Source organism: Pedobacter psychrodurus (assembly GCF_004331735.1).
GTDB classification, from domain to species: domain Bacteria; phylum Bacteroidota; class Bacteroidia; order Sphingobacteriales; family Sphingobacteriaceae; genus Pedobacter; species Pedobacter psychrodurus.
In genome coordinates this window covers 1-57,671 of record NZ_SJSO01000016.1, presented here as the reverse complement: position 1 = coordinate 57,671, position 57,671 = coordinate 1, and the positions used below count along the sequence as shown (strand labels likewise).

At 40.1% G+C, this 57,671-nt stretch carries 43 protein-coding genes (1 of these 43 running past the window's edge); 28 read left to right on the top strand and 15 right to left on the bottom strand.

Translation table 11 applies throughout. The features are described 5' to 3' along the window. The 4 genes from EZ456_RS17535 to EZ456_RS17520 form a co-directional block, all read right to left on the bottom strand. Nucleotides 1-3,809: the 5' portion of a non-ribosomal peptide synthetase gene (locus EZ456_RS17535; RefSeq protein ID WP_131532363.1), read on the bottom strand. Its footprint begins 244 nt before the window's first position; the window shows 3,809 of its 4,053 coding nt (coding positions 1-3,809); it begins with the start codon at nt 3,807-3,809; its stop codon lies beyond the left edge, outside the window. 10 nt (nt 3,810-3,819) lie between these two features. Next, nucleotides 3,820-10,326, bottom strand: a complete 6,507-nt coding sequence (locus tag EZ456_RS17530; RefSeq protein WP_131532361.1) for a polyketide synthase — start codon at nt 10,324-10,326, stop codon at nt 3,820-3,822. A 345-nt stretch (nt 10,327-10,671) separates the two neighbouring features. After that, complete coding sequence (locus tag EZ456_RS17525; protein ID WP_131532359.1) at nt 10,672-11,838, bottom strand: glycosyltransferase family 2 protein; 1,167 nt, start codon at nt 11,836-11,838, stop codon at nt 10,672-10,674. A 150-nt stretch (nt 11,839-11,988) separates the two neighbouring features. After that, complete coding sequence (locus tag EZ456_RS17520; protein ID WP_131532357.1) at nt 11,989-12,906, bottom strand: glycosyltransferase family 2 protein; 918 nt, start codon at nt 12,904-12,906, stop codon at nt 11,989-11,991. A gap of 189 nt (nt 12,907-13,095) precedes the next feature. Between EZ456_RS17520 and EZ456_RS17515 the strand changes: the two genes are divergently transcribed. Further along, nucleotides 13,096-13,929 (top strand): LCP family protein, encoded by an 834-nt coding sequence (locus tag EZ456_RS17515; RefSeq protein WP_205945123.1) that lies wholly within the window; start codon nt 13,096-13,098, stop codon nt 13,927-13,929. Nucleotides 13,930-14,120: 191 nt separating this feature from the next. Here EZ456_RS17515 and EZ456_RS17510 read toward each other — a convergent pair whose 3' ends face one another. The 6 genes from EZ456_RS17510 to EZ456_RS17485 form a co-directional block, all read right to left on the bottom strand. Further along, nucleotides 14,121-15,572 carry a purple acid phosphatase family protein gene (locus EZ456_RS17510; RefSeq protein ID WP_205945122.1) on the bottom strand — a complete coding sequence of 484 codons (1,452 nt, stop codon included), beginning with the start codon at nt 15,570-15,572 and terminating at the stop codon, nt 14,121-14,123. A gap of 21 nt (nt 15,573-15,593) precedes the next feature. Continuing rightward, nucleotides 15,594-17,402: a cytochrome-c peroxidase gene (locus EZ456_RS17505; protein WP_131532352.1), complete on the bottom strand. Its 1,809-nt coding sequence runs from the start codon at nt 17,400-17,402 to the stop codon at nt 15,594-15,596. 18 nt (nt 17,403-17,420) lie between these two features. Continuing rightward, nucleotides 17,421-17,855 carry a TonB-dependent receptor gene (locus EZ456_RS17500; RefSeq protein ID WP_131532350.1) on the bottom strand — a complete coding sequence of 145 codons (435 nt, stop codon included), beginning with the start codon at nt 17,853-17,855 and terminating at the stop codon, nt 17,421-17,423. 407 nt (nt 17,856-18,262) lie between these two features. After that, nucleotides 18,263-18,910: a Crp/Fnr family transcriptional regulator gene (locus EZ456_RS17495; RefSeq protein ID WP_131532348.1), complete on the bottom strand. Its 648-nt coding sequence runs from the start codon at nt 18,908-18,910 to the stop codon at nt 18,263-18,265. Between the two features lie 111 nt (nt 18,911-19,021). Then, complete coding sequence (locus EZ456_RS17490) at nt 19,022-20,074, bottom strand: response regulator (protein ID WP_131532346.1); 1,053 nt, start codon at nt 20,072-20,074, stop codon at nt 19,022-19,024. After that, entirely contained in the window at nt 20,049-21,266 is a 1,218-nt protein-coding gene (locus tag EZ456_RS17485) for a PAS domain-containing sensor histidine kinase (protein ID WP_131532344.1), read from the bottom strand. Before EZ456_RS17485 ends, EZ456_RS17490 begins: the two co-directional genes overlap by 26 nt. A gap of 255 nt (nt 21,267-21,521) precedes the next feature. Here EZ456_RS17485 and EZ456_RS17480 point away from each other — a divergent pair, with 255 nt between their 5' ends. The 6 genes from EZ456_RS17480 to EZ456_RS17455 all read left to right on the top strand — a co-directional run bounded on the left by EZ456_RS17480 (nt 21,522) and on the right by EZ456_RS17455 (nt 30,857). After that, a complete protein-coding gene (locus tag EZ456_RS17480) occupies nt 21,522-24,212 on the top strand; it encodes a cation-translocating P-type ATPase (RefSeq protein ID WP_131532342.1) in 2,691 nt (896 codons plus the stop codon). A gap of 59 nt (nt 24,213-24,271) precedes the next feature. Then, complete coding sequence (locus EZ456_RS17475; protein WP_131532340.1) at nt 24,272-25,129, top strand: universal stress protein; 858 nt, start codon at nt 24,272-24,274, stop codon at nt 25,127-25,129. Between the two features lie 262 nt (nt 25,130-25,391). Next, a complete protein-coding gene (locus EZ456_RS17470; protein WP_131532338.1) occupies nt 25,392-27,752 on the top strand; it encodes a phosphoketolase family protein in 2,361 nt (786 codons plus the stop codon). Between the two features lie 46 nt (nt 27,753-27,798). Next, complete coding sequence (locus tag EZ456_RS17465) at nt 27,799-28,209, top strand: BON domain-containing protein (protein ID WP_205945121.1); 411 nt, start codon at nt 27,799-27,801, stop codon at nt 28,207-28,209. A 310-nt stretch (nt 28,210-28,519) separates the two neighbouring features. Further along, nucleotides 28,520-30,175 carry an alpha-glucan family phosphorylase gene (gene glgP / locus EZ456_RS17460; RefSeq protein ID WP_131532334.1) on the top strand — a complete coding sequence of 552 codons (1,656 nt, stop codon included), beginning with the start codon at nt 28,520-28,522 and terminating at the stop codon, nt 30,173-30,175. 259 nt (nt 30,176-30,434) lie between these two features. Further along, nucleotides 30,435-30,857, top strand: coding sequence for a hypothetical protein (locus EZ456_RS17455; protein ID WP_131532332.1), 423 nt, complete (start codon nt 30,435-30,437; stop codon nt 30,855-30,857). Between the two features lie 7 nt (nt 30,858-30,864). Here the strand turns inward: EZ456_RS17455 and EZ456_RS17450 are convergent, their stop codons facing one another. Beyond that, a complete protein-coding gene (locus EZ456_RS17450) occupies nt 30,865-31,848 on the bottom strand; it encodes a DUF5694 domain-containing protein (RefSeq protein WP_131532330.1) in 984 nt (327 codons plus the stop codon). Between the two features lie 599 nt (nt 31,849-32,447). Here EZ456_RS17450 and EZ456_RS17445 point away from each other — a divergent pair. Genes EZ456_RS17445 through EZ456_RS17435 form a run of 3 tightly spaced genes read left to right on the top strand, consistent with a single transcriptional unit; the run spans nt 32,448 to nt 35,045 of the window. Next, complete coding sequence (locus EZ456_RS17445; RefSeq protein ID WP_131532328.1) at nt 32,448-33,065, top strand: YceI family protein; 618 nt, start codon at nt 32,448-32,450, stop codon at nt 33,063-33,065. Between the two features lie 23 nt (nt 33,066-33,088). Beyond that, nucleotides 33,089-34,405 carry a hypothetical protein gene (locus tag EZ456_RS17440; protein ID WP_131532326.1) on the top strand — a complete coding sequence of 439 codons (1,317 nt, stop codon included), beginning with the start codon at nt 33,089-33,091 and terminating at the stop codon, nt 34,403-34,405. Between the two features lie 52 nt (nt 34,406-34,457). Beyond that, complete coding sequence (locus EZ456_RS17435; protein WP_131532324.1) at nt 34,458-35,045, top strand: YceI family protein; 588 nt, start codon at nt 34,458-34,460, stop codon at nt 35,043-35,045. 31 nt (nt 35,046-35,076) lie between these two features. Here EZ456_RS17435 and EZ456_RS17430 read toward each other — a convergent pair whose 3' ends face one another. Then, on the bottom strand, nt 35,077-35,442 hold the full coding sequence (locus tag EZ456_RS17430; RefSeq protein WP_131532323.1) for a helix-turn-helix domain-containing protein: 366 nt from the start codon (nt 35,440-35,442) through the stop codon (nt 35,077-35,079). A 226-nt stretch (nt 35,443-35,668) separates the two neighbouring features. On the opposite strand from EZ456_RS17430, the gene EZ456_RS17425 reads away from it, so the two are divergent. From EZ456_RS17425 to EZ456_RS17400, 6 genes are all read left to right on the top strand, one after another. Beyond that, complete coding sequence (locus tag EZ456_RS17425) at nt 35,669-36,544, top strand: universal stress protein (protein WP_131532322.1); 876 nt, start codon at nt 35,669-35,671, stop codon at nt 36,542-36,544. 51 nt (nt 36,545-36,595) lie between these two features. Further along, nucleotides 36,596-37,630: an alcohol dehydrogenase AdhP gene (adhP, locus tag EZ456_RS17420; RefSeq protein WP_131532321.1), complete on the top strand. Its 1,035-nt coding sequence runs from the start codon at nt 36,596-36,598 to the stop codon at nt 37,628-37,630. 32 nt (nt 37,631-37,662) lie between these two features. Next, complete coding sequence (locus tag EZ456_RS17415) at nt 37,663-38,118, top strand: pyridoxamine 5'-phosphate oxidase family protein (protein WP_131532320.1); 456 nt, start codon at nt 37,663-37,665, stop codon at nt 38,116-38,118. Nucleotides 38,119-38,289: 171 nt separating this feature from the next. Continuing rightward, nucleotides 38,290-40,071, top strand: a complete 1,782-nt coding sequence (locus tag EZ456_RS17410) for a hypothetical protein (RefSeq protein WP_131532318.1) — start codon at nt 38,290-38,292, stop codon at nt 40,069-40,071. 56 nt (nt 40,072-40,127) lie between these two features. Then, complete coding sequence (locus tag EZ456_RS17405) at nt 40,128-41,318, top strand: PAS domain-containing sensor histidine kinase (RefSeq protein ID WP_131532316.1); 1,191 nt, start codon at nt 40,128-40,130, stop codon at nt 41,316-41,318. Between the two features lie 24 nt (nt 41,319-41,342). Next, on the top strand, nt 41,343-42,374 hold the full coding sequence (locus tag EZ456_RS17400; protein WP_131532314.1) for a response regulator: 1,032 nt from the start codon (nt 41,343-41,345) through the stop codon (nt 42,372-42,374). A gap of 355 nt (nt 42,375-42,729) precedes the next feature. On the opposite strand, the gene EZ456_RS25145 is transcribed toward EZ456_RS17400, so the two are convergent. Next, complete coding sequence (locus EZ456_RS25145) at nt 42,730-42,906, bottom strand: hypothetical protein (RefSeq protein WP_165501357.1); 177 nt, start codon at nt 42,904-42,906, stop codon at nt 42,730-42,732. Nucleotides 42,907-43,271: 365 nt separating this feature from the next. Between EZ456_RS25145 and EZ456_RS17395 the strand changes: the two genes are divergently transcribed. The 10 genes from EZ456_RS17395 (at nt 43,272) to EZ456_RS17350 (ending at nt 53,579) form a co-directional block, all read left to right on the top strand. After that, entirely contained in the window at nt 43,272-43,700 is a 429-nt protein-coding gene (locus EZ456_RS17395) for a Rossmann-fold NAD(P)-binding domain-containing protein (protein WP_131532312.1), read from the top strand. Beyond that, nucleotides 43,700-45,046, top strand: coding sequence for an oxygen-independent coproporphyrinogen III oxidase (gene hemN, locus EZ456_RS17390; protein WP_131532310.1), 1,347 nt, complete (start codon nt 43,700-43,702; stop codon nt 45,044-45,046). Before EZ456_RS17395 ends, hemN begins: the two co-directional genes overlap by 1 nt. A gap of 11 nt (nt 45,047-45,057) precedes the next feature. Further along, nucleotides 45,058-47,442 carry a heavy metal translocating P-type ATPase gene (locus EZ456_RS17385; protein WP_131532308.1) on the top strand — a complete coding sequence of 795 codons (2,385 nt, stop codon included), beginning with the start codon at nt 45,058-45,060 and terminating at the stop codon, nt 47,440-47,442. Then, nucleotides 47,439-47,618, top strand: a complete 180-nt coding sequence (gene ccoS, locus EZ456_RS17380) for a cbb3-type cytochrome oxidase assembly protein CcoS (protein ID WP_131532305.1) — start codon at nt 47,439-47,441, stop codon at nt 47,616-47,618. The genes EZ456_RS17385 and ccoS overlap by 4 nt, the downstream gene beginning before the upstream one ends. Before the next feature lie 72 nt (nt 47,619-47,690). Continuing rightward, on the top strand, nt 47,691-49,832 hold the full coding sequence (gene ccoN / locus EZ456_RS17375) for a cytochrome-c oxidase, cbb3-type subunit I (RefSeq protein ID WP_131532303.1): 2,142 nt from the start codon (nt 47,691-47,693) through the stop codon (nt 49,830-49,832). Between the two features lie 2 nt (nt 49,833-49,834). Beyond that, nucleotides 49,835-50,017, top strand: a complete 183-nt coding sequence (locus EZ456_RS17370) for a hypothetical protein (protein ID WP_131532301.1) — start codon at nt 49,835-49,837, stop codon at nt 50,015-50,017. After that, nucleotides 50,004-50,972 carry a cbb3-type cytochrome c oxidase N-terminal domain-containing protein gene (locus EZ456_RS17365; RefSeq protein WP_225876563.1) on the top strand — a complete coding sequence of 323 codons (969 nt, stop codon included), beginning with the start codon at nt 50,004-50,006 and terminating at the stop codon, nt 50,970-50,972. Before EZ456_RS17370 ends, EZ456_RS17365 begins: the two co-directional genes overlap by 14 nt. Next, nucleotides 50,956-52,335: a cytochrome c oxidase accessory protein CcoG gene (ccoG, locus tag EZ456_RS17360; protein ID WP_131532298.1), complete on the top strand. Its 1,380-nt coding sequence runs from the start codon at nt 50,956-50,958 to the stop codon at nt 52,333-52,335. The genes EZ456_RS17365 and ccoG overlap by 17 nt, the downstream gene beginning before the upstream one ends. A gap of 117 nt (nt 52,336-52,452) precedes the next feature. Then, nucleotides 52,453-52,881: a FixH family protein gene (locus tag EZ456_RS17355; protein WP_131532295.1), complete on the top strand. Its 429-nt coding sequence runs from the start codon at nt 52,453-52,455 to the stop codon at nt 52,879-52,881. After that, on the top strand, nt 52,878-53,579 hold the full coding sequence (locus EZ456_RS17350; protein WP_131532293.1) for a sulfite exporter TauE/SafE family protein: 702 nt from the start codon (nt 52,878-52,880) through the stop codon (nt 53,577-53,579). The genes EZ456_RS17355 and EZ456_RS17350 overlap by 4 nt, the downstream gene beginning before the upstream one ends. 141 nt (nt 53,580-53,720) lie before the next feature. Here EZ456_RS17350 and EZ456_RS17345 read toward each other — a convergent pair whose 3' ends face one another. Beyond that, nucleotides 53,721-55,226 carry a serine hydrolase gene (locus EZ456_RS17345; protein WP_131532291.1) on the bottom strand — a complete coding sequence of 502 codons (1,506 nt, stop codon included), beginning with the start codon at nt 55,224-55,226 and terminating at the stop codon, nt 53,721-53,723. Between the two features lie 183 nt (nt 55,227-55,409). Beyond that, nucleotides 55,410-56,459 carry a serine hydrolase domain-containing protein gene (locus EZ456_RS17340; RefSeq protein WP_131532289.1) on the bottom strand — a complete coding sequence of 350 codons (1,050 nt, stop codon included), beginning with the start codon at nt 56,457-56,459 and terminating at the stop codon, nt 55,410-55,412. A gap of 291 nt (nt 56,460-56,750) precedes the next feature. On the opposite strand from EZ456_RS17340, the gene EZ456_RS17335 reads away from it, so the two are divergent. Together EZ456_RS17335 and EZ456_RS17325 are read left to right on the top strand one after the other, a co-directional pair. Then, nucleotides 56,751-56,984 carry an SDR family oxidoreductase gene (locus tag EZ456_RS17335; protein WP_225876562.1) on the top strand — a complete coding sequence of 78 codons (234 nt, stop codon included), beginning with the start codon at nt 56,751-56,753 and terminating at the stop codon, nt 56,982-56,984. A gap of 482 nt (nt 56,985-57,466) precedes the next feature. Next, on the top strand, nt 57,467-57,671 hold a 205-nt coding region (locus tag EZ456_RS17325), incomplete at its 3' end, for a transposase (protein WP_131527395.1).

Here is a 57,671-nt window from a genome sequence, read left to right as displayed (position 1 = left end):
TATTTTTTATAAAGTTCCTTCTCTCGATCGGTAAACAAACCCCAGTCACTGGGCTGCTGGTTAATGGAATTTTTAAAAAGGCGTTTTTTTGTGACATCAAGCTGGTATTTGAGCGTATTGACAGGTCTTTTTTTAAATGAATTTGCTATGAAAGGAATTTTTCTAAATTGTCTCTTTATGAAATAGCCAAAATTGCTGGTCAATTGCCCGCTCGGTCCATTGTGGCCTGTGTCGGTATCTATTACCCCTAAAAGGTTAATTGTTTTTCCCAATGCTTTTAGCTGTTTGGCCATTTCAAAAGCGATAAAACCTCCCAGTGAGTAACCAACAATATTATATGGTCCATTTTGATGGATTTCAAGAATTTCATCTATGTATCTCTTTGCGATATCCTCAATGGTAGCCGGAAGATCTTCATAACGGTCTAAACCCACTGCCTGTACCCCATAAATTGGCTGGTCGTCATCCAGCGAGGGAATAATCGATTTAAATAACAGCACATTGAGTCCGCTACCATGAATAAGATAAACCGGGTCTTTTGAACCTCCAGTTCTGATCGGGATAATCGTTGTTGACCTATCGTTATTTTTGATATGAATTTGGGTGGCAAGTTTTTCAATAGTAGAGTGGGTAAGTAGATTGTTTAACGGCAGGCGTATGCCGGTCTTTTTTTCCAGAGCCACCATCAATCTTACGGCCATCAGCGAATTGCCGCCCATTTCAAAAAAATCATCCATTATGCCCAGGGTTTCTAAACCCAGCGCATCTTTCCAAAGGTTCATGAGTAGCTGCTCGGTCGCGTTTAATTCTTTAATGATCTCCTGGTTTAAGGGATAATTCTCCTTTTCGGGTTTAAGCAATAAATCCCGGTCTATTTTTCCGCTTGCTGTTAGGGGGAAAACGCGCATGGCAACAATAAAATCCGGTACCATGTAATCTGGTAGCAGCGTTTTAAGTTTGTTCTTTAATGATTTGCTATAATTTTTATTTAATAGAAGCTGGTTTTCTTTTTCATCGTCCGTTTCTCTGGGTAGGATGATTTCTGTATTGGAAAGTTGTGTTTCGCAAATCGAAATGTAAGCCACCAGGGATTCATCAGTTCCAGTGTCATTGCGTTGAATGACTAATGCCTGGCTGATTTCTGCCTGAGCAGATAATACGGTCTCGATTTCACCCGATTCGACCCGGTGACCTCTCACCTTAATCTGATGGTCTATTCTTCCCAGGCACTGCACTTCACCATTACTGAGCATGATTCCAAGATCGCCTGTTCTATAAAGAATAATATTGGATCTATCGTTTGCAAAAATAAATTTTTCGCTGATGAGCGAATTATTGTTTACATAGCCTAAACCTACACCTTCTCCACCAATACAGATTTCCCCTACGTCTCCCATTTGCACAGAGCGCCCTGCAGCATTGTTGATGTAAATTACTGTATTATGGATTGGCTTTCCGATAGTAATCAGCTCATCGCTAACTAATATTTGTTTACCAATGGAATAGATGGTGGTTTCAGTTGGGCCATACATGTTCCACAAACTTGCTCCTGTGGCAATAATCGACTTGGCAAGACTAAGATCTAGTTGTTCGCCACCCGCAATCACCTTAAGGCTGTTAGGCCCGAGACCTGAGTTTAAGATCATCTTTAGGGTGGATGGCGTACCTTGGATGATCGAAATCTTCTGGGCAGAAATGAGATTGTTGATTAACCGTCCGTCCTTGCAGGTGGCATCGTCTGCGATTAATGTTTCCGCACCGGCAATAAGGGGTAAAAGAAGTTCGAGTGTAGCGATATCAAAAGAGATGGTTGTTGTTGCCAGCAGTCTATCTGTATAACTTATGCCGGGCATTTCCTTTGTACTCAACAAAAGATTCGCCAGGTTACCATGGCTTATTTTTACTCCTTTAGGGCGTCCCGTTGAGCCGGAAGTATAGAGTAAATAAGCAGTATCGCTTAAACCGATAGCGGGAGCTTGCCAATTGTAGGGATGAGCATCAAACGAGGCAAAAATCTCAGCAGGATCCAGCACTTCGATTTTGTGGGGAACATCACCCAATAAATTGGATAAAAGTATTGTTGCCCCCGAATCTGTAAGCATATAATTTATCCGATCACGGGGCAATGTAGGGTCGATAGGGAGGTATGTCGCACCGGTTTTTAATACGGCTATTATCCCCGTTAACATGTCTATTGAACGGCTGATGGCTATGGCTACAATATGTCCCTTTTTTATTCCTTTGCCTTGCAAAAAGGAGGCGAAGGTGTTGGTTTTGTTTTCAAGTGATAAAAATGTTAAAGTATCCTGATTAAAACTTACGGCCTTTCTGCTCTGAAACTGCGATACGCTATTGGTGAAAAGTTCAACAAAAGATTGATTATTAAGCAATGGCTTACCGTTTGCGACAGATTTGGTCTGTCCCTGCATTACTGCTTCATATATAGACATCGAGGGAGTTTTGATCATACAATTGATCAGTAGCTCATAATCCTGCATCATGGCCTCAACGCTTGCCGCTGAGAAAAGTTGCGCGTTATAGTTCCACTCTAAAATAAGACCATCTGGCGAATCCGTGGCATTGACAAAAAGTTCGAAAGTTTCGCAACATCTTACGTTTGAGCTGATCAGGTGCTTAAGTCCTTCAAATCTCACGTCACTGTCCATACCCATGTCAATATTGAAAACAATAGGCACAAGCGGCACGCGTGAATGGTCTCTTTTGGTTTTAAGTTTCTCTATTAGCTCACCGAAACTATACTGTTGGTGATCGTACACGTTCATCAAGTATTCCCTGCGCACTTTGAGATAATCATTTAGGCCCATTTCGGCATCAACAGAAGTTTTTACCGGTAATATGTTAACACAATGGCCTACCAGATTATAAAATTCACTTACCGCCTGCTCTGCCGACGGAAGACCAATAATCAGATCTGCCTGGCGGGTCTTTTTGAAAATGAGGATTTCAAATAGAGATAGCATAGTGGTTACCATGCTACATCCGATTTTTGCACCCTGGCTTCTAAGCGCTTTGACAAGACTGCCGCTCAGGTGTTGATCGATTCTGTTTGATTGATAACTGCGCTGAGTACCTCTGGGAAAATCTGTTATGAGGTTTGCCACCGGAAGATCTTCGGCGTATTCTCCTAGCCAGAAGTTTTCTGTATGGTGGAAATCCGGGCTGTTGCGGTATGCTTCTTTTACTACCGCAAAATCGCTGATCTGGAAGGGTTCGGGAAGGGAAGGCGTAGATCCATTAGCGTATGCATTATACAGTTTGCTGAGCTCCTCGAGAATGATGCCAAATGACCACCCATCGCAAATGATGTGGTGAAAAATGAGGGTTACCTGATGTTTCCCTATTTCGCCCCGGTGTACAAATGCCCGAAAGAGCGGCCCCTCGTTTAAATCGAAAGGGGTAGACATTTGATCTTTTAGAAAAGCGCTTAACTCAAATTGTCTTCTTTTCAATGGCAAAACAGAAAGGTCATGCAAAACAACCTCAAAGGGCATCTCATTGTAAATGATGAGTTTTTCTCCATCTCCACTGAGCACGCTCCGCAAGGCTTCATGCCTATGGATAACCTGGGCAAAAGCTTTTTTAAAGTATTCAATTTCAAAACTTCCCTCCAGGTTGATCGAAACCGACTCGTTGTAAGCTAAACTGGCTTCATCGCCGCCCAATAAGCAGGATATGAAAATTTCCTGTTGTGCTTTATTGATGGAGATTACTTTGTTAATTGCCCGCTCATCTTCAAAGGGATTAAAATCAACGGTTAACGGCTCACTTTGTAATGCTAAAGGTATCATCTGGGCTAACTTATAATTGGATCTGTAGGAATTTTTTGTCGTTTTGTGGATCTTCTAAAAACCATGCGGGGTTACCGTAGCGGTCTTTCCCCAGCCTGGCTCCGGCAATAGGAGGGGTATTGGTGTCAATCACCACAGCGGTGGTCTGCGATTTTGGCACTATAGTTTCCTGATTTCTGAGATTGGGAAAAAAGCCAGCGATGATAAGTTCATCTATTGATGAGTTAAAAGCGCTAATGATTTTACTGATGTCATCATAAGTTGTAGCCTCTGTCATAAAACAAGGAAATCCATCCAGGATATGGATTCCTTTTTCCCTCATTAATACAAAAAGCAGTTCACTATAGGGTATATCCTGTTCAAACTTTATTTTCCATAGCGAACCATAATTAGCGATTTTGATAGGCAGTTGCCTTACCGCGATTTCCCTTTCTAATGCCTGAGCGATAAAATTCCCTTTTTCATTTAGGCTTTGTTGTAGTGCAGGACCTTGTTCTTTCATATAGAGCAGGGATGCCTTGGCGGCGGCCAGCGCTAAGGGGTGGCGAACAAAGGTTCCGGCGAAATAAGTAATGCCTACTTCAGGTATCGACGTATCACCATAATTCCATGAGCCGCCATCAAGTGCGTCCATGAATTTCCTGTTTCCCGCGATCACGCCTATGGGAATACCCGAACCCACCACTTTTCCATATGAGGCAAGATCTGCTTTTATCCCAAATTGTGCCTGTGCACCACCTGGATGCATCCTGAATCCTGTAATCACCTCATCAAAAATCAGTGCGATGGAATGCTTATGGGTAATTTCACGGAGTTCGGCTAAAAAAGCGATTGGTACAAATTCTGGCCGTCTACTTTGAACTGGCTCTACCAACACCCCCGCAATTTCATTTGCCCGTTGTTTGATTATTTCAAGCGTTTCATCTGTTCCATAATCAAGGATTAGAATATTCTCTACTGCTTCCGGCATGATGCCTGCTGCTGCTGGAAAAGATTTTAATTTCTTTGTGCCCCTTACCAATACCTCGTCAAAAATTCCATGATAAGAACCTGAAAAGGCTACAATAATTGAACGGGCAGTAACCGTTCTGGCCAGTCGGATACAGCCCATCACAGCCTCAGAGCCCGTACTGCATAGACCTGTTCTCTCAAATCCAGTAAATTCACAAATCAGTTTGCTCACCTCTGCGGCCAATTCGTGCTGCGGACCAACTTCAAAACCCTTTTCGATCTGATTATGGAGGGCTTCTTTAATAAATTGGGGTTGATAGCCCAGCATATTGGATCCAAATCCATTTAGGGCATCAATATATTCGTTATCATCCAGGTCCCAGAGCTTGCTTCCTTCTGATTGTTTAACCACCACAGGGTAAATCAGATCCTTAAGCGTAGGCTTAAATCCATTTACAACCCGTGGGTCTGCCATATAAGGTCTGCTTTCTATCGTGTAATTTTTGCTTTTTGCAGTTTTTGAATTATAGCGTTGCGTTAGTTCCGCTAAAAAAAGACGTTGTTTATCGTCGAGTTCTGTTTTGGTGAATTCAATTTTTGGTGTGGCACCAAAAGGTTTGCGTATTTCTTTTTGTTCATCCTGTGTTAATTCGCCCAGCGCAACATTCACATGCTTGTTTACCTTTTCAGGTGCTTCTGCTGGAACAAGAGGGGTTATGTTTTGCACAGGCTGCGGAAGATTGGTTAATAGCTGAATCTGTTTAGCGATTAGCTCAAGCTGGGCCGACAGTAGGGATAAAGCGGTATGATCCTGACTTTGATGTTGAACTCCTGGCACTGAAAAGTTTTGCTGCGGTTCTGCTAAAGGTTGTTGTGGAGTTATAAATTTGCTTATATAATCTGTCAGTGCATTTATAGAAGAGCACTCTTCATTTAGTTGCCTGAATGTGATGGGTACATTAAACTCCTTTTTAAGTGAACTCGCGACCTGGGTTAGCAGTAATGAATCAAAACCGATTTCCAAAAAGTTTTTATTGATATCTACCCCTTCAAACTCGATCCCGGAAGAATTTTCCAGCACGGTTTTAACTTTTGTAATAAACATTCTTTTTTGTATCTCTTTCTGATCGGTATCCATAGTTGTATCGTTATGTATCGTTATGACTTGATGGGCCAGGTTGCCTTGGACTGGCTCTACCCAGTATTTTTTTCTATCAAAGCAGTAAGATGGGAGTTCGAGAAAACCTCTCTGCTGATTTTTATAATATTCTTCCCAGTTTATTTCCTGCCCTTCCTGGAATAGCCGCCCCAGAGAGTGAATGATTTGTCTGGTTTCTGAATCTCCTTGCTTTATGCCAGGAATAACTGAGGCCGAAACAGGCTGCTCGAGCAAAATCTGCCTGATAAAGATACTTAGGGTATCACCGGGACCGACCTCCAGAAACATTGGATCGTAAGCGGTGGCAATATGCTCTACTGCAGTTGAAAACTTTACTGTTTTTCTCAAATGATCCGCCCAGTAATCTATATTTAGTGCATCTTTATCCTCAAGTAAAACACCTGTTACCGTTGATATTAGGGGAATTTTTGGACTAGAAAGGGCAATGGTGGATACGAATTCGCGGAATGCAGGTATTACCGGATCCATCATTGAAGAATGGAACGCGTGGCTGGCGGATAGGAATTTGCTGGGAATACCAAGGCCGTCAAGTTTGGTCTTAAACGTGGAGAGCGATTCGACTGGGCCGGCGATTACGTATAAATTATTTGTATTCTTTGCTGCAATAGAAAGATCGGTTGGTAAAATACTGATGAGATCTAAATTTTTAACCCTGATTGATAACATCCCCCCAGCGGGTAATTCACTTATCATCTTCCCCCTGAGGGCAACAAGTTTCAGTGCATCAGCTAAGGAAAAGATCCCTGAAAGATGTGCTGCAACATATTCACCAATGCTGTGGCCGCAAAGCACATCTGGTTTGCACCCAAAACTCATCCATAATTTGGCCATTGCGTACTCCGTAGCAAAAATTGCGGGCTGAGCATATCGGGTGTTTTGCAATGATTCTGTTTCCTGTCCGGAAGAAAATAAAAGATCCCTCAGGTCAACCGTGATAAATTCCTTTAGGATATCGGAGCACTCATCAATCGCCTCGCGGTACACTGGTTCCTGTTGATAGAGGCCATAGCCCATATTATGATACTGTGAACCCTGTCCGGGAAACATAAAAATGAGGTCATTCGCCTTTTTTGTCAAATGGTTGATCGAAAATGCATCCGGATTGTTATTTGCCAGCTGGTTTGCCAGATGCTCTTTAGTATCAACAACGATGAAACCACGATGGTTGAAAACGCCACGTGAGTTTTGTAGCGAGAAGCCCATATCTTCAGCCAGGGTTTCAGGGTGAAGAGATACATAGTTTTTTAGCTGTGACCTGTAACTTGTCAAACTTTCAACCGATTTGGCCGATATAGGAATTAACTCATATTCACGGCTGATGTTGGTTGTTTTGATGTTGTTTTCATAACCTTCCAGAATAACGTGCACATTTGTACCGCCCACCCCGAAAGAACTCACTCCTGCAACCCTTTTTTGATCAGTCCAAGCCTGAAGGTGATTGTTTACATAAAAAGGGCTGTTATCGAAATCAATGTTCTTATTTGGGGTATTGAAACCAATTGATGGCACTAATTTTTTATGATATAGGGATAAGCAGGTTTTGATAAAACTGGCTACACCTGCTGCTTCTGTCAGATGGCCGAAATTACTTTTTATGGAGCCGATGGCGCAGTATTGATTATTGCTCTGATTTCCAAAAGCCTGAACAAGGCCCTCAAATTCAATCGGGTCGCCTATAGGCGTTCCGGTACCATGGGTTTCAATATAGGTTATTTCCGTGGTTTCGATGTCGGCATCCACAATGGCTGAGAGCACTGCATCTGCCTGGCCATCGGTACTTGGTGCAGTAAAACTGGCTTTGTCATATCCATCGTTACTTACCCCCACACCCTTGATCACTGCATATATAGTGTCGCCGTCGGCCTGTGCATCTTCAAGTCTCTTCAACAATACCACACCCGCACCATCACTAAAAACGGTGCCAGTTGATTCATCATCAAAGGGCCGGCAATGACCATCTTTGCTTAAAATGCTTCCTTCCTGATAAATATGACCGCTATTGATGGATGCATTTATACTCGCGCCTCCTGCCAATGCAATGTCGCACTGCATGGCCCTTAAACTGTTTACCGCCTCTAAAATTGCCAACAGGGAAGTAGAACAGGCCGAATTGATATTGATTGCGGGCCCTTTGAGATTTAAGTGATATGCTGTTCTTGAAGCGATATAATCTTTATCATTAACCGTGGTAACCTGTAGCTTGCCCATGGTTTCGATTTTATCAGGATGAGCCAGTACATTGTTTTCATAATAGAAGTTCGGACCGCATCCCGCGAATACTCCAGTCTTATAATCGACTTTTGAAGGCAGATGCCCTGTTTTCTCCAATACTTCGAATGCAATTTCCAGAAATATCCTGTGCTGTGGATCCATTAACTCAGCCAGCTTTCTGTTTATTCCGAAGAAATCCGGATCGAACATTTTAGGATTATCAATAATACCACGGGCTTTGATATACAAGGGATCTTTTCTTATCTGCTCTGGTATATTAACGTCCAGATCCTCATTACTGAAGAAGGTTGTAGTTTCCCTGCCCTGGGCCAATATATTCCAAAGTTCAGCTATAGTTTCTGCTCCGGGAAACCTGCCAGCCATACCAATTACGGCAATATCTCTGGAGTTGTTACCGTTTGAATGACGTTTTAGGCGGGTGGATTCCAATGCCTTTGTAAGATAATTTGCAAGTCCTGAAACCGTTGGATACTGATAAAGTTTTACAACAGGGATTTTGATATCCTGCATGTCCATGGCTATGATCAAACGCTGTGATAAAAGCGAGTTGCCGCCCAGATCGAAAAAATTATCGTGTGTACCGATACGTTTTACTGCTAATACATTTTTCCAGATGGCAGCGATTCTGGTCTCTAGTGCGGTTCTGGGTGCTACGTAGGGGTTGGCAAGCAGGTCAGAATAATCGGGAATGACCAGGCTTTTTTTGTCAATTTTCCCGCTGACGGTAAGCGGCATTTGTTCAAGCTCCACCCATATTCTGGGAACCATATATTCGGGCAACCTAGCGCTTAAGTAATCCTCAATATCGGTTTTCTTAAATGATGTACCAGAAACAATAAATGCAATCAATTGCTTATCGCTATCAGTGTTACTTTTAACCAGCACAACACTTTGGCTTATCAGCGAGCTTTCATTCAGCGCATTTTCAATTTCCCCAATTTCAATCCTGTAGCCCCTGATTTTTACCTGTTCATCAACTCTTCCAATATATTCAATATTTCCATCTGCCAGCCATTTTCCCATATCACCTGTCTTGTAAAAAAGGTGGTTGCCCAATGAACCTATTTTTATAAAATTCTGAGCGGTAAGTGTTGGATTATTTAAATAGCCTTTGGCCAGCTGCATGCCCGTCAGATAAATTTCGCCAACTTTTCCCCCCGCTACCATTTGCTTTGCTTCGTCGAGAATATAAATCTCTGTCCCTGTAAGCGGCTTGCCGATGGGCAAAGATTCAGAGAGTGAAATCTGATCCACGCTACACCTGAATGCGGTTGCGGTTACAGTCGCTTCAGTCGGGCCATAAACATTATAAAAATCGCCCTTTGACTGCCACTTTAAGAACAATGCCTTTGGACAGACATCGCCACCAACAACTATTCTTTTAAGTGTTGTATATTTTTCGGGATCAAGGTTTTCTAAAAAGCCTGGAGTCACGTCCAGATGTGTGATTTTTTTATCTGAAACATATTTTGTAAACCCTTCCATATCGGCCAGCAGCTCTTCGGGCAATAAAACCAAACACGCACCGGTAGTTAAAGCAATAAATATCTGTTCAACAGAAGCATCGAAGGAAATGCTGGAAAATAGCAAAATCCTGTCCTCAGCTGTTATACCGTAATAATTGCTTTGGTTGGTAATAAAGCTACTAACTGCTTTATTTTGTACAACCACGCCTTTTGGTTTTCCTGTTGAACCGGATGTGTAGATAATATAACTTACCGCTTCCACATCAGTGTTGACCGGTAAGGGAGTTTTTGGAGCCACATCGACGGGAAATGAATTTCCATCCAGCAGTATTACGGTTCCAGCGAAATCTGGAGGGGTTTTAAGGGAAGTGATGAGGAAATTTGCTTCTATGTCTTCGATGATATAACTGACCCTTTCCATAGGATATAACGGATCAATCGGTACATAACTGGCACCACATTTCATTATGGCCAAAATGGCAATGATCATTTCAAATGATCTGTTGAGTAAAATAGGAACCCGCGAATTCGTGTCTATGCCTTTTTCAGTAAGAAAATTGGCTAACTGGTTGGATCTGGTATCAAGTTCGCCGTAGGCAAGCGATTGATTATTATATTCGAGAGCAATGTTATCTGGAGATACATTACATTGGACAGTGATAAGGGCAGAAAGGGTCTTATTAAGCATACGAGGTTAAGATTGGTGGTGCCGCATTCTAATGTGTGATTACGTAAACTGTTGTTTGTAAGTGTTTTGTGAATTATTACTGATCGTGTATTTTTTTACTAAAGTACCTTATATAGATTTAGATCGGAATAGTGCGAAAGGGCTACTAGTATTTGAAAAGATCAGGTGTTTCCTTGTTGTAGAATAGTATTTATGATCAGTCAGTCTTTGCGAATGAAGGGAAATAGCAGAAAAAAGTATATTGAGTATGCAATAGGATAGAAAACTTGTAGGTGGCCAGAAAAATAGTCTATTGCAGGAATTCCCTTCAATGGGGAGGGCGTGCTATTGTAAAATAATGGATAGCTACTTCCTTATTGATTTTTCCCAGGCCGCACTCTGATTTTTATTGATATATCTGAAAATCCCTGCTGCCACCGCATAATTCATCATGCAGAAATAGTAGGGAATAAAAAGTGGTTTAATCCTGATGTTCTTCCGTTCCATCATAAGGCCAAGTATGGCCAAGGTATAAAAGGCACCTTGTGCGATCAATAGGAGCATGTAAAATTGACCACCATGCTGGGAAACAATCCAAATATTTGCCATTAAGGCCAGCACAAGAAGGAATGGGGTAATAGTCCATCTCAATACCCGATGCGAAAGGTACTGAAAGGTTAAAACCGGATAGCGAAAGGGGTTGGCGGCAACTTTTAGTCTAAGAATCGACTGGATTCCACCTGCGGCAATCCTGATCTTTCGTTTAAGTTCTTCAGTTGTGTTTTCTGAGGCTGTCTCGCTCGCGTAAGCAGCAGGTTCATAGGCAATCAGGTAGCCTTTTTCTGCAATTCTCATTGCGATCATATGGTCATCAATAATCGTGTCAGATTCGATAGGTTCATATAAAGAAGCCCGGATGCTGAAGAGCTCGCCTGCCGCGCCTACATTTGAATATAGTTCATAATCCCATTTTTTAAGTCTCGACTCGTATTTCCAGTAAAAACCCTCTCCTGCAGAACTGGCATCGGCATGTTGGTTAACCATTATCCGTTTTTCGCCAGCAACGGCGCCAACTTTTTTATTCTGGTAATGCTTAACAAGCTCGTTCAGTGCCTCCGGATTCAAAAAGGTATTGGCGTCAGAAAAGACAATGATCTCACCCTTCACATATGGCATTGCCCTTTTGATTGCCGCCATTTTGCCGTGGCGTGCGTGATCATGTAAAAGCAGAATCTCTTCGTAAGGATAAATAAGGTCTGGGGTACGGTCTGTAGATCCATCACTGATGAAGATGATCTGTAATTGCTCTTTTGGATAACTTAGGGCTAGTGTGTTTTTTATTTTATCAATAATTGTTGCTTCTTCATTCCAGGCTGCTACCAATAAAGTAACCGTCGGTAACACCGCATCGGGGAGAAGTTTTGTAGGTCTGGTAAATAACCGCTTGATCTTGATGATTACGTAAAGCAATAGTCCGTAACCAACGAAGGTGTAGGTTACGATAAAAAGGCAGGCCCAAAGGAAAATAATCATTGTTTATCGGATATAGATTAAGTAGGTGATATTAATTGGTAGATCAATAACCCACCTGATCACCAGTCGGCACGAAGTTAGGCTTAGCGAAACCCTGTCCCAATAGTCCTTTAATACCATTCTATTGTGAGTTGTTTCATGTAGACTCTCTTATGAAATTATTGAAGCACTGCCTCCAAGATGGTTTTTTGAATGAAATATGTTCCATTTTAGTGCTTTTAAAACGGAAGGGATAAGATCAGACCTTCCTTTCAACATATAGCCAATCAATTGTTTTGGAATGGCCAATAGGAGATAATAGGTGCTAAAGAGCATTACATTGATCCAGCTGGTATTCCGCCGCATAAACAGCATCCGGTTACGGGTAATGAAATAAGTTTTTATAGGGCTTTCCTTACCCACACTCATAGATTCCTTATGAAGGATATGTGTTTTTCCGCTGAACCAGATTTTTTTGCCTGCACGTTTGAACATTTCACACCAGTCTAGCTCCTCATAATATAGAAAATATTGCTCGGGCATCAGGCCGATGCGATCAACGTCGGTTTTTCTGCACATCATTGCCGCTCCATGACAAAAGGCTGTTTGATGACTGATGTTTGCATATTGGTCTTTATTCAAATGTCCAAATCCGATGGTTTGATTTCTTCCAGTAATAAAGTTTATTGGCGTGTAGCCAGCGTATTGAATAATATCTGGGTCATCATGATAAAGTATTAAAGGGGAGAGAATCCCTATTTCGGGATGGATAAGCATTTCTGCTATAAGCTGTTCAATAAATCCTGGAATAAGCTCAGTATCGTTATTTATCATCAAGATATACTCCCCGGTAGCATGCTGTATACCCAGGTTGTTTCCTCCTGCAAAGCCCAGATTTACTTCCGAACGGATATATTTTATTGCAGCATAACAGGCGCTGAACAGATTTTCGTTGTCTACCTCACTCGCATTGTCAATTAGAATTACCTCTATTTGGTCTAATGAACAATTCTCTTTAATTGACTTCAACAGATCCAGTGTAACGCCGGGCTGATTATAATTAACGGTGATGATTGATGTTTTTGCCATTACGGCAAACTTAGCGAAAGCGGTTTTATCAGTCTATAGCCTTTTCGGGTGGTTTAGCTAGCATAAAATGCAAAGATCATAAATGACGAAAAAAGGCTATATGCCATCCTAAAACCCAATGGTAGTTTTGCATGCAACTACTAACCGGATAAATTTTACCATGATCTCCATATGTTACCTACCACTATAATGAAAATCAAAAACAGATTCTTAATGATATTGCTGCTAATGATGGTGGCAAATACGCTTTATGCCCAACAGATTCTGTTGATCGGCTCAGATTCGAGAGAAGAAAATCAAAGGGGCAATGCTGATCTGATTATGGTTATCACTGTAAAAAACAAGGAGGTAAAGTTAACTTCCATCTTGCGAGATACTTATGTGTACATTAAAGGATATGGCAATCAGAAGCTCAATGCAGCATACCGGTTGGGCGGGCGAAAATTATTGATATCCACCATTAATGCAAACTTTAAAACCAAGCTGGTGTCCTCAATCGTTACTGATTTTAACAATACGGCAAGGGTAATCGATGCTTTTGGAGGAATAACCATAAATATAGATAAAGGCATCCACCAATATGTGAATAGATACATAGCAGAACAGTCATACTTAAAGGGGGTGCCACTTCTGCCCCTAACCCGTTCAGGGATACTTAAGTTAACTGGTAATCAGGCGCTTGCTTATGCCCGTGTGCGGGTGGCTGGCACTTGCTATGGTGATCATGCACGGGTTGAAAGGCAAAAAAATATTACCAAAGCCGTAATCAGTTACGCCGTAAAGAATAAATCACTCGCGTTGAAAAATATATCAGACCTATGGCCGATGATTGATACCGACATTAACCTGAAAGACTATTTTAAAGCCTTTAGTACATTTCTTAATAAACAACGACTGCCCAGATCGCAGGTTTTTCCAAGCGGAAATTTATATGCTAATAAACGGATCAATGGTGTAGGCCTGGTATTGAAGATCAAAGATTTCAAAAAGGCATCTTTCTGTTTAAACGATATGATAAAATAATTGATGAGGTTGCATTCAAAGGTTTAGTATGTTGTATTTAACGTTTGGGTGAAGCCTTGCATGATGTAAAATATTAAGTCCAAGTTTAGTTCTCGGACTTAATATTTTAACTTAAGAAATTCAGCGATCAATGTCTGCAATTAAGCTAAAGATCTGTTTAATTCAATTTATGGTATTGTAATTTTTGGATATTATTTAGATGAAGATTTGCCAAGAATTTTGTCGGCTTTTAGGATTTCTAAATCACTTTTTTTAACATCTTTCATCATGGTAAAGTGATCATATATTGCACCATCCGAGGCAATCCATTTCAGATCAAGTTTGTTTCCCTGAACTTCGAGCATCACCGCTCCGCCTACTTTGTTATTGGAGTAATACATGGCATCATGAGGGTAGGTTGCTTTATTTCCGCCTAATGCTCCTGCAGAACCACTTACTACATATACGGTGCCTTTTTTATCGCTACTGCTTTTGAGGTAGGGCATTGAATTTTTACTGCCATCATAGAGCGCAGTAGATGAGCTGATTTCATATTTCTTAGCATCATAATCTGCTTCTTTTCCGAAATAACCCTTAATAAGCTTGCTTCTTTCGTAAACGTGACTATGGCCGCACAACACCAAATCTACTCCGTTTTCTTCCAGAATTTTAATAAAGTTTTCCCTGATTTTTACCAATAAAGATTCAGTATCCGAATCGTGTGATCCTTTGGTATAAGGAGGGTGATGGAAGTAAGCCACTGTCCACTGCTTGTTGCTGTTTGCTTTTAAATCTTTTTTTACCCATTCTGCCTGCTCACCCATTTCATCGTAAATGTGCTGGCCTTTATTGTCTGGACCATATGAATCTAACGCAAGAAAATGAACGTTTCCAATGTCGTAAGAATAATAAGATTCTGTATTTGAAGGAACACCACCCGCTTCTGCCTGAGTAGGTACCGAGAAATTTTGATAATACGCCATTTTATTCTCGTCAGTTGCTGTTGATGAATCAAAGTCGTGATAATCATGATTACCTGGTACCGGATAGAGTGGGTATTTCTTTAACAAATTATCTTTATAAATATTGAAGAATTTGGCTTGGAATTCTGCATCTGTACCGTCAGAATAGGCATTATCTCCCATTAAAATCCAGGCATTTAGATAATTGTTGCCCAGATATTTAATTACCTGGTCTCTCACATTTCTCTGATTAGCGGAGTTGTTGCCACAATCGCCGAACCCTGCAATTCTGATGAGTTGTTCGCTGCCTGTTTGAGGAAAGGTGTAAAAATAGTTTTCATTATCGCCCTGAAGTGTCGTATCTGTATGGTTCCCAATGGTATAATAATACTTCGTCATTGGTTTCAGGTTTTTCAGCTTAACAATGTGTTCACTAACCAAAGTCGAATCTATAGTTTCATACTGCAATTTCTCAGGGCTTTCTCCATATCTAACCCGACTTCTGTCGTATACATTTGTGCGCCACCTTAAGGTTATGCTGGTTGGGCTTGCCATTTGTAAATACGGCCCTCTAAGTAATTCAGCTTGAATACCCGAGAGTACCTTTTTCTCTTTTTTTACTTCTTTTGGTGCGGCAACGTCTTGAGCCAAAACGCCAAAAGGCAGCGCCATTATTAAAAGTAATGTGTTGATTGTTTTCATTGATTTATTTGTTAATTTTTGCTATTTGTAATTGTCTGTTAATGCTTCCATAAAGGAAACGATTGATGCTGTTTCTTTTGGACTAAGCTTTAATGGGGTGGAAGAAAGGGTCTGATCGGGAACATCAAGACCTAAGCCTTTGCCTCCGCCCAGGTTATAAAATTCTACAACTTTTTCAAGGCTGGAAAAATTACCGTTGTGCATATACGGGAATGTTTTAGCTGCGTTTCTTACTGTAGGAGTTTTAAATGCGCCTTTATAGAAATGGATTTTATATATTTTATATCTTCCTTCGTCTAAATCAAGCTCAGCCTTTGTAAAATCATCGTTTTTAGTCGTGCCCAATATTTCAAGTTCCGATCGATCGAAAAGGGGTGGTACCAGTCCGTTAAATAATGGTGGAAAATGGCATGTGCCGCATTGTGCTTTACCCATAAAAAGGTTAAATCCTTCAACTTGTTGAGCGGTCATGGAATGTTTATTGCCTGCCAGTGCCCGATCGAAAGCAGAATTCATTGGTGCAAGCGTTTTAATATAGGCAGAAATAGCAGCGGCCAGTTCATTCATACCGGGTGTTCTGGATGATACAAATAATTCAGCGAATGCTGTTTTATACTGTTTTTTTGAAAGAATATTTTTTGAAATCAAATGCTTTGAACCGCCCATTTCTAAAGGATTAAAAATTACATCATGTACCTGTGCATCTAAATTTTGTGCTCTTCCGTCCCAAAATTGGCTGTGTTGCATGGCTGCGTAAAACAGCGTAGGCGTGTTGCGTTGCAGAATAGAATCCCGAATTAAAGCGCTGCTTCGAACCTTAAGATCGGTGAAATAGTTTTCTTTTTGATGACAACTGGCGCAACTCACTTTAAGATTTCCGGATAATGCCGGGTCAAAAAAGAGCTTTTCCCCCAACCTGGCAAGTCGCGATTCCTTTTTTGAATGCTTTTGCTGTTTTCTGAAACCTTTAAGCGCATTGGGCTGATAAATGTTGTCTGCATCGTAATTAACAAATCCAGCGGAATCTGCTTCAAGTTTCAAATCCTTTGTTAAAAGGCGCATTTCCTTTTGCAGTGGAAGCGCATAATGAAGCAGGTAATCCATTCTGTTGAAAGTATCGAAATCTGAATGATTATGGAGGTAGATGATGGATTGCTCCAGTAAAGCATCCACTCTTGCCCCATGTAAAGGCTTCTGATCTGAATAAGGCTTAATCACCCTTCGCATTGAAGCCGATGCTTCAGCAATTTCACTCATGCTGGATTTGAGCAGTGGAGCGTCGAAGCCTGCGATGGAGAGTGTTGACCAACGAATGAGCTCGAGCCGTAGGCTTTGCATCATTTGAGCATCGTTGATTTTGAAATTATAAAGGAGTGAAGGCATATCCTGCACTGATGAGGTTAAGATCTCTGCCTGTTCAACTAATTTACTTTTAGCAAGATGCGGATTTTCCTCAAAAAGCAGCGTTTCAATATATTGTAATCCCATCGGTTCAACAAGTTCTAACTCTGGCTCCTCTACCTCTGTTTTTGGGGCGGCATTGTAAAATCCGGTTTCACTCTGAAAAAAGTATGTCAGAAAACATTCAATTCTTTTATAATCTCTACGACATTGTAAAAGGGACTTTTTTGCATTTTGAATTGAACTCGAATCCTCGCTGATCTTACCAATTACTTTCTGCAACATTTGGGTAGAACGGATAAAAATGCCTAATTCGGTTTTATAATACTCCAGGCCTTGGCTGGCGCCAATATTCCCATCATCTCCAACCTTTGCTGCGATTAGGATAAAACTGAAAAGGAATAAAATGATAACCAGCTTGTTTTTCATGGCTTATTTTAATCGTTATTAGTATACATTGTATTTAATCCCAAATGATGCTGTTTTACCGGTAGTTAAAGAGGAATAGGTATATTCCTGCTCATACTGGTGTCTTCTTTGATCTTGATTAAGCAGATTATTAGCAGAGCCATACAGGGAAAGCTTCGGTGTGATGAAGAAGTTTATGTTTGCATCAAGATAATTTGCTTTGTCGTAATATACGCCACCTTTGTTATTTACGCCTAATATGGTGATAAAGTCGGAGGTATTGTTGTAGGAAAGACGCACGTTGAAGCGTTTAACTTCGTAAGCTAGAGATAAGTTTAGAATATCTTTAGCGGTACCTGGCAGTTTCGGCTGTCCTTCTTTTACAAAAATGAAATTGTGTGTGTAGTTAGAATAGATACTCAGATGGTTATTTATTTCTTTCGATATTGGTGTGTAATTAGAAGTTCTTCCCAAGGCTCGCAAGCAAAAGCAAATCATAATAGCAGACGTTCTTTGTCCATTTTTTTAGGGGATAGGCGTTAGCAAAGCGAAGTTGTTAGGACACGCGAAGTTAGCCCTCCTATATTAAGCGAATTTTAACTGTATTTTAAAAGTTGGGTTATTTAACTAATAATAAACAGCGTACGAATGTTGGAGATTTGATCTGGAGACCAGGAATTCCTTTAATGCAGTGTAATCAATCTGAAATCCCAATTCCAGATGAGATTAAAAGTTACTCATTTGAAAGAACTTTGAAAAATAAGCTTGAAGGTTTGTATGGGAAGAAATTTTAAACTTAATTGATGCAAATTTAACTTCTACCTCAATGTGCAAACAATTTTATAGAAATTGAGTTCTCGAGAATAGATGCCATGGCTGATCTATACTACATTTGCTAAAGCTGCCTTGGCTTTGTTCAGCCCTGATCGGATACGGCTCAGGGTTTCCATTCTCATTCCCAGAAAGGAGGCAATGTACTTGAGTGGTACGCGTTCTAACAAACGTGGGTAGCTTAGGATAAACCGGTCATAACGCTTTTTAGCTGTGGGCAACCTACAGATGAATGCCCGCTCAAATGCACTTCGATAATGGATTTCCATTATTTTTCTGCCCACATAATTGGCTATTTCAAACTGTTGATATAATAACTTCGACATTTCATGAGGTACCGCAATAGCCACTATCGGTTCAATGGATTCGATATATTCTTCAGATACCTCATCAGTCCAGAGGTTTCTGATCGTTCCGGCAAGTTCATTCTCAACGGCGATCCAGGTGGTTATTTTTTTACTGCCAATCTTCAGGTAGCCGTGGGCTGCACCTTTAATGATCAAGAAGATATAGCGGTTTCTTTTTTGTGGGGAGGCGATATGCTTGTGCTTGGCGAAGTAGACAGGGAAAGTCTGTGCATTGATGATCGACTCTATGGCCTCATTTAATGGATGGAAATTCTTGAAAAGAGATATTAAGGGGGATTGAAAACCGAAGTTTTTCCATTTATCCTCCTCATCTACAGGAGTTAAGTTCATTGTTAATCAAACCTAAGGTATTATATCTAGATAAAAGGATTTTTGGGCGAAAGGTTATTCCTTTGCAGAATAATCGAATCGTTGGGGCTACTTAAATTCCCTTAATAGACTTTAATTTTTCATCTTAGATAGTCCCTCATGATTAAGTACCATAATCTTTGTTCCGTTTCTATCAATGAGCTGCTCATCCTTGAAATCAGATAAGGTGCGGCTCACCGTTTCAGTGGCCATGCACGCCATAGCGGCAAGGTCTTCCCTGGAGATATTTATTAAATTATCATTTACCTTTGCCTGTCCATAAAGTCTGAGCAGTGTACCAGCCATTTTCTTTCTCACTGAATGATAGGCCAGTTCTAAAAGCTGCTCTTCCTTTGCTCTATTATCTCTGGAAAGCAAATGGATAAATTTTCTTGCCACCTCAGGATATAAATTAAGTATGGTTTCCATTTGATCTAGCGGAATTAGGCACACGCTACTATCCTCAAGGGCTGTGGCAGTATCTGCATAACAACTATCACTTAATACCGCATTAATTCCCAGATAGTCACCCTGGCTATAAATCCCCGTCATTAGCTCCCTGCCATCTTTCGCCAGTTTTATGGTTTTAACTCTTCCATGTGTTACCAGATAGAGCCCTTTTCCATGATCATCCTCGTAATAGATGACCTGGTTCTTTTTAAAATCCCTGCTTTTTTTTTCTTCAATAATTTTATTGAATTCAGCAAGACCATCTGTTTTCTCAACCAATATTTTAAACGCTTCAGTTCTGCTCTGGTGGGAAAGATCGTTTGCAGCTTTCTTTCTTAAACGAATATCAATGGCATTAAGCAATTCCATATCATCAAAGGGCTTGACCAAATAATCATCTGCGCCCAGTTCCATTCCTTTTCGAAGATCTGCATGTTCGGCCTTTGCAGTAAGAAAAATAAATGGAATCCCTGATGTCTGCTCATGCCTGTTGAGCATGTATAATACGCCATATCCATCAAGTTCGGGCATCATGATATCACAAAGTATGATGTCGGGAACATGGCTGATGGCCAGATCAACGCCAAGCTTACCATTCTCAGCCTGATATACCGTGTAACGGGCCATTTCAAGAATTTCAACCAGGTTTGCACGGATCTCATCATGATCTTCAATAATCAATACTTTTTTGCTCATGGTTATTTTTTTGTGGGAAGGTCAGTGTAAATAACGTTCCCCGGTTAACTCTGCTTTTAAAACTGACATGCCCATCCATCAATCCGGTATATCTGGAAAGTATACTTAACCCAAGTCCATTACCTGATATGTTACCGGTATTGTGGGCACGAAAAAAAGCATCGAAAAGATGCTTATGATCACTTTCTGGAATACCAATCCCATCATCGCAAATTCTGATGGTACAATTATGCTCATTAATCTTAGTATAAAACTGAATCTGACTATCAGCCCCTGAATATTTAATGGCGTTGTCTATTAATATGATAATACAATTTTTCAATAGATTTTGATCGAGCGTTATCTTCTGGTTCGTACCCCGGTGTTTAAATATAATCTTTTGCTTTCCTCGTAAAACAACCTGCATTTCGCCGGTAATTTCTTCTGCCATCTCTGATAAGTTAAAGTGACTCAGCGATGGCTTGACCATACCGCTGTCCAATTTTTCCAGGGATAAAAAATCATTTAAAATTGCTGTAATATTAAGTACTGCATTCTTGATTTTGCCTACGTGCTTTCCGATGTTCTTTTGATCAAGTGATTCGGCATAACGTTCAATTAAGGAGGCGGATAGCTGAACCAGGCTCAATGGTGTCCTAAACTCATGGGAAGCGATGGAAACAAACCTGCTTTTCAACTGTCCAAGTTCTTTTTCTTTATTAAGTGACAGGTTCAAATCAACCTGAGTTTTTTGGAGTTGATTCACACTCATTCTCAATGAATGCGTTCGCTCTTCCACCTGCATTTCAAGTTGTGCTGCATAGTCCTGTAATTTTCCTTCTGCCTCTTTTTCCCTGGTCAGATCATGAATGAAACCAGCATAAATTATCCTGCCTGAATATTTAACCTCACTTACGCCCAGCCGGAATGGAAAGAAAATCCCGTTTTTCTTCTTGCCTATCAGCTCTCGGCCAATCCCAATGATATTTGCATTCCCCGTTTGTTTATAATTAAAAAGGTAACGGTTATGGTTGGATCTGTCTGATTGAGGCATCAATATGGAGATGTTTTGTCCAATAACCTCTTCAGGAGTATAATCGAAAAGACGACATGCAGATGGATTAATTGACTCTACCACACCGCTGTCATCAATAGTGATCAGTCCGTCTATTGCATGGTCAATAATTGCCTTTAGCAATACGGAATTTTCCATAATTTATTGATTAACAGCTAAATGTTTTAGCTGCATTAATAGAACCATCGTCAGAGGGGATTGTTTGGATTTTATTCTTTCAAAGAATATCAGCACACGTAAGGTAGTCATTCAAAAATGGAAGAATGCTTAACCGTTTATGATGAGCATCATCAATTCAGGTAGGGACTATCATTTCTAATTATAACTGGGGCGGTAATTTTGCTATATGTAGCGTCATCTGTCAATTCTGGCATTGACTATTATAAAAAGAAGATGAACAATAACTTAGCCGCCAATAATACACCTGTTCCAGTTTTAAGCATTGGTGAGCTACTTAATGCTTTTGAAACGGATGGCCAGCAGGGTATCAGTAATAAGGAGGCTTCGTTACGTTCAGTCCAATTTGGACTCAACATTAACGTCAGCCAAAAGGTCAAAAGCATCTGGCAGATGTTTTTTGAGCAATTCAAAAGTCCTATCGTTTACCTGCTGTTTGTTGCAGCATTTGCATCGCTATACTTTAAAAACTCACTGGAAGCAATCGCCATATTTATCGTTATTTTGGTTAATGCCCTGATTGGTTTTTTTATGGAACTTCAGGCAAGGAGCTCCATGCGGGCGTTGAAAGAAATGGATCTAAGCGTCTCTAAAGTCATCAGAGGTGGAAAAACCATAGAAGTGCTTTCCGAACAATTAACGCCCGGGGATTTGCTGCTGCTCGAAGCCGGAGACATGGTATCTGGCGATGGCCGGGTTATCGAATCAAACGGACTTCAGGTAGATGAGTCTGCGTTAACAGGTGAATCATTCCCCATCCTTAAAACAAGCGATAGCCAGGGGGTAGATACTGATGCCTCGGCCTCAGTAAACATGGTATACAAAGGTACCGCAGTGATGAATGGAAATGGCAAGGTCATTATTACAGGCATTGCAGCAAATACCGAACTGGGCAAGATCAGTGAGCTGGTCGGCCGTTCAGCTACCACCAAATCCCCTTTGGATATCAAAATCGGAAACCTGACCAAAAAATTAATTTATATTACCCTGTTCATGACTGCTTTTTTTGCACTCACCGCCTTTATTGAAGGGAAGCCCTGGTTGCAAATCTTGGAAACCTCCATAGCACTTGCTGTTGCGGCCTTTCCTGAAGGCCTTCCAATTGTCGCCACCGTTGCACTCGCTTTTGGCATGCTGCGTATGGCAAAAAGAGATGCCATCGTCAAAAGACTTTCCTCGGTCGAAACGCTCGGCGGAGTGAACGTCATCCTTACAGATAAAACCGGAACCCTGACTGAAAATAAGATTTTTGTGAGAGTCCTGTCTTTTCCCCAGGAAGAGGTACATGTTTCCATGGAAAAAGGACATCTGGTGTACGATGATATGGGTATCAATAGCAGCCAGAAGAATTTTGAGCTATTGGTTAAAATCGGCACGCTTTGTAACAACGCCCCTGGGGAGCAAACTGAGAAATCTAAAATATCTGGCGACCCTATTGAAATCGCTTTATTGCTATTAAACAAAGCGGCCGGTTTTTCTGGGGAGGAGTCTGCAGCGCATTACCAAAGAATATCGGAGATTCCCTTCAGCGCTGAAACTAAACTGATGGCAACTGCCGATCAAAATGGAAATGATTGTTTCATTTCAGTAAAAGGGGCAGTTGAAGGTTTGATCTTAAAGTGTACACATATTCAGGCTGGAAATAGTTTAAATGAACTCACTTCCATTGATCGGAAAAAAATACTTGCTAATGCAGAAACCCTTTCAGCAAGTGGATTAAGGGTATTGGCTTTTGCCTTCAAAAGCCTGAATGAAATCCCTGAAGGAGACTTCATAGCTGAGCTAACCTATGTTGGAATGGTTGGATTTTTGGATCCGCCGCGAGGTGATATCAAAGGTGCAATAGCAACCTGCCGTACCGCTGGCATAAAAATCGTTATGATTACAGGTGACCATCCCCTCACTGCCCTAAGTATTGCAAAACAGGTTGGGATTACAGAGGCAGACGATAATCAGGTCATCTTGGGGAATGCACTCCCACAGGAAGACTTATTGGATCAGCAATGGAGAGATAAGATCCTCTCTACTACAGTTTTTGCCAGAACTTCTCCTAAACAGAAACTGGAAATTGTGGATACCTATCAAAAAGCAGGCTTCCTGGTGGCGATGACCGGAGATGGGGTAAATGATGCACCAGCAATTAAAAAGGCAGATGTAGGAATTGCCATGGGACTTAGAGGAACTCAGGTGGCCAAAGAAACCGCAAATATTGTCCTTAAGGATGATTCCTTTGTATCGATCACCCGGGCTGTTGCCAATGGAAGAGAGATTTTTCAGAATATTCAGCGATTTGTTATCTATCTGATCTCCTGTAATTTGAGCGAGATCATCATTGTGACGTTGCTGGGCTTCTTTGCAAGTGGTGCCATTCTTTTTCCCCTGCAGATTCTGTTTTTAAATATGGTTACTGATGTTTTCCCTGCACTGGCACTTGGCCTGGGAAGAGGAGATAAATCCATTATGTTAAAGGCTCCAAGAGATCCAGGCCTTGAAATTATATCTAATCGAAACTGGCTTGTCATTTTGGTTTATGCAGTGCTCATGACGCTTTCTGTGCTGCTTGCTATTTTTATATGCATGAGATACGTGAGTGAAAAAGTAGAGGTTATCAATAATGTAGCATTTATTACCCTGGCTGCTGCCCAATTATTTCATGTATTTAATATGTCTTCTTTGCACTCGGGGATGATGAAAAATGAGGTAACCAAAAATAAATTCGTTTGGATGGCAATCCTGTTTTGTTTTTCTCTTATCGCTTTGGTATATGTTTTTCCCCAAAGCCGGCAGGCCCTTAACCTCAATATTATACCATTAAAGGCATGGCTCGCCGCAATTTTTGCAGGTACACTGCCACTACTGTTGGTTCAGTTATACAAGTTGATTTTAGGTAAAAACCATCAAAAATAATCAACGCAATTAGGACCTGCAAAAAATAAAACAAGGACAGTACATGTAAAATACCTGCTATGAAAAATATACTATTATTGACAGATTTCTCCGCTAATGCAAACCATGTTGCAGACTATGCATATGATTTTGCCAAAAAGATTCAAGCCGATGTTACCCTATGTAATGCGATGACTATTCCCTCAGAACTTCCAAATGCAGGCTTGGTTTTGTGGCCAATGGAATCTCCAGAGGTCATCAAGGATTGGAGTGAAATAAATCTCAATAAACTGAGGGTACATTTGCAAGAGCGAGATCAATCCCATATAAAAAAGCCCCAACTAACTATCATCAATCAGTCTGGAAGGCTTCAGGATGTTGTTGCTGAAATTATTTCAGACAGGCCCATAGATTTACTTGCCATGGGTACTCATGATGATAATAACATGGATAGTTTTTTAAAAATAGACCAGGCAAGAAAAATGATCGATTCTTTGCAATTGCCGGCCTTAATAATCCCTTTGAAATCAAAGTTTGAACCTATCCGCAGCATTTATTTTGCATCTGACCTCAGTGATCTTCCGGGGGACAGGCTTTTCCTCAGTCAGCTTGCTAAGCTAGCCAGATCTTTTATGGCTGAAATAGCTATAGTCCATATTTCTTCCACGAAAGCAGATGTGTCAATGAAAGAAAAAATCTATGATATGATAAATGATTTGAGGAAAGCACTGGATTATCCGGGTATACATTTTCGGGAAATAAATGGAGATAACGAGGTATCAACCTTTGAAAAACTGATGATCGAAAAACGTATGGATCTATTGGTAGTGGTTCATCGGAAGCATGGCTTCTTTAGTAAATTATTATATGATAGTGTGACTAAAAAACTTGCCGGAAAGCTGACTATCCCCATGCTCATTTTCAATCAGGAGAAATAAATAACATAACCGCTCAGTCATAATCTTCTATTTCAGGATTAACATCTCTATTAAACATGATCACTATCATTTCTTGGCCCAGAATAGTTGAGGATATTTGATTAAACACACCAGATTAGAATTATATAGCGACTTGATAGGTAGTTTTTTAAGTCTTGATTTTTAATGCCAGATCTATATAAACTTAGGTAAAAACCTATCGAATCATTATCCATGAAGCTTAAAACAATACATCTGTTCTAAAGCTTAAATCCAAAATACCATGCATGAAATTTCAGAAGCAGTAATCGATAAAATACATCAATATTGGCAAGCGGTAAATTACTTATCTGCTGGTCAGATTTATTTACAGGCCAATCCGCTAATGCGTAACCCGCTTACACCAGACGACATTAAACCAAGACTGCTTGGCCACTGGGGTACCTCTCCCGGATTAAATCTTATTTACGTCCACCTGAACAGGTTGATAAAAGATACCGATGCGGATATTCTATATGTGTGCGGACCTGGTCATGGGGCACCCGCTGTGGTAGCGCATACCTATTTGGAAGGTACGTACACCGAACTTTTTCCTGAGGTAACAATGGATGAGGAAGGTATGCTTAAACTTTTCAGGCAGTTTTCAACTCCCGGAGGAATCCCCAGTCACGTCAGTGCACATACACCAGGATCAATTAATGAAGGTGGTGAATTAGGCTATTCCCTGATGCATGCTTTCGGCGCTGTGTTTGATAACCCAAACCTGATTGCTGCCTGCGTGATTGGTGATGGGGAAGCGGAAACAGGTCCGCTGGCAGCAAGCTGGAATTCAGTTGCTTTCTTAAATCCTGCAAGAGATGGCGCGGTATTGCCTATACTTCATCTAAACGGATACAAAATAGCTAGCCCTACAATATTTTCCCGCATGGATGATAGCGCTTTAAGTGAACTATTCAAAGGTTATGGATATGAGGTGTTTTTCGTTGAGGGGGAACACCCACACAATGTTCACCGCCAAATGTCTTCCACCTTGGATATTGTTTATGAGAAGATTAGAAAAATTCAATACAATGCCAGGGCTGAAGGTATAATCCACCAAAGAAAGTGGCCTATGATTATTTTAAGAACGCCTAAAGGATGGACCGGACCTAAATCATGGAATAATTTGCCTATCGAGGGATCGTTCCGTTCTCATCAGGTTCCATTGGCTGGAGTTAAAGAGAACCCTGAGAAATTGCAAGCCCTTGAGGTATGGATGCGTAGCTATGAGCCCGAAAAACTCTTTGATGAGCATGGCACGCTAAACCCTGAACTGCGGAGCATCTCGCCCGTTGGAAATAAAAGAATGAGTGCATTACCTTATGCAAACGGGGGATTATTGTTAAAGGATCTTATTCTGCCAGACTTCAAACGCTACGGCATCAAAATAGCACATCCGGGAACAGTTGAAGCAGAAAGTACCAGGAATCTAGGTAAGTTTTTGCGTGAAATATTTACCATGAATGCAGCGAATAGGAACTTTAGATTGTTCTGTCCAGATGAAACGAACTCAAATAGATTAGAGGCTGTTTTTCAAGTGACTGATCGATGCTTCATGGAAAAAATTATCGATACTGATGATAAATTATCTCCGGATGGGAGGGTGATGGAAGTATTGAGTGAACACCTTTGCGAAGGTTGGCTGGAAGGTTATCTGTTAACGGGCAGACATGGCCTGTTCCCTTGTTATGAGGCTTTCGTAACGATTGTCGACTCCATGGTTAGCCAGCATGCAAAATGGCTGAAGACCACTCAGGAAATTCCATGGCGTAAGCCAATAGCTTCGTTAAACTATCTGCTAACTTCTCATGTATGGAGGCAGGATAATAATGGTTACAGTCATCAGGGGCCAGGTTTTATCGATACAGTGGTCAATAAAAAAAGCAGTGTAATCAGGATCTATCTACCACCCGATGCCAATACGCTGCTCTCCGTAATGGATCATTGCTTAAGAAGTAAAAACTATGTTAATGTTGTGGTTGCCGGAAAACAGCCTGAGCTGCAATGGTTAGGGATGGAAGAAGCAGTAGCACATTGTGAAAAAGGCGCTTCGGTTTGGGAATGGGCTGGAAATGATTTTGGTGAACCTGAGGTGATCCTGGCCTGCGCCGGTGACGTACCCACGCAGGAAACTATCGCCGCAGCTGAAATTCTTCGCACACATCTACCTGAGCTTCGGGTACGGGTTGTTAATGTGGTTGATTTAATGTCCCTTTCCCCGAGAGCATATCATGCACACGGATTGAGTGATGAATATTTTGAAAACCTGTTTACCAATGCTGCCCCGGTGATTTTTGCATTCCATGGTTACGTTCGTATTATTCATGATCTGGTTCATGGACGGCCGGATCCTGCCCGTTTCCATGTCCGGGGGTTTATGGAGGAAGGAACAACCACTACACCGTTCGATATGGTGGTATTAAATCAAATGAGCCGGTATCATTTAGCCATGGAAGCCGTCAAACGCGTTCCCCGGTTTCAGCAACAGGCTGATGTGTTCATTCGTTTTTGTGAGGACAAATTAGCCAGCCATAAAGAATACATAGGCATTCATCTTGATGATATGCCAGAAATAAAAAACTGGAGATTCAAGGGCGCTGGATAACCGGATCTGTCTACTATTTAATAAAAAGTAAAGAAAAAATATTATGATGAGAAGGAGCAAATTTGGCCCATTGATAATGGAAATTATGATGAAAAAAAAGAATAAAAAATTAGCGGATGAAGTTAGACTGGCCATCACTACCGATTCGCTTATAGGTGTAGAGAAAATAGAGATTTCGGTTGAAGATGGTCTTGTTACCCTTAAAGGATCGGTAGACAGCTACGCCAAAAAACTTGCCGCGGAACATGTAGCAAAATCTGTGAAAGGGGTGAAAAATGTTATTCAGAAAATAGATGTCCGGTTTTCATTTACAAGCAACCTGATCGTTTACATAGGTGCAAATCTGGCCTTGGATAGTAAGCATGCCTATAAAAATGATTATGACCAGCCTATGAATCTCGTAGGTCCTCTGCATCCGGATTTTCATGTTAAAAGAAGCGGTAATGAAATCTGGTGAAAAGGGAAATGGAACTGGTTTGTCCCGTCGATATTTACTTTTAAGGCTAGGTATATTGAACTGGATCTCAAGCGGGTATTTATTTATAGCGCTTTCCAAAAACATAATGCGCTGGCCATATCTACCTTTAGGAAGGTTTATCAAAAAAATCTTTAAAAAACACGGAACAATTTAGTGCGGGCAGGTTCATTGGATTGGTTTTTGTAGGATGCGCTTTAATAATTTGTAATTTGAACCTGAATGTATAAATAGGTTCGTAACGACAATTTCTTTATGCTCCTATAAAATAATCCAGTAACAAAACGTTTTTATGACCAGAACCGAGCGCTTTGGGTACAGCCCTGATGCAGAATATCAAACCAGTGTAGCCTATTTTTCAATGGAGTTTGCCGTTGATCAATCCCTTAAGATTTATAGCGGAGGCCTGGGTTTTCTCTCCGGATCCCATCTTCGGAGTGCATTCGAATTGAAGCAAAATTTATTAGGCATAGGCATGCGCTGGAAATACGGTTATTATGACCAGGTAAGGGATAAGGATAACCATATGGTTTCGGCTTTCGTTCAGAAAGATTATTCGTTTCTGGAAGATACAGGAATTATCCTTTCTGTTCCGGTACATAGTGCTACTGTTAAAGTCAAAGCATTTTTATTGCGGCCTACAACATTTGGCACTGCACCTTTATTTTTGCTGAGTACCGATCTTCCTGAAAATGATGAAGTAAGTAGAAGCATTACTCACCGGTTATATGACCCAAACGAGACCACCCGGATTGCACAGTCAATCATTCTGGGGATCGGAGGAGGGATGCTATTGGATCAGCTCAATCTGCAACCAGATTATTATCACATGAACGAAGGGCATGCGGTACCACTAAATTTTTACCTGTATTCAAAGTATCAAAATCTCAATGAGATTAAAAAAAGAATGGTATTCACAACCCATACCCCTGAGCTTGCGGGCAATGAGGAGCATGATTTTTCGCTATTAAAAGAGATGTCTTTCTTTTACCATATGCAGGAACATGAAGTTAAATTTGTGCTGGGACTGGAAGGGGAGAAGTTTAATTACACGCTGGCAGCATTGAAGTTTTCTGGCAAAGCAAACGCTGTTTCCAAACTTCATGGGGAAGTTGCCCGCAAAATGTGGGGAGGCTATGATGGCATATGCGAGATTTTTTCCATTACCAATGCACAGAATCAGAAGTATTGGCAGGATAAGGCTATTGCTAAAAGCGTGACTGAGCATAAGGAGCAGGAGTTTTTAGACCGGAAAAAGGAATTAAAATCACGCTTGTTTCGGCAAGTTGCCGATCAGACAGGAAAGCTCTTTGATGAAAATGTGCTGACCCTGGTATGGGCCAGGCGTTTCGCCGGATACAAACGGGCAGATCTTCTGATGCATGACTGGACGCGTTTCGAGATTTTATTAAAGCATTCAAAATATCCTATCCAGATCATTTGGGCAGGAAAACCCTATCCAGAAGATACAGGCGCAAACCAAATCTTCAATCAGATCATAGATAAAACAAAGGCGTTTCCTAATTGTGCCGTTTTGGTAGGTTACGAACTCGGTTTATCCTCACTTCTAAAAAAGGGAGCTGATGTGTGGCTTAATAATCCAAAAATGTATCGGGAAGCTTCAGGAACTAGCGGCATGACCGCGGCTATGAATGGCGCTATTAACCTTTCTATTCCAGATGGATGGATTCCTGAGTTTGCCTTAAATGGAGAAAACTGCTTTCTTATTGAGCCTGCTCAAGATTCGCTATCCGAAGAGGAGAGAGATAAAACAGAAAACGGCAACTTAATGGATGTTCTGGAAAAAACAGTTTTGCCTACTTACTACGATCATCCATCAAAGTGGTTTAATATTGTTCAGAACGGTATAAAAGGAGTTCTCCCTGAATTCGAGTCAGCGAGAATGGCAGAAGCCTATTATAAGCAGATGTATCGCCAGGCCGATTAAAAAACTACGTTATTTTTGATTTCCTGTACTAAACGCTCGTATCATGACCACCCGCAATCATTAAGGTGACTACCATCATTTCATTTGCTTTAAGCTATACCGACCTTTGTTGTCAGCGTATAGCTTAAAGCATATAACAAATGAATCCATTCTTACCCAGCAATATTTCAAAGATGAGTGCGCGCTGTATAATCCAGTTCCCATACTGATATTCCCATCATAATTTCATACTTGTAAAATGCTTAAAATGAACAACATAATGAGTACCTCCCCGGCATATATCCAATACCATGCTATTGCAAAGCACTGGGCATCAGATATCGATTTTTTTAAAATAGAAATGGTTTTCCTTCATCATTTGCTCGATGATCATTTTATATTGCTCTCAGGTCCAGCGTATATCGCTGATCTGAAAGCCGTCGGCAAAAAATTCTTACAGCTTGAAAAAGATAAATATAGCGCAGATACCGATCTAACCGATTATATAAAAGTATTGGAGTGGCAAACAGAAAATCTGGTAGATGGCCATGGAGAACTGCTTGCGATAAAACAAAAACAAAAACAAATGGAACACAGCATGTTCCACCTGACTTCAACTTACAGAAAACTTAAACAAGAACTTTTTTCTCTGGTCATTTCATTAATACAGGATAGAAAACGACAAGGTTTGCCGAAGGCTTAAGGTCTAGTTACTCTATTTCATTGATATTCTTCACTTCTACACCTGGCATCTTTTCAAAAATTTCCTGCATGTATTTCCGATGGTTAGCTCCAGCGATCACCACAACTCTTCTGACACCCAAAACTTTGGAACGGTTCACTACATTGTTGCACATGCCCTGGTTTCTCATCATCCACCAATGTATTTTGGAAAGCATTTCTTCTTTGGGGAAGTTTTTCATATCATACATCTCTGGCAGGTAAAAATCCCCCGATGCAGAAATCGCAGATGCCTCAAGAGTGTTCAGCCATTCAGTGACCTTTGCAGATGATTTCTCAACGCTGTCATATTTTGCGAAACCTTTATTAATTTGTGTCAATTTTTCTTTCAGTACTTTTTGGAAAGCTGCTGAAGTATCTTTTCTGAATGTATTGAACTTGGCATCGGATGCCGCCCATGATGCTCCCCAATTCAGATCAAAATCCTGACAATCCATTGGAAGAAGTTCCCGGATTCCCAATTTTTGCATCAATGGAAAAGCAATTAACGCGTATTCAGAGGTTTTTAACCTCCTCATACTTCGCCCTGTCGTATCCAAAGCCGGACTTAGTAACTGATCAACATAGGTCTGTAGCTTGTCATCCGGGAAATTTTGTAGCTGATCGAAAACCTGCCAGTATTGGTAGTGACCATTGGAAACATCCTGATTAAGATAGTAAGCATGTGCCAGGTCAGTCTTCAACTGATAGTCTTTAGGGTTTTGCAAGCAGAGTTTCTTTAGGCTATCAATGCTTTTGGATAGCTTTTCTATGGTAATATCTCTGTTCTTTTGAAGTATTTTTATCCGGTTGAGATTGTCTTTTTTACACCAATAATCCATAACATTCTGCTCATCTTCTTTACTCAAAAATTCTCCAAAAAATGCCTTTGGCTTGAATTTTTCAATCTTGCGGTAGATTTCTGTGAAATCCTGTTGGGGATATTTGCCATAATTATGGGAAACACCGATCAATAGTACATCGAGTTTTTGAGCGGATACTTTAAAGGAAATTGTAAATAATAAAATGAGTATGTATTTCATGGTTGCATTTTTTCAACAATGTTTAGTTATTAAGTTATTCTATCTTTTGTGTTCTGGTCAGGCCTAAACAAAGTTAAGGGGTTTTAATTAAACTATAGTGCCTGATTGAAAAACGGAGCTTATCCGGAGACTGTTTCCGATTTAGTCACACTTAATGCGCTCGAATATATTTCTGAGCTGATTTGCAGAATTGGCAAAAGTCGCGAATATTTTAATGCTTAGGATGATAAGTGTAAGGGGAGAATCCATAGAACCATTGCATAAGGGTGTAGTTAGTGCTGCAGCACAAGATGAAATTTTTATATACTGTTGGCAAGTGTTGATAGCATAAGGGTTGGAAGGGTACTTGAAATACAGATTGCAATAGAACAAATAAAAAACAATGCCGGTGTTTAAGTTATATTGTTGATTTTTAGGTTATTGTAGTATTTAAAAAGTGATGACGATCAGTTTTTCATCTGGTTCTCATCATAAGATTTGCCGCAAAACAGGGTAGGTTTGACGAACAGTTTAATCCAATAAACCCTGCCATGAAAACATTTAACATATTCCAGAAAAAAATCAGACCTATCATCCTATTATTTATGCTCTCGCCGCTGATAACAGTTGGGCAAACGACCTATCAGCTTTCTAAAACAGGGAGCGGTTCAATGAAAGTAATGGGCACATCTAACGTTCACGATTGGTCAATGACATCCAAACAATTTGAAAGCACAGGTGCGTTTAACTTTAATGCCCGGGGTGAAATGACGGACGTAACAACGCTGAAATTTAGCGTAGTGGCAAAGAGTCTCAAAAGCGGGAAATCTTCTATGGACGACCGTACCTATAAAACGATTCGTGCAACTGAGTTTCCTAAAATAAGCTATCAGCTCACTTTTGCAACAGTTACCATGGTACAGGCAAACAGGTATTCGATCCAAACAACAGGAATTCTGACCATTGCCGGTAAAACACAGAGCCTTTCGATGAAGGTAATGGCTTTGGTAAATGCAGACGGTTCCATCAGTTGTCACGGCAGCGAAAAATTAATGCTTACCGACTATGGTATTGAACCGCCAAGTTTTATGCTTGGTGCCATGAAAGTAGGCAATAACCTGGTTGTACAATTCGAGCTCGACTATGCTAAAGCTTCATCGGCAAAATAATGCCCATCAATAAACAGAAGATCATGAAAAATAAATTTACACTAGTTTCAGTCCTTGCGGTAGCAATTACAAGTTTGTATAGCTTTGAAACACAAGCCCAGGTTTCCAATTTGAGACCCTATGATAAATCCGGTATCAATGTTTTTGAGGCGCCTAAAGATAGCAATGCCGTGTTCGATAAAATAAAGGTTCAGTTTGGTGCAGGGTTTACCCAGTCTTTCCAAGGACTGAAACATGAAAATACATCGGGCATTCTATATAAAATAACCCCTGGCTTCAACACTGCCAATGCCAATCTGTTCATGGATGTACAACTCTCAGATGGGATCAGACTTAACCTCACCAGCTACCTTTCTTCCCGCCACCATAACGAAACCTGGGTAAAGGGCGGATATATCCAGTTTGATAAGCTCCCCTTCAAGGGTAAATTGTGGGAAGATATAATGTCGGTAACAACCATCAAGATCGGGCATATGGAAATCAACTATGGCGATCAGCATTTCCGCAGGTCTGATGGTGGACAGACGATCTACAATCCTTTTATTGAAAATTACATCATGGATGGGTTTACAACTGAGATAGGTGGAGAGGTTTTAGTGAGAAAAAATGCGCTATTTGGTTTAATCGGTATTTCCAACGGAATGATTAAAGGTAACATCGATAGTTTGATCGCCACTCCTCAGGATGCAAATGTGCACAAATCACCAGCCGTTTACGTAAAGGGCGGCTTTGATAAACAACTGAACAGCGATTTGAGGGTGCGTTTGGCCGCCTCTTATTACAGCAATAACAGTTCTGGCGGACAAACGTTATATGGCGGCGACCGTACCGGGTCAAATTATTTTATGGTACTGGAAAAAGTTGGCGCAGTAAATACCACCAATGCCTTCTCCGGACGATTTAACCCTGGTTTTACCAAAAAAGTGAATGCCTTTCAGTTAAATGCATTTATAAAACTACAGGGAGTTGAACTCTTTGCTACTTATGAAAATGCAAAGGGCAGATCAAAAGCAGAGACTAACAGTAGGGGAGCTGAGCAGGTGGCAATCGATGGCGTTTACAGGTTCGGGAAGTCAGAAAACTTCTTTGTTGGTGTAAAATATAACACGGTTACCGCTGCTATGGCTAATGTAGCAGTTGCCGGAACCACCCCTGCAATAACCTATACCGGAGATGTAAAAATAGACCGTTTTGCTTTTGCTGCGGGATGGTTTATGACCAAAAATATATTGTTAAAGGGCGAGTATGTGAACCAGAAATATAAAGATTTCCCGACAGCTGATTTTCGCAGTGGGGGAAAATTCAAAGGTTATGTGATCCAGGCCGTTGTAGGGTTTTAGCCAGTAGACCTCTAGGCGGGTACAATTTGTTCCTGCCTTTAAAAAAATCATCATGAAACTACTGATAAGCATCCTTGTTTTTCTGTTGGCCAGCTTGAGGCCTGTGGATAAAGCCAAAAGTACCTCCAGGTGGGTAGTGAGCGAAAACAGTATGCTCACCGTTAACGGAACTACCAATATAAACAGGTTTTCCTGTGCAATCTTACGTTATCCAAAAAGCGATACGGTGCTGATTTCGAGGGATAAAACAGATCATATGGTGCTTTCTGGAACCTTAAACCTGGAGGTAAAGGATTTTGATTGTAGCAGTACAATGATGACTAAACAACTACTAAGCACACTAAAGGAGAACAGATTTCCAGTCCTAAGGATCAGATTCCTGTCTTTGAAAGAAATCCCTTCAGCAGATCAGCGTAGTTTTGTTAAGGGTGATGTCGAGATCATGCTATCAGGTGTATTGAGAAAATTCGAAATCTGTTATCAGATAAATGTTAAACGGGGCTTAATAGAACTGACCGGGCAACAGACCGTCAATTTTTCGGATTTTCATCTGATCCCTCCAAAAAAAATAGGCATGCTCATACAGGCAAAAGATCAATTGGTTGTGATCTTCTTTTTGAAAATGGAACGGGTAGGGTGATTCAGATGTGTTAACGAATTTGGGCTACATTTTACCTAAACTGTCCTTTTTCCAATAGCGAAATCGTGCTGAGCTGAATCTTGTTTAACCTCTCCTGAAGTTCCAGGGCTTTGTTCTTTTCTGCGAGCAAAGCCTTCAACCGGTCAACTTCTGCGGTTAGGCGGTTTTTTTCCTGTAACCCGATCTTAGAAAAAACCTTTCCACTTTCGTAATAGCTGAAAAAATTGTAGTTCAGGATTTCACTGACACGGACTAAAGTAAGGATATCGATAGTTGCGGTATTCAGCATTTCCTGTGCCTTTGTTTTGCTGATCTCAAGGGTGGCAGCAATGTCTGAAACAGAGATATCTTTCTGCTTCATTTCCTTCCAGATCATTAAGCCTATATGCACACTCATCTTGTATAATGGGATAATTTTAAAACACTGAAATTACAGAAAGGATGATGAATTCGATCTTTTTTGTGGTAATGATAATTAGTCTAAATATCTCTTTCTTATAGTTGGTGGAAAGATTTGCCTTATTAGTGATGCGCTGGATGACGATCATTTTAATAACTGATGCTGCTCATATTTTTAACATCGGGTTTTTACAAACTTTATGCTTAATTAAACAGCGCACAATATGAAAAAAATCCTGGTACCTGTTGATTTCTCTGCAACGGCAGAGAACGCAGCTGATTATGCAACTGATCTGGCCTACGGTATTGGTGCCAGAGTAGAACTGTTAAATGTTTTTCAGGTCCCTGAATTTTCTCCGGCTGCCGCATCTCTGGTATGGCCGCTTGAAGAATATAAGCTTATAGAAGCTGATGCTAAAAAAGCCTTGGACAAACTGGTTGAAAAAGTTGAAGAAAAATATAAAAAGGCTCATCATGAGTTTGGTTTTAAAGCAGAAGTGTTTGGGCGGTCTGTTCGTGGCGAGGTTGAACAAGAGATTAGTAAATATTTTGCTGAGTGTAAAATGAACCTCGTTGTGGCCGGACTAAACCGTGCAGATAAATTAACCAAAACACTTATGGGCAGTGTTGCCAGAAAAATCATCGAACAGGAAATACCTGTTTTGCTTATTCCTGCGGGATATCGGTTTAAGAAACCTAAAAAAATCGCTTTTGCCACAGATTTTAGCCATAGCGATATTTCGGTTTTATGTGCACTTGCCGAATTTGCAAAACCCTTTAATGCCGATATACTCATTACACATACCGGTGATTCAAAATCAGACGCGACCCTTCACAAACAAGAAACCGAAGAATTTTTAAACCGGGTTGCCGATAGGGTGAACTATAGAAATATCTACCATAGACATGTAAACAGTGAGCGAATTAAGGACGGGTTAGATTGGATCGTTGAAAACGGACAGATCTATATTCTGGCAATGGTGCACCGAAAACACAGTTTTTTTCATCGCCTGCTTAAAGGCAGCTATACCCTAAACATGTCTGATCATATTCAGATCCCGCTTTTGGTTTTACCGCCCGAACACAATATCCCAATGTAAAACTAGCCGATCATTAAATAAAATGCTACAATCTATTTTTAAACAGAATATATGTATCCTAAAACAATGAAAGCCGCGGTTATCCATGAGTATGGAGGGCCGCTGGCCATAGAAGAACTTCCGGTTAGACCACTCAATCAATATGAGATTTTGGTTAAGGTAATTTCATGCGGGGTATGCCATACTGATTTGCATGCCTGTAATGGAGATTGGCCGGTAAAATCAAAAATGCCATTGGTACCCGGCCACGAGGCCATAGGCTTGGTAGCCGCAATGGGGCATGATGTTAAAAGTGTTAAAGAAGGTGATGTAGTTGGTGTGCCTTGGTTGTACAGTGCTTGTGGCTGTTGCGAATTTTGTTTAACAGGCTGGGAAACCTTATGCTACGAGCAGCAAAATGGAGGCTATAGTGTTGATGGAGGTTTCGCCGAATATGTAATTGCCGATTCCAGATACGTTGCCCATTTCCCTTCGCACGTAAATTTTGCAGAAATGGCACCGATTATCTGTGCTGGCGTTACCGTTTATAAAGGCTTAAAAGAAACTGAGGTTAAAGCAGGCGAATGGGTAGCCATATCGGGCATCGGTGGACTTGGCCACCTTGGCGTTCAATATGCAAAAGCCATGGGCTTTCAGGTCGCTGCAATTGATATTTCAAACGATAAATTGGAGATGGCCAGAAAACTCGGTGCAGACATTGTTGTTAATGCGCTTGAACATGATCCTGGTGAATTTCTTAAAAAACAAACCGGTGGTATGCACGGCGTACTGGTAACTGCAGTAACACCTGTTGCATTTAGCCAAGGGCTTTCGGCATTGCGAAGAAAAGGTGCTTTATCCCTAAACGGACTACCTCCCGGCAGTTTTGATCTGCCCATATTCGATACCGTGTTGAACAGGATAACCATTAGAGGTTCTATTGTAGGCACAAGAAAAGACATGCAGGAAGCCATCGAATTTGCAGTAGATGGAAAGGTAAGGGCACAGGTTAAAGAAGCAAAACTCGAAGACATCAATAATGTGTTCGATCAAATGAAAAAAGGTGAGATTGAGGGACGGATTGTTCTGAATATCTCTGGTGATTAGGTGTTTATTAATCAATATTTAACGATAAGAAGATGTTAGGAATATTAAAAGAAGAGGAGATCGAAAAACTCCTTAAAGAACAATATATTGGCCGTTTGGCTTGCCATGCCCATGGGGTAAGTTACATTGTACCCATCAATTACGTGTACAATAGCGGCACGGTTTACGCTCATTCTGCTCCAGGGCAAAAAATCAGGATGATGAAAAGTAATCCTCAGGTATGCTTTCAAACCGATCAGATCCGCGACACCTTTAACTGGAAGAGTGTGGTGTGCTGGGGCAAATTTGAAGAAATCATCGATGCCGCAGAAAAACAAAGGGTACTTCAGGGGATTATTCACCGGATGATGCCTTTAACCAATACCCCCTCAGCGCAACCATCACATGGCACAGGAAAAACAGATCCTTATGAGGAGGGAATGATCGTATTTAAAATTATAATGCACCTTAAAACGGGTAGGTTTGAGGTTAACGATAGTAGTGATTAACGGAATAAACCTTCAATCACTCAAATCGCATATCATGATCCACTAAAAAATGATCCAACTCATTTTTTGCTTTGACAGGCATCATCACCAGATCAGTTCAACTATAATAGTTTTGCTGCCGAAATTATTGGCTTTTTGTTGTGAAAGGCCAAACCTATATAACGAAATACCATGCCACATTCATTCCATATTCCCGTACTGGGCTTAGGCTATTCTATTGATACCCCATTAAAAGTTGCCAGGTACGGTATTTCCTCCGTGCTCTCTATTGTTGATGACGAACTGATCGAACGCATGCGTGCTTATCATTCAAAAAGCCGCTCGATTCATTTCGAAGCGATTTCAAAAGATGAAACGGGCAGCCGAAGTAAACGCATCACCGCCTACCTCAACTTTCTGTCAGAAACCATCACCAACGATTTTAAAGCCTTAAAACAGCAGGATTTTACTGCTGGAAACGATATCTGCCGCTATTTTGAGCTACTGCCTGATACTTCTAAATTAAAACATGGTTACGAACTGATGTTGGAATATCCTGAAGGTGAAACCAAGCAGACCTTCCAGTCACTTTTAAAAAATGCGATGCGGATGGGGGCTATTGATGTGAATATCATGGCCAAGGTAGATAAAATGAATTATGTAGATGGCGAATATTCGGGCGATACCAATACCGATGCATTAACCGCACTACGCGGTTTTGCCGAAAGTAAACTGAACGCTTCAGTCGTGTTATCTGCTGGCATGAACCCGAAATTATACAGCTATATGGAAAATTTTGAAGACTTTTTCCCAGATGAAAATGGCAAGCTGAAAAAGAAAATCATCTTAAAAGTAAGCGATTTTAGGTCGGCACTGATACAGGCTAAATTTTTGGCAAAAAAGGGCTTGTGGGTTTCAGAATTCAGGATAGAATCGGGACTCAATTGTGGTGGCCATGCTTTTGCAACAGAAGGTTATTTATTGGGGCCAATTTTAGAAGAATTTAAGCTCAAAAAAAGCGACATGCTCATTGAGCTTTTTAAAATGTACCAATCTGCTTTGGCGCAAAAGGGGATCCAAACAGAAAAACAGCCTAAACTACGGATCAGTGTTCAGGGTGGAATAGGTACTGCAGCAGAACACGATTTCCTCCTTCAATATTACAATCTTGATGCCACAGGATGGGGAAGCCCTTTCCTGTTGGTACCCGAAGTAACGAATGTAGATGCCGGGACGCTGGCGCAATTGGCGAGCTCAACAGAAAATGACTTTTATTTAAGTGGAGCTTCTCCGCTGGGTATCCAGTTTAATAACTTTAAAAACAGTACAATAGACCTCCAACGTAGCGAGCGGATTGAAAAGGGGCGGCCGGGAAGCCCATGTACCAAAAAATACCTCTGCAACAATACAGAATTTACCCTGCAGGCCATCTGTACGGCATCACGCGAGTATCAGCACTTAAAGATCAAAAGCCTAAAAACAGCCGGATTATCGGCAGATGAATACCAAAAACAATTTAACCTGGTAACCGAAAAAGTTTGCCTTTGCGAAGGTTTATGTGCTTCCACTTATTTGAAATACAATATCGCTAAACCAAAAGAAAATACAGCAGTAGCCATTTGTCCGGGGCCAAACCTCGCCTATTTTTCTGATGTATACTCACTTGATGAAATGGTTGGCCATATTTACGGAAAAATTAACCTGTTAACGCAGGTAGAACGGCCACATGTATTCATCAAAGAGCTCAATCTTTATATCGATTATCTTCAGGAAGATATCAAAAAGCAGCTTCAAAATTTCAGCGATAAAAAAAGAAAGCAGTTAAACGGATTCAAACTGCAACTGGCCGAAGGGATTAACTATTATAAAAAACTATTCAACGAGGTTGCCGATCAGGCATCGGGCGAGTTAAAGGAATTATATGAACAGCTGGCAAAGTCGAAAGACAAACTAGAAGGATTGATTGTTGAATAAGGAAAAAAGATCGGTAATAACTTTTCTATATTTACAGGGACATACTGATGTGTTACATGGATAGATCGAAATTTTTAGATGCAATTATTGAAAATGCCATTGATGGGATTATAACCATTGATGATAGGGGGACTATAGAACATTTAAACCCTGCTGCGCTTGAGCTTTTTGGTTATGGCAGGGAAGAACTGGTAGGCAAAAATGTATCAGTTTTGATGCCGGAGCCTGATCATTCCCGCCACGATGGATACTTGTCCCGATATGAACATACCGGCGAGAAGCACATCATCGGAACGGGACGTGAAGTTTCTGGAAAACGCAAAGATGGTTCGGTTTTTCCATTCAGATTAGGCGTTAGCGAAATCAAATTTAGCGACCGTAAAATTTATACCGGTTTTATCCACGATCTGAGTAAAGAAAAAGCCAATGAAGAGCAGATCAGAAGTTACACCGAGAAATTAGAGGTTAAGATCAAGGAACGCACACACGATCTGGTTAAACTCGTCTCAGAACTAGAGATGGCCAAAGAAAATATGCAGGCACTTTTTCAAAAGGAAAAGGAGCTAAACCAACTTAAAACGAGGTTTGTTTCCATGGCTTCGCATGAGTTTAGAACACCGCTGAGCTCCATTCAGTTATCGGCTTCTTTAATAGATAAATATACAAGCAAACAGGATGTGGCCAGTGTAGAAAAACATACGCTGAAAATCAAAAATTCGATTAATAACCTCACTACGATCTTAAACGATTTCCTTTCATTGGAAAAACTCGAAGCAGGAAAAGTTGAGGCGTCGGCACAACCTTTTAACATCATCAGCTTTGCTGAAGAAATAGCAGAAGAAATGCAGATGATGACCAAAGAGAACCAGCACATTATTTACGAACATACGGGTACAACCGCCGAGGTTTACCTCGATCCGAACCTGTTGAAAAATTGTGTGATCAATCTGATTTCCAATTCTATAAAATATTCTGGTGCAGATACTTTGATCCAGTTCAATTCCATTTTAAAAGATGACGAGCTGATCTTAGAGGTGAAAGACAATGGTATAGGCATTCCAAAAGTCGATTTGCACAACCTGTTTGAACCTTTTTTCAGGGCACATAATACCGGCGATATCCCTGGCACAGGCTTAGGCCTGAACATTGTTAAAAGATATGTAGGCCTGATGAATGGCACTGTAGGCTGCCAGAGCGAACAAAATTCAGGAACGGTTTTTACGCTCACCTTTACCTTCATTAAATAATTTTACAGCCTAATACTCATTGCCATGAACAAGAAAGTTTTAATTATTGAAGACAATGATGATATCAGGGAAAGCACGGCCGAGGTGCTCGATTTGGCCGGTTATGAAACTTTTACGGCTAAACATGGTAAGTTAGGTGTTGAAATGGCCTTGAACCATTTGCCAGATGTGATCCTTTGCGATATCATGATGCCGGAACTGGATGGTTATGGAGTACTGTACCTATTGAACAAAAACCAGAAAACGGCCAACATCCCTTTTATTTTCATTACCGCAAAAACCGAGCGGGCAGATATGCGAAAAGGTATGGAAATGGGTGCAGATGATTACCTCACCAAACCATTTGATGACATCGAACTTTTTAAGGCCATAGAAAGCAGGTTTAAGAAAAAAGAACAATCAGCCAACTTTAATTCAGGCACTGGCAATAGCGAAACGGTGATGGACGAACTTCGTAAAAAGGGTAAACCAAGGCCAATTGCCAACAAACAGATTATTTATGTGGAAGGAGATGAACCAACCCATCTTTATTATGTAGTTAAGGGCCAGGTAAAAACCTACAAACGTTTTAAGGACGGTAGGGAACTTTCGTCGAGCTTGTATCGTGATGGTGATTTTTTTGGATATGAAAGTTTATGCAATGGCGAAATATACACAGACAATGCAGCTACCTTAATAGAATCCGACATTATCCAGATCCCTAAGGCAGATTTTATGGAATACCTGCTCAATCACCAGGCGGTTTCAAAAACTTTTATCGGTTTATTGTCTGGAAATGTACGCGATAAAGGAAAACAGATGCTTCAACTCGCCTATTCCTCAGTAAGAAAACGTGTGGCAGAAGCACTGTTACAGGTTGCCACTAAATTTGGTGATGGTATTGCTGACAATTGTACCATCCGGATATCCAGAGATGATCTTGCTGCATTAGTGGGTACGGCAAGCGAAACGGTAAGCAGAATGCTGGCCGATTTTAAAGATGAAAAGCTGATCGATAAAACTGGCAATGCCATTAATATTCTCTCCTTAGAAAGACTACGAAATATCAAACAGTAATTTGGTTCATTGCATATGGGGTTAATCGGTTAATTGTTTAAATCGGTTATCTGACTCCAAACGCCAAGCTCCAAACTTAATCTGGTCATTAGTTGATCATTGGTCTCACCGTCGGTCGTTATTCTCCCTTGCCTTAAACTTGCGTCGGTCGTCATCCTGAGGGTTAATTTATTTCATAAAAATCAATATGATTGACGTATTCAATTGATTGTTTTTTGCCCTCTGCACAATCTTGCCTCGGCTCGCCGCCGCCGAAGGCTCTTTCTTTTTGATGCCAAAAAGACCAGCAAAGCTAGCTTGAACACAGTTGAAAATATAAAGTCATGTGAAAAAACAAAAACCACCGGCTGAAAATTTATTCATTTGTATTGTAGTTTTCAGCTGCATTCATGAGGGCTTCGCCGTTTTCTTTCGAAGTCAGTGGAGTGGCAGGGTCTGTAAAGCCCGAAAAATTTGTTAGGCCGGATTCTGGCAGAACGGAGATACGGTGCTGTGGCTTAGCTGGGTGAAAATGCATACTTCCGCAAATCATTCATTGATAAGTAATTACAAAATAACGTCAATGGTAACTCGTTTTGAGGACCTTACCTGCATTAAATTTGAACGGTGCATTAGGATTCCCACCTGCGTGGGAATGATGATCATATTATAAAAATTAGTCAATAGTTCGTGATTATTACCATGGGTGATTCATCAGTAAATTGTTAAATCGGTTAATCAACGCTATGCTCCGAGCCCCAAGCTCCAAACTCAAATTGTTTAAATCGGTTAACCGACCCCAAACGCCCAACGCTAAACGCCAAACTGAGAAATGTAACAAAAATCATTTTTTTCTCTAAGCATTCTCACCTGTTGCCGCACACTTCTACCATAGTTTTGTATACATAAACTCTGTATATGAAAGCTATAGCTTACAACATCAAACCTGATGAAAAGGAATGGTTGGTATTGGCCAATTATAAAAAACATGACATTACCATAATTGCCAACAGCTTAACCGCCGATACACTTTCATTTGCAGCAGGAAAAGAGGCATTATTGGTTTTTAATAACGATGAGCTGAGTGAAGCCATGATTGTAGACCTAAAAGCATTGGGCATAAAATACATCGCCACCTCATCATCCGAAACCGATCATCTGGATTTAAAAGCCGCAGGTTCGGCCGGCATAAAGGTAGCAAATGTTCCTTTAGCCTCTGGCAACGCAGAAGCTAACCTTCGCATGGAACAAGTAATCAAAAACCTCGATCAATGGGCTGCCGGAAAATGTGTAGGTAAGGCATGCTGCTGCCAGAACGAATGTTCTACCCTTAAAACGCTCAAATAATGGAAACTTCTGCATTGCTTAAAAAATATAATGTTGCGGCCCCAAGGTATACCAGTTATCCAACTGTTCCCTACTGGGATAATGAAAGTTTCAATGCAAATGGTTGGTTAGCCAACGTAGCCAATACCTATACAAGCCATAAAGATGAAGGGATTAGTTTATATATCCACCTTCCATTTTGCGAAAGCCTGTGCACTTATTGCGGTTGTAATACCCGTATTACCAAAAACCATAACGTAGAGGTACCATATATAAACGCTGTACTTGCAGAATGGAAAATGTATGTAGAAGTTTTGAGGGAGAAGCCCAAAGTAAAAGAACTGCACCTGGGTGGAGGAACACCTACTTTTTTTAGCCCAGAAAACCTAGGATTACTGATCAACGAAATTATTCAAAATACGACCTTGACTCCAGATGCAGAATTTTCTTTCGAAGCACATCCGGCAAATACCACTACCGAACACCTCGATACCTTGTTCAAACTCGGCTTTAAAAGATTAAGTCTGGGTATCCAGGATTTTGATCCTAAGGTTCAGTTTTTAATTAACCGGTTTCAGACTCCTGAACAGGTTGCACTGGTTACCGCAAAAGCAAGGGAAATTGGTTACACCTCTGTTAATTTCGATCTGATTTATGGTCTTCCGGGACAAAGCATTTCGGGTTTGGCAAAGACTTTAAAGGAGGTAATTTACATGAAGCCAGACCGCATTGCTTTTTACAGTTATGCACATGTGCCCTGGCTAAAACCAGGGCAAAGACATTACACGGAAAAAGATCTTCCCCTGGGCGACGAAAAATTTGCGCTCTACCAATTGGGGAGACTCTTGCTTGATGCAGCAGGATATAAGGATATAGGGATGGATCATTTTGCACTGAAAAGCGATTCGTTGTTTAAGGCGATGACTGAACAGAAACTTCATCGCAATTTTATGGGCTACACCAATCAGCATACCCATTTGCTTATCGGGTTGGGGGTTTCTTCCATAAGTGATAGTTGGACGGCTTTTGCGCAGAACCCCAAAACGGTAGAAGCTTATCTGGATAAAATTGAGCAGGGAATATTGCCCGTAGAAAAGGGTCATTTCCTTACGGATAAGGACCTTGAGGTGAGAAAGCATATCCTCAACATCATGTGCAGGGAAAATACGATTTATAATGAAGGAATTCCTGAACCTGTATATTGTAGGCTGTTACCCTTATTGCAAGATAAGTTGATATGGGTAACTGAAAAAGAAATTAAGATTACCACAAAAGGAAAATCTTTCCTCAGGAATGTCTGTATGGCATTCGATGAAAAACTATGGCTTAAACAGCCCGAAACCCAATTATTCAGTTCATCAATTTAAGCATAGTTTAAATGGAACATCAAAATAAAACTGCAATAAAAGCTGTCTGTTACCACTGTGGAGAAGATTTGCCCAAGGTAAAATATCAGATAGCGGATAAAGATTTTTGTTGTGCCGGGTGTATGGCTGTTTTCAAGATCCTTTCAGAGAACAATCTTTGCAATTATTATGTGTACAACAATGCCCCAGGCCAGCAGTTTAAAAATGAGCATCATTTAGAATATCTCGACGAATCTAAAATTATTGATCAACTACTCGATTATAAACATGAAAGTTCGAGCATTATTACCTTTTATATCCCGGCCATTCACTGCAGTTCATGCATCTGGTTATTAGAGCACCTTTATAAAATCAATCCTGCCATATTCAGCTCGCGGATCGATTTTCTTAAAAAACAGGTTACCATAAGCTTCAATCACAACGAAATTTCGTTAAGGCAAATGGTAGAAACTTTAAACCAGATTGGTTACGAGCCTTTGATCAGTCTTCAGGATGTAGTAAAGGAACACAGCGGTTCGGTAGATAAAACATTGGTATTAAAAATAGCCGTTGCCGGATTTTTAATGGGCAACGTCATGCTCTTTAGCTTTCCCGAATATTTTGGTCTTTCTGGTTTTGAAAAGCAGTTTCAGTCGCTGTTTGGTTGGCTAAACCTTGCATTTGCCATTCCTGCAGCTTTTTATTGTGGCAGCGATTATTTTACCTCAGCAATAACAAGCCTTAAACACAGGTACATTAACCTGGATACCCCTTTAGCATTGATTATTGCGGTACTTTTCCTACGCACAGCTTTCGAAATCATTTTCAGTACAGGGCCAGGTTTTGCCGATACATTAACCGGGTTGGTGTTTTTGCTTTTAATGGGCAAATGGCTTAAACAGCGCACCTATCATCACATTTCTTTTGATCGCGATTATCGATCTTACTTTCCAATTGCAGTAACTACACTACAAAACGGTAAAGAAAAGCCAGTATCCATAAATGAAATCAAGATCGGCGACCGGCTGTGGATCAGAAATGGAGAATTGGTTCCTGCAGATGCGATTTTAATGAAAGGTGAGGCCTGGATGGACATGAGTTTTGTTACCGGCGAATCGGAACCCGTACACAAAGTTTTGGGCGAGATTATTTATGCAGGTGGCAGGCAAACTACTGAAGCCATAGAACTTGAGGTGATTAAACCTGTTTCACAGAGTTATTTAACCGGTTTATGGAACAACGATAATTATAAAAACAATACCGAAAAACAGAACTTTAACGATACCGTAGCCAAATACTTTAGCCTGGGTGTCTTCCTGATTGCATTTGCTGCTACAGCTTATTGGTTGCTCCAAAACGATAGCCACAAAGCATGGTCGGCATTTACAGCGGTAATTATTGTAGCCTGTCCATGCGTACTGGCTTTAAGTACCCCATTTACCTTATCGGCAATTTTATCGGTTTTTGATAAGAAAGGGTTTTATGTGAAAAATACAGATGCGGTTGAACAGCTCGCCAAATGCGATACCCTGATTTTCGATAAAACAGGTACCTTAACCAGCAATGAAAATGCGGAGATCGGTTTTAGCGGAGTTATAACCGACGATGAAAAGATTATCATGGCGTCATTGTTGCGAAATTCTATCCATCCGCTAAGCAGGCATATCTTAAAAGCCTTAAATGTTGATCGGTTTTATTCACTCCGTGATTATAAAGAGGTGGTAGGAAAAGGTTTGACTGCTATAATAAACAACCACAGCATTTATGCAGGACATTTATCCATGTTGCCGATCGCAGTAAAGGCTACTAGCGAAACAGGAGTACATATTGTAATTGACCATGTTTATAAAGGATGTTTTGACATCAAGCAGCAGTGGCGGTCAGGATTGGTGCAGTTGATCTTAAAACTTTCGAAATTCAAATTGCTGGTTTTATCTGGCGATACCGATAAAGACCGTTTGATGTTGGATACCATTTTTACGAAAAAAACAACGATCAGGTTCCGCCAGAGCCCGCACCAAAAACTGGATGCTGTTCTGCAGCTTCAAAAGCAAGGAAATAAAGTAATGATGCTCGGCGATGGTTTAAACGATGCAGGGGCCTTAAAGCAAAGCGATTTTGGAATCGCATTAACAGATAACATCAACAATTTTACGCCAGGCTGTGATGCCATTCTGAAAGGCAATGCCTTAAATTTTCTGCCAGATTTTATCCAGTTAAGTAAAGACGGGTTAAAGATCATTAAAACAAGCTTCGCTATAGCCATTGCGTATAATTGTATTGGTATTTACTTTGCCGTACAGGGCACACTTTATCCCTTGGTTGCCGCAGTGCTGATGCCCATTAGTACGGTTACCATTATTTCCTTTACAACATTGGCAACCCGGTGGTTTGCCCATAAAAATAAACTGATATGAATATCCTTTACTTTTTGGTTGGTTGCAGTATTTTAATGGCGCTCATTTTTTTGGGAGCGTTTTTCTGGGCCTATAAAACCGGTCAGAACGATGATGTACATACCCCAGGTATCCGTATGCTCTTCGATGATGAGGTTGTAGCCGAAAAAAGTGAAGAAGATCACTTTTCCAGCTAACCGTTATCATCCTTTATCCGCCCACTGCCGGCTACCTTTGGCCTACAAAACATACAAAATTCTGTTTCTATTATGCAGTTAGAAAAATTTACTTACGATAACAAGATTGTCAGGAACTTTGGTATTGCCACCTTGGTTTGGGGAATAATCGGGATGACTGTTGGCTTGCTTGTGGCTATGCAACTCTTCCAACCCGCAATGAACATGGGCAGTCAGTACACTACATTTGGTCGGATCAGGCCGCTGCACACCAATGCCGTAATTTTCGCCTTTGTAGGCAATGCGATATTTATGGGTGTCTATTATTCCCTCCAGCGTTTATTAAAAGCAAGGATGTTTAGCGATGTGCTGAGCAAAATCCACTTTTGGGGCTGGCAGCTGATCATATTGTCGGCTGTAATCACGCTTCCGCTTGGCTTTACCACTTCGCATGAATATGCCGAACTCGAATGGCCTATTGATATTGCCATTACCATCATATGGGTAGTTTTTGGTATAAACATGTTCGGTACCATTTTTAAAAGAAGAGAACGCCATTTATATGTGGCCATCTGGTTTTACATTGCCACATTTGTTACTATAGCGGTGTTGCATATTGTAAACTCTTTTGAGCTGCCCATTTCTTTCATGAAAAGCTATTATGTGTATGCCGGCGTACAGGATGCGCTGGTACAATGGTGGTACGGGCATAACGCAGTGGCGTTTTTTCTAACCACACCCTACCTGGGCATGATGTATTACTTTCTGCCCAAAATGGCTGGCAGGCCGGTATATTCTTACAAATTGAGTATCCTGCATTTTTGGTCCCTCATTTTTATTTACATATGGGCAGGTCCTCACCATTTACTTTATACTTCGCTACCCGGTTGGGCACAATCATTAGGCGTTGCTTTTTCTATTATGCTAATTGCCCCAAGCTGGGGCGGTATGATTAACGGTTTGTTAACCTTGCGTGGTGCCTGGGATAAGGTAAGAGAAGATGTAACGCTGAAATTTATGGTGGTTGCCCTTACCGCTTATGGCATGGCCACTTTCGAAGGTCCGTTATTATCCTTAAAACAGATTAACGGTGTAGCCCACTTTACCGACTGGATTGTTGCCCATGTGCACGTTGGTGCTTTGGGCTGGAACGGCTTTTTAACCTTCGGTGTGCTGTACTGGTTAATCCCCCGTATTTACAGAACAGAATTATATTCTAAAAAGCTGGCCGGTTTCCATTTCTGGATAGGTACTTTGGGCATACTTTTTTATGCCGTGCCGATGTATTGGGCAGGCTTTACCCAAGGGCTGATGTGGAAGGAGTTTACACCAGAAGGTTTATTAAAGTATCCGAATTTCTTAGCCACCACCCTGCAAATTATTCCGATGCATGTTTTACGTTCAATAGGTGGGGCACTGTATTTAATAGGGGTTATTGCCATGACTTATAACCTGGCCAAAACCATGTTAGGGGCTAAATTGCTTGCCAACGAACCGGCAGAAGCCATGCCACTAAGCAAAATTATTACCGAAACTTCTTCAGCTGATAAAGCCTGGCACAGGGTTTTAGAACGCAAACCAATGAAATTTATGGTGTTATCACTTATCATCATCCTTATCGGAGGTATGGTAGAAATGATGCCCACTTTTACTATTCAATCTAATATCCCCACCATTGCAAGTGTTAAGCCTTACTCAGCGCTCGAACTTCAGGGGAGAGATCTGTACATCAGAGAAGGCTGTGTAAACTGCCATTCGCAAACGGTGCGGCCTTTCCGTTCAGAAACAGAGCGATATGGCGAATATAGCAAAGCCGGAGAGTTTGTTTACGATCACCCGTTTTTATGGGGAAGTAAACGAACAGGCCCAGACCTTCACCGCATAGGTGGCAAATATTCCGATGCCTGGCATTACAATCACTTAGTTGATCCTACGTCAATGTCGCCCGGAAGCATTATGCCTCCATACCCATGGCTAATGGAGCAGAAATTGGATATTACAACCACAGCCAGCAAGATCAGGGCTATGCAAACACTGGGCGTTCCTTATCCCGATGGTTATGATAAACGTGCTAACGATGATTTAAAAGTTCAGGCCGAAAAAACTGCATTCGACCTAAAACAGAACAACATTCAGGTTAAAAGCGACAGGGAAATAGTAGCCATTATTGCTTATCTGCAACGTTTGGGTACCGATATAAAAGCAAATAAAGAAAGCATTCCTTCAAATCAATAAATATGTTTAATCAGATAAAAGATTTAGCCGGTGGCGAATTATACCTCATCACCTCACTGCTCATATTCATGGTGTTTTTTGTAATCGTGGGTGTTTACCTGCTCAAACTAGACAAAAAACATATCGAGGTAATGAGCCAGCTTCCCATTCAAGACAATCAACCTAATGTACATGAAGAAGATTAAACTATTGTTATTGTCGCTGTTTTTATCAATTACAGCATTTGCTGCGGATGAGAAAGCCACAGAGGCCGTAACACCTGCTAAAGCCGGGTTAGGACTAAACCAATCGGAAATACTGATTATAATCCTCTTGGTTTTTGCTATTGTGCTGCTTTTTGTTTCAGTAACCCTGTTAAATGCATTCAAGGTAATGTATAACGAACAGTTAAACCCTACACCATATGTTAAGCCTGTAAAAGAACCGGTTTTGGATTACGATACCTGGTTAAAACAACAACCAGTTAAACCTTCAATCTGGATCAAACTTTTAAGCTTGAGGCCCATTGAAGAAGAAAAGGATCTGGTAATCGATCATGCTTACGATGGCATTAATGAGCTGAACAATCCTGTTCCGGCATGGTTCAACTTCCTCTTTTTCGGTACCATGATTTTCGCGGCTGGTTATCTTTTTTATTACCACATTGGTGGGTATGGAGACCTGCAGGACAAAGAATACGAAAATGAAATGGCAAAAGCGAAGATAGAAAAAGCAGCCTATCTCGAAAAATCGGCCAATACTATTGATGAGAATTCGGTAAAGTTTGATAATACACCAACGGTGCTAGAAGATGGTAAAACTATTTATAATACAAACTGTGTGGTCTGCCATGGGGATAAAGGCCAGGGCATCATCGGGCCAAATTTAACCGATGAGTATTGGTTGCATGGTGGCGGTGTAAACAATGTATTCAAAACGATTAAATATGGCGTTCCTGCAAAGGGAATGATTAGTTGGGAGAAAAACTTAAACCCAAAACAAATCAGTGCTGTTACCAATTTTATTCTGTCGTTAAAAGGAACAAATCCTGCAGGTGCCAAAGCACCACAGGGTGAACAATACGAAGTGAAAGATTTAAAAGATAATGAGATGAAATCACCAGCAGACAGTGTGAGCCAGGCCAATGTTACCAAAAAATAAAAGCGAAAATAAAGGCAGGGGCAGAAATTTTATCTACCCTAAAAAGCCATCGGGCAAGTTATATACCTATCGGAAATGGGTAAGTTATGTGTTGCTATTATTTTTGTTTTCCTGTCCATTTTTAAAACTTAACGATGAGCAGCTGGTACTCCTCAATTTTATAGAAAGAAAATTTGTATTCTTTGGATTGATTTTTACCCCGCAGGATTTTTACCTGTTTGCGCTCGCGATGCTCATTTTTATCATGTTTATTGTGTGCTTTACAGTAGTGTTGGGCAGGCTATGGTGCGGATGGGCCTGTCCGCAGACGATTTTCATGGAAATGGTTTTTCGCAGGATCGAATATTGGATCGAGGGAGATGCCAATAAACAAAAAAAATTAGACGAAGGCGCTTGGAACGCTGAGAAAATAGCCAAAAAAGGAAGCAAACATTTCATTTTCCTGGTGATTTCTTTTGCCATTGCGAATACCTTTTTGGCTTACATGATCAGCTCAGATGTACTCCTTAAAATTATAACGGAGCCCGTCTCAGTCCATATTTCGGGCTTTATATCCATCTGGCTTTTTACCTTAATCTTTTATGGGGTATTTACCTATGTACGCGAAGTAGTGTGTACGGTAATCTGTCCGTACGGAAGGCTGCAAGGCGTGCTGTTAGACAATCAGAGTTTGGTTGTTGCTTATGATTTTACCAGGGGCGAACCCCGTGGTCGTATTCAGAAACAGGAAGTGGCTTTAAACGCGGGAGATTGTGTTGATTGTGGGCTTTGCGTACAGGTTTGCCCCACTGGTATCGATATCCGCGAAGGTACGCAGCTCGAATGTGTAAACTGTACCGCTTGTATCGATTCGTGCAACGAGGTGATGCTTAAAATAAACAAACCCAAAAATCTGATTGGTTTTTTTAATCAGGATTTTATTAACGAACGTAAACCTTATAAAATTGGCCTAAAATCTTACGGCTATGCTGCAGTTTTATTTGTGGTACTGATGGTTTTTTCTTCGTTGATTTATAAAAGAGAAGATATTGAAACCACCGTATTAAGAGCGAGTGGCACCTTATACCAGAGCAGGGGAGCAGACAGAACAAGTAATTTGTATAATGCAGAACTAATAAACAAAACCAATAAGACCGTAAAATTTACTTTCAGATCGAAGGATAAGGGAGACGAAATTAATTTTATCCAAAAAGCAGATGTTTTGCCAAAAGAGGGGTCGGCACATCTCACGTTTTTTTTAATCAGGAAGAATAAATCTATAAAAAAATATAAAACCGATGCGATTTTCGAAATCGTTGTAAATGGCGAAGTTTTAAGTACGGCAACTACAAGTTTTTTCGCGCAACCGGAAGGAATTGAATGAGAGAAGGATCGAATGAGAGAATGGTTGGATGAGAGAATGGTTGAAAGATCGATTTGATATTTGCCTGTAAACAGTCACTCATTCGAAACTCAATTATTCAAAATTAAAAAAAGAGATATGAACTGGGGAACAAAAATAGTGTTGGGCATGATTACTTTTATGCTGTTTATTGTGTGTATGGTGGTTTATATGTTTCATGTGCATGGCAGGGATGCCCTGATCGAAGAAAATTATTACGAAAAGGGAATCAATTATAATGCAGAATACAATGCCAAAGTGAACGTTATAGACGATAATGCCAGTCCTAAAATTACCATTACAAAAACTCAGATTATTATCGAAATTAAAGATAGTGCTACTTACAGCCTCATTTTAATGCGGCCTGTTAATAGTGACGATGATGTTAAACTAAAGGGAAACACCTCAGGGACTTCCAATCTTATTCTGGTAGATAAAACTAAAATGCCCAGGGGTATGTGGTTTTTAAACCTTCAATGGCGCTCTTCAGGTAAAGATTATCTGTTTAAAAATAACATCACCCTATGATGGATTTTTTACCATTGGCATTTTTGATGGGCCTTTTCGGGAGCCTGCATTGCGCCGTAATGTGCGGACCGATTATGCTTGGGATGCCCTTTCAAAAAAGTAGTTTCTTTCAGAGCGGATTTCAACTTTTTCTTTATCAGTTTGGAAGAATATTAGTCTATACCATTTTGGGGTTTATTGTTGGTGTATTAGGCAATAGTATTACAGTTTTTAGCAATCAAAAAACACTGAGCATATTTATTGGTATTTTGTTGATTTTATTCACCCTGCTACAGTTTAGCAAAAGCTATAACAGCGGATTTTCAAAAATTCAGCTTAAATTGTTAAATCCTGTAAGTAAACTTATGGGGAAGATTTTCAATCTTCCGTTTTGGGGCCTGTTTGCTGGTATGCTCAATGGGTTAATTCCTTGTGGTATGGTTTATCTGGCATTGGCAACAGCACTAAATACGGGTGATGCTAAATCTGGGGGTATTTTTATGTTTCTTTTTGGGCTGGGTACGGCCCCGCTTATGATGATGGTTTCATTGGGCGGAATATTTCTTAAAAAATATATTCATTTCAATACAAATAGGTTTATCCCGTGGTTTATGTTTTTCATGGGAGTGATCATCATACTGAGGTCCGCGGATCTTGGGATCCCTTTTTTATCCCCTAAAAAAACAATTGGTTATGGTCAAGCAATAGATTGTAGATAAAAATATCTCCAATAAAAAACTGAGCCGTCTAACTAGTAGATGGCATGGAGTTAGGTCGCTTCGATGACCTTATTATTCGCGAAGTTAAATCTTTACAAATGTTTAAACAACCTCTCAGATATGCAGGTGAAGTTTACAGCATTAGTTTTTTAATAATTTTTCTATTTTCAACAGCATATTTTTTGCATTCAGATTTGCTGAATCTAACTCCAGCACTTTTAAATAATCGCTTTTTGATAAAAAATAATCTTTTTTATTGAAATATGCTTCAGCTCGACTATCGTAAACATTTGGTGAATTTGGAAACGCATTTACATTTATATTAAATAATTTGATGGCAGATTCAATTTTTTCATCTCTTAAAAATTCATATGCAAGCGTATTTAGTTCGCTTTCATCTAAAAAATTATATTCAGTGTTCTTATCTTTTTTAAGGTTTTTATATAATTCAATGCCCTGATCAATATTTTTTTCACATTCTTTTCTTATTGCTAAAGCGATAGACTCTTTTTGAGGTATTAGAGGGTAGTTTTTCCAATTATTGATGCTCGCAATGCTATTAACGATTTCATCTATAAGCCTCATGCTCATGCCATTTGTCATAACGATAATACCATCTCCATTATTTAAGCTTGCGACATAATTACAAACAAAACCATCACTTCCACCACTATGTCTGAAATATTTCACGCCATTATAATCATCTAAGAAAACGCCAAAACTATTCTCTAATCTTTTTAAAGACATTTCTTTTGAAAGTATTTTATTTGATTTTTCGGATAGTGATAATTGTGTTTCTATTATATATTTTGCTATGTCTGTTGGATTTGTCCATAATCCAGCTGCTGCTTTTTCAGGATAAATATGATATTTACCAATCACTTCTTTGCCATTATTATAGCCAGTTGCAAAATTGGCTATTTGCTGTTGTATTGGTGGTTGGTTAAAAGAACTATGACTCATTCCCAGTGGAACCAATATATTTCTCGACATATAATCTTCATATGTTTGGCCGCTGGTATTTTCAATAATTAATTGAGTAATTGTTGTTCCTCCGCCCGAATACTCGAAATTTAAGCCAGGTTCAAACTCCGACCGAACAGCCTTTGAATTAGCAGGCTGTAATCCATCAAGAATTTGTATAGTGGATGGTAATTCTCGACCAATTTCATAACCGTAAAAACCGTGTACTGATAATCCAGCTTTATGACTTAATAAATCTGCGATAGAGATTTTTTTACCATTTGAAATATCATCATATGGGAATTTCCAGGTTTTTAAATAATTGTTTATATCATCATACAATGCAAGTTTCCCTTCTTCAACAAGCTTTAAAATACCTAGACTATTGATTGATTTGCTGATTGAGCCGGCTTGAAATAAAATTTCAGGTGTTGCCATTTTTTTCTCATCAACATCTGCAAACCCATATGCCTTTGTCCATTCAATTTTGTAATCTTTAACAACTGCTATACTTACAGCATTAACACCATACAAATTCATTCTTTCCTTCAATGTCCATTTTTTGTTTTTAGATTTATCCCAATGAAATACACTGTTTTCAAATAAGTCAAACTTATGACTTGGTTTTTGAGCAAAAATATTGGTTGATAAGAGGAATAGTATTGCTAAACATGATTTTTTCATTTTGAAATATTTTTAATGTGTTTCTGTAAACCTTGTAAAAGGAATATAGCTGGAGTATGTGGATGAAAATGGTGAAACTTTTTTAAACTATACATGAAGATTAACACTGATAAATTGCCAATAAATTTGCGCTGAATGCTTCATTTTGCCTAGTTAGCGTAATATGATCGAGATTTATTGTTGTTATTTGATCTCTGGTAATTTGAATTCCTTATTGTAAATAATACTCACCAAATTCTCTACAAAAATATTAGTGGGAACTCTTTCACCGTTTGTTGAATATGAAAGGGATATGTTATCTTTCGGGTTATAGATAAGGCGTGAATGAGAACCAAGCACATCTCCACTGTGACCGAAGAACAAATTATCTCCGTACGCAAATAACGCCAAGCCTCTTCCCCAGTCTTCTTTTCCTATAGTGGGTTTCATCGATTCTAAAGTTTCTTTTTTTAGAATTTTATACTGAAACAAACTATTTATGACAATGTTTAAATCTTCTGTTGTACTTGCTATATCTCCGACACCTATAACGTTTGAGTATTCGATATCTTTGATTGCATTCCAGTTTTCTGCGAATTTATATGATTTAAATGTATTTGTGGGATTTGATTTTATTGAAGCAAAATTCTTGAGATTTAGTGGCTTCACTATCTCTTGTATGACAACTTTATGGTATTCTTTTTTATATTTTTTTTCAATTATCATTCTTAATAATATGTATGCTGAATTTGAATAGGCAACCTTTTCATTAGGCTCAAAACTTACACCTTGTTTCCTTATCTCCTCAAATATTTCTTTCTCAGAAACTTTCTCGGTTACCCAGATGGCTCCATTTCTGACAGCAAAATTCCCTAATCCACTTGTGTGCTCCAGGAGATTTTTAATTATTATTTTCTTTGAATTTGGTATTTCTGGATAAAAATCAGACAACTTATCATCTAATTTTAGTTCGCCCTTTTCAACTAGCTTTAAAATTAAAATTGCGGTGACCATTTTAGTCACTGAGGCAATCTGATATTTAGTATCTTTATTATAATCTGTGTTAATCAACTTTTCTTGTCCAAAATTTCTAGTATAAACTTCTTTTCCGTTTCTATAAATGGATAAACTTCCAATTCCTCCATTATTGTTTTCGATATAGGTTATATAATGATCTATTTTGTCTTTATCAATTTCCTGAGAAAATAGATTTATGGAAAGCAGTAATAAGAAAGCTATTAATATTGACTTCATGTTATCTTTATTTACCTGATCTAACACCGTTACTAGGCCTGCGAAACTACAAATATATACTTGATTTAAATAACTTAGATTAAGTGCTTATTGTGTGTATTTCAGTGAAAGCGACTCGCGGTCATCCTTGCCGAGATGTCCACCTTGTACTAAGCTTTTCAAAAAAAAATATCAATTTTAGAGGTCTAAAACAGGGGTACACCGACTGCTCCGATCATCAAATACGTCGAAATTATATGTTCCTGTGTTGGGAAAATTTACGCAAGGTTTTCTGGATGATTTAATGATATTTTGACAGGAAACTTCGATACCCGAAGAATTGAAAAACTCATTGCGGACCAAGCAACTGCAAAGGGCGTGTTCACTGATGAGCTTTACGAACAAAGGGCTAATGCCATTCCCATGAAAAGATTTGGTAAACCCGAGGAATATGGTCATCTGGTTGCATTTTTGGCTTCCGATTTGGCAGCATACATTACCGGTGCCGATATTCCCATAGATGGCGGATTGCTAAAATCCCGTTAACAGTGCTGTTATTTATCGGCGTCACTGGAAGGAAAGAGAGCTCAGTATTATCTAAAAAAAATGTTGTGTGGGGTAATATTAACGGTCCACACAACAATTTTTTTGAAGGATTATTTCTTTCTTGACAGCACTGTAAAAGGATTAAAAGATATTCCAACATTGAAGAAGAATGTTGGATCAGGACTGATTTCAAGTACAGGTGATGCAAAGGAGTCTTCTTTTTTAAACAGCCTTCCAGACGGACTATACTTCATGCCTGCCTTCGCTGATATAACGAAATACTTTCCCAACAGATGCTCATACGTAAGTCCGGAATTAATGTCTAATTGCCTATACTCGTATCTTTGAGCAGTTCCGTCTATATCGTAGACATAAAAAGAGGTTCTGTCTGTGCACTTCCCCAAATTCAGACCAGTTAAAAGTATAATTCTAGACCGAGCGTAGCGAGGCTATTAGAAAAACTATTAATTTTAATTGGCAATATGAAAAGAATTAAGTTTACGGAATCCCAGATTGTAAAAGCAATCAAAGAACATGAGAATGGCAAAAATGTGCACGATCTCTGCAGAGAGTTAGGAATTAGCACAGCAGCCTTTTACAAATGGCGCCAAAGGTATGGAGGAATGGAAGTGAAAGAGTTATCAAAGCTCAAGGCATTAGAGGAGGAAAATGCACGTTTAAAAAAAA

What these genes read in the sequence shown, in the direction of transcription:
- EZ456_RS17405 (WP_131532316.1), top strand. Translation starts at nt 40,128, where the DNA reads ATGGATAGATCGAAATTTTTAGATGCAATTATTGAAAATGCCATTGAT.
- EZ456_RS17415 (WP_131532320.1), top strand. Translation starts at nt 37,663, where the DNA reads ATGTTAGGAATATTAAAAGAAGAGGAGATCGAAAAACTCCTTAAAGAA.
- EZ456_RS17515 (WP_205945123.1), top strand. Translation starts at nt 13,096, where the DNA reads ATGAAAATCAAAAACAGATTCTTAATGATATTGCTGCTAATGATGGTG.
- EZ456_RS17385 (WP_131532308.1), top strand. Translation starts at nt 45,058, where the DNA reads ATGGAACATCAAAATAAAACTGCAATAAAAGCTGTCTGTTACCACTGT.
- EZ456_RS17530 (WP_131532361.1), bottom strand. Translation starts at nt 10,326, where the DNA reads ATGCTTAATAAGACCCTTTCTGCCCTTATCACTGTCCAATGTAATGTA.
- EZ456_RS17370 (WP_131532301.1), top strand. Translation starts at nt 49,835, where the DNA reads ATGTTTAATCAGATAAAAGATTTAGCCGGTGGCGAATTATACCTCATC.
- EZ456_RS17525 (WP_131532359.1), bottom strand. Translation starts at nt 11,838, where the DNA reads ATGATTATTTTCCTTTGGGCCTGCCTTTTTATCGTAACCTACACCTTC.
- EZ456_RS17470 (WP_131532338.1), top strand. Translation starts at nt 25,392, where the DNA reads ATGCATGAAATTTCAGAAGCAGTAATCGATAAAATACATCAATATTGG.
- EZ456_RS17475 (WP_131532340.1), top strand. Translation starts at nt 24,272, where the DNA reads ATGAAAAATATACTATTATTGACAGATTTCTCCGCTAATGCAAACCAT.
- EZ456_RS17345 (WP_131532291.1), bottom strand. Translation starts at nt 55,226, where the DNA reads ATGAAAAAATCATGTTTAGCAATACTATTCCTCTTATCAACCAATATT.
- EZ456_RS17340 (WP_131532289.1), bottom strand. Translation starts at nt 56,459, where the DNA reads ATGAAGTCAATATTAATAGCTTTCTTATTACTGCTTTCCATAAATCTA.
- EZ456_RS17495 (WP_131532348.1), bottom strand. Translation starts at nt 18,910, where the DNA reads ATGAACTTAACTCCTGTAGATGAGGAGGATAAATGGAAAAACTTCGGT.
- EZ456_RS17435 (WP_131532324.1), top strand. Translation starts at nt 34,458, where the DNA reads ATGAAACTACTGATAAGCATCCTTGTTTTTCTGTTGGCCAGCTTGAGG.
- ccoG (WP_131532298.1), top strand. Translation starts at nt 50,956, where the DNA reads ATGTTACCAAAAAATAAAAGCGAAAATAAAGGCAGGGGCAGAAATTTT.
- EZ456_RS17520 (WP_131532357.1), bottom strand. Translation starts at nt 12,906, where the DNA reads ATGGCAAAAACATCAATCATCACCGTTAATTATAATCAGCCCGGCGTT.
- EZ456_RS17430 (WP_131532323.1), bottom strand. Translation starts at nt 35,442, where the DNA reads ATGAGTGTGCATATAGGCTTAATGATCTGGAAGGAAATGAAGCAGAAA.
- EZ456_RS17400 (WP_131532314.1), top strand. Translation starts at nt 41,343, where the DNA reads ATGAACAAGAAAGTTTTAATTATTGAAGACAATGATGATATCAGGGAA.
- EZ456_RS17505 (WP_131532352.1), bottom strand. Translation starts at nt 17,402, where the DNA reads ATGAAAAACAAGCTGGTTATCATTTTATTCCTTTTCAGTTTTATCCTA.
- EZ456_RS17465 (WP_205945121.1), top strand. Translation starts at nt 27,799, where the DNA reads ATGAGAAGGAGCAAATTTGGCCCATTGATAATGGAAATTATGATGAAA.
- EZ456_RS17490 (WP_131532346.1), bottom strand. Translation starts at nt 20,074, where the DNA reads ATGAGCAAAAAAGTATTGATTATTGAAGATCATGATGAGATCCGTGCA.
- hemN (WP_131532310.1), top strand. Translation starts at nt 43,700, where the DNA reads ATGGAAACTTCTGCATTGCTTAAAAAATATAATGTTGCGGCCCCAAGG.
- EZ456_RS17425 (WP_131532322.1), top strand. Translation starts at nt 35,669, where the DNA reads ATGAAAAAAATCCTGGTACCTGTTGATTTCTCTGCAACGGCAGAGAAC.
- ccoN (WP_131532303.1), top strand. Translation starts at nt 47,691, where the DNA reads ATGCAGTTAGAAAAATTTACTTACGATAACAAGATTGTCAGGAACTTT.
- ccoS (WP_131532305.1), top strand. Translation starts at nt 47,439, where the DNA reads ATGAATATCCTTTACTTTTTGGTTGGTTGCAGTATTTTAATGGCGCTC.
- EZ456_RS17485 (WP_131532344.1), bottom strand. Translation starts at nt 21,266, where the DNA reads ATGGAAAATTCCGTATTGCTAAAGGCAATTATTGACCATGCAATAGAC.
- EZ456_RS17440 (WP_131532326.1), top strand. Translation starts at nt 33,089, where the DNA reads ATGAAAAATAAATTTACACTAGTTTCAGTCCTTGCGGTAGCAATTACA.
- EZ456_RS25145 (WP_165501357.1), bottom strand. Translation starts at nt 42,906, where the DNA reads ATGATTTGCGGAAGTATGCATTTTCACCCAGCTAAGCCACAGCACCGT.
- glgP (WP_131532334.1), top strand. Translation starts at nt 28,520, where the DNA reads ATGACCAGAACCGAGCGCTTTGGGTACAGCCCTGATGCAGAATATCAA.
- EZ456_RS17480 (WP_131532342.1), top strand. Translation starts at nt 21,522, where the DNA reads ATGAACAATAACTTAGCCGCCAATAATACACCTGTTCCAGTTTTAAGC.
- EZ456_RS17350 (WP_131532293.1), top strand. Translation starts at nt 52,878, where the DNA reads ATGATGGATTTTTTACCATTGGCATTTTTGATGGGCCTTTTCGGGAGC.
- adhP (WP_131532321.1), top strand. Translation starts at nt 36,596, where the DNA reads ATGTATCCTAAAACAATGAAAGCCGCGGTTATCCATGAGTATGGAGGG.
- EZ456_RS17355 (WP_131532295.1), top strand. Translation starts at nt 52,453, where the DNA reads ATGAACTGGGGAACAAAAATAGTGTTGGGCATGATTACTTTTATGCTG.
- EZ456_RS17445 (WP_131532328.1), top strand. Translation starts at nt 32,448, where the DNA reads ATGAAAACATTTAACATATTCCAGAAAAAAATCAGACCTATCATCCTA.
- EZ456_RS17365 (WP_225876563.1), top strand. Translation starts at nt 50,004, where the DNA reads ATGAAGAAGATTAAACTATTGTTATTGTCGCTGTTTTTATCAATTACA.
- EZ456_RS17410 (WP_131532318.1), top strand. Translation starts at nt 38,290, where the DNA reads ATGCCACATTCATTCCATATTCCCGTACTGGGCTTAGGCTATTCTATT.
- EZ456_RS17455 (WP_131532332.1), top strand. Translation starts at nt 30,435, where the DNA reads ATGAGTACCTCCCCGGCATATATCCAATACCATGCTATTGCAAAGCAC.
- EZ456_RS17395 (WP_131532312.1), top strand. Translation starts at nt 43,272, where the DNA reads ATGAAAGCTATAGCTTACAACATCAAACCTGATGAAAAGGAATGGTTG.
- EZ456_RS17510 (WP_205945122.1), bottom strand. Translation starts at nt 15,572, where the DNA reads ATGAAAACAATCAACACATTACTTTTAATAATGGCGCTGCCTTTTGGC.